General features: G+C 59.7%; 58 protein-coding genes (2 of these 58 running past the window's edge). 26 read left to right on the forward strand and 32 right to left on the reverse strand.

Annotated features, from left to right (window positions below; translation table 11 throughout):
- The 3 genes in view from ACR0M3_RS10550 to ACR0M3_RS10560 are tightly spaced (at most 11 nt apart) and all read right to left on the reverse strand, a layout consistent with a single transcriptional unit that may run on beyond the window.
- Window positions 1–2,355, reverse strand: the 5' portion of a protein-coding gene (locus tag ACR0M3_RS10550; protein WP_480910627.1) for an efflux RND transporter permease subunit. It extends 693 nt beyond the left edge of the window; 2,355 of the gene's 3,048 nt are visible here — the first part of the coding sequence; it begins with the start codon at window positions 2,353–2,355; its stop codon lies off the left edge, out of view.
- Window positions 2,356–2,366: 11 nt separating this feature from the next.
- Window positions 2,367–3,404 carry an efflux RND transporter periplasmic adaptor subunit gene (locus ACR0M3_RS10555; protein ID WP_209504756.1) on the reverse strand — a complete coding sequence of 346 codons (1,038 nt, stop codon included), beginning with the start codon at window positions 3,402–3,404 and terminating at the stop codon, window positions 2,367–2,369.
- Window positions 3,401–3,868 carry a MarR family winged helix-turn-helix transcriptional regulator gene (locus ACR0M3_RS10560; RefSeq protein WP_267364261.1) on the reverse strand — a complete coding sequence of 156 codons (468 nt, stop codon included), beginning with the start codon at window positions 3,866–3,868 and terminating at the stop codon, window positions 3,401–3,403. Before ACR0M3_RS10560 ends, ACR0M3_RS10555 begins: the two co-directional genes overlap by 4 nt.
- Before the next feature lie 158 nt (window positions 3,869–4,026).
- Between ACR0M3_RS10560 and ACR0M3_RS10565 the strand changes: the two genes are divergently transcribed.
- Window positions 4,027–5,151, forward strand: coding sequence for a beta-ketoacyl-ACP synthase III (locus ACR0M3_RS10565; RefSeq protein ID WP_480557788.1), 1,125 nt, complete (start codon window positions 4,027–4,029; stop codon window positions 5,149–5,151).
- A 26-nt stretch (window positions 5,152–5,177) separates the two neighbouring features.
- Here ACR0M3_RS10565 and ACR0M3_RS10570 read toward each other — a convergent pair whose 3' ends face one another.
- Window positions 5,178–6,980: a hypothetical protein gene (locus ACR0M3_RS10570; protein WP_480910629.1), complete on the reverse strand. Its 1,803-nt coding sequence runs from the start codon at window positions 6,978–6,980 to the stop codon at window positions 5,178–5,180.
- Between the two features lie 159 nt (window positions 6,981–7,139).
- Window positions 7,140–7,601, reverse strand: coding sequence for a hypothetical protein (locus tag ACR0M3_RS10575; protein WP_480475505.1), 462 nt, complete (start codon window positions 7,599–7,601; stop codon window positions 7,140–7,142).
- Between the two features lie 355 nt (window positions 7,602–7,956).
- Here ACR0M3_RS10575 and ACR0M3_RS10580 point away from each other — a divergent pair, with 355 nt between their 5' ends.
- The gene (locus ACR0M3_RS10580) at window positions 7,957–8,535 is read left to right on the forward strand and encodes a thymidine kinase (protein WP_480475503.1); all 579 of its coding nucleotides are present in this window, start codon (window positions 7,957–7,959) and stop codon (window positions 8,533–8,535) included.
- Here ACR0M3_RS10580 and ACR0M3_RS10585 read toward each other — a convergent pair.
- From ACR0M3_RS10585 to ACR0M3_RS10605, 5 genes are all read right to left on the reverse strand, one after another.
- Complete coding sequence (locus ACR0M3_RS10585) at window positions 8,532–9,482, reverse strand: 2-hydroxyacid dehydrogenase (RefSeq protein ID WP_480910631.1); 951 nt, start codon at window positions 9,480–9,482, stop codon at window positions 8,532–8,534. The genes ACR0M3_RS10580 and ACR0M3_RS10585 overlap by 4 nt on opposite strands.
- Window positions 9,482–9,820 (reverse strand): tRNA-binding protein, encoded by a 339-nt coding sequence (locus ACR0M3_RS10590; RefSeq protein ID WP_267362951.1) that lies wholly within the window; start codon window positions 9,818–9,820, stop codon window positions 9,482–9,484. The genes ACR0M3_RS10585 and ACR0M3_RS10590 overlap by 1 nt, the downstream gene beginning before the upstream one ends.
- Window positions 9,813–10,628 carry a pyrroline-5-carboxylate reductase gene (proC, locus tag ACR0M3_RS10595; RefSeq protein WP_480910634.1) on the reverse strand — a complete coding sequence of 272 codons (816 nt, stop codon included), beginning with the start codon at window positions 10,626–10,628 and terminating at the stop codon, window positions 9,813–9,815. Before proC ends, ACR0M3_RS10590 begins: the two co-directional genes overlap by 8 nt.
- Window positions 10,629–10,667: 39 nt before the next feature.
- On the reverse strand, window positions 10,668–11,168 hold the full coding sequence (locus ACR0M3_RS10600; protein WP_209598027.1) for a type III secretion system chaperone family protein: 501 nt from the start codon (window positions 11,166–11,168) through the stop codon (window positions 10,668–10,670).
- 321 nt (window positions 11,169–11,489) lie between these two features.
- Window positions 11,490–11,738, reverse strand: coding sequence for an accessory factor UbiK family protein (locus ACR0M3_RS10605; protein ID WP_050604795.1), 249 nt, complete (start codon window positions 11,736–11,738; stop codon window positions 11,490–11,492).
- Between the two features lie 97 nt (window positions 11,739–11,835).
- Between ACR0M3_RS10605 and lgt the strand changes: the two genes are divergently transcribed.
- From lgt to ACR0M3_RS10630, 5 genes are all read left to right on the forward strand, one after another.
- The gene (gene lgt / locus ACR0M3_RS10610; protein WP_480910636.1) at window positions 11,836–12,726 is read left to right on the forward strand and encodes a prolipoprotein diacylglyceryl transferase; all 891 of its coding nucleotides are present in this window, start codon (window positions 11,836–11,838) and stop codon (window positions 12,724–12,726) included.
- Window positions 12,723–13,790: a class I SAM-dependent methyltransferase gene (locus tag ACR0M3_RS10615; RefSeq protein ID WP_480910639.1), complete on the forward strand. Its 1,068-nt coding sequence runs from the start codon at window positions 12,723–12,725 to the stop codon at window positions 13,788–13,790. The genes lgt and ACR0M3_RS10615 overlap by 4 nt, the downstream gene beginning before the upstream one ends.
- Complete coding sequence (gene pgeF, locus ACR0M3_RS10620; RefSeq protein ID WP_480910642.1) at window positions 13,787–14,545, forward strand: peptidoglycan editing factor PgeF; 759 nt, start codon at window positions 13,787–13,789, stop codon at window positions 14,543–14,545. The genes ACR0M3_RS10615 and pgeF overlap by 4 nt, the downstream gene beginning before the upstream one ends.
- Before the next feature lie 270 nt (window positions 14,546–14,815).
- Window positions 14,816–14,944 (forward strand): hypothetical protein, encoded by a 129-nt coding sequence (locus tag ACR0M3_RS10625; RefSeq protein ID WP_267362961.1) that lies wholly within the window; start codon window positions 14,816–14,818, stop codon window positions 14,942–14,944.
- Between the two features lie 330 nt (window positions 14,945–15,274).
- Entirely contained in the window at window positions 15,275–16,057 is a 783-nt protein-coding gene (locus ACR0M3_RS10630) for a Hint domain-containing protein (protein WP_267362963.1), read from the forward strand.
- A gap of 119 nt (window positions 16,058–16,176) precedes the next feature.
- On the opposite strand, the gene ACR0M3_RS10635 is transcribed toward ACR0M3_RS10630, so the two are convergent.
- A complete protein-coding gene (locus ACR0M3_RS10635) occupies window positions 16,177–16,677 on the reverse strand; it encodes an Lrp/AsnC family transcriptional regulator (RefSeq protein WP_209504770.1) in 501 nt (166 codons plus the stop codon).
- A gap of 227 nt (window positions 16,678–16,904) precedes the next feature.
- Here ACR0M3_RS10635 and trxB point away from each other — a divergent pair, with 227 nt between their 5' ends.
- From trxB to ACR0M3_RS10655, 4 genes are all read left to right on the forward strand, one after another.
- Window positions 16,905–17,846 carry a thioredoxin-disulfide reductase gene (gene trxB, locus ACR0M3_RS10640; RefSeq protein ID WP_267362965.1) on the forward strand — a complete coding sequence of 314 codons (942 nt, stop codon included), beginning with the start codon at window positions 16,905–16,907 and terminating at the stop codon, window positions 17,844–17,846.
- A gap of 3 nt (window positions 17,847–17,849) precedes the next feature.
- Window positions 17,850–18,299: an RES family NAD+ phosphorylase gene (locus ACR0M3_RS10645; RefSeq protein WP_480870060.1), complete on the forward strand. Its 450-nt coding sequence runs from the start codon at window positions 17,850–17,852 to the stop codon at window positions 18,297–18,299.
- Between the two features lie 80 nt (window positions 18,300–18,379).
- Window positions 18,380–20,071 (forward strand): adenylate/guanylate cyclase domain-containing protein, encoded by a 1,692-nt coding sequence (locus ACR0M3_RS10650; RefSeq protein WP_480910645.1) that lies wholly within the window; start codon window positions 18,380–18,382, stop codon window positions 20,069–20,071.
- 196 nt (window positions 20,072–20,267) lie between these two features.
- Window positions 20,268–21,986 (forward strand): bifunctional sulfate adenylyltransferase/adenylylsulfate kinase, encoded by a 1,719-nt coding sequence (locus tag ACR0M3_RS10655; RefSeq protein WP_267362968.1) that lies wholly within the window; start codon window positions 20,268–20,270, stop codon window positions 21,984–21,986.
- A gap of 101 nt (window positions 21,987–22,087) precedes the next feature.
- On the opposite strand, the gene ACR0M3_RS10660 is transcribed toward ACR0M3_RS10655, so the two are convergent.
- From ACR0M3_RS10660 to ACR0M3_RS10670, 3 genes are all read right to left on the reverse strand, one after another.
- Window positions 22,088–22,975: a PhzF family phenazine biosynthesis protein gene (locus tag ACR0M3_RS10660; RefSeq protein ID WP_480910648.1), complete on the reverse strand. Its 888-nt coding sequence runs from the start codon at window positions 22,973–22,975 to the stop codon at window positions 22,088–22,090.
- A gap of 92 nt (window positions 22,976–23,067) precedes the next feature.
- Entirely contained in the window at window positions 23,068–23,292 is a 225-nt protein-coding gene (locus tag ACR0M3_RS10665) for a DUF1150 family protein (protein WP_209504776.1), read from the reverse strand.
- Window positions 23,293–23,297: 5 nt separating this feature from the next.
- Window positions 23,298–23,711 (reverse strand): Hsp20 family protein, encoded by a 414-nt coding sequence (locus tag ACR0M3_RS10670; RefSeq protein ID WP_058275530.1) that lies wholly within the window; start codon window positions 23,709–23,711, stop codon window positions 23,298–23,300.
- A gap of 163 nt (window positions 23,712–23,874) precedes the next feature.
- On the opposite strand from ACR0M3_RS10670, the gene ACR0M3_RS10675 reads away from it, so the two are divergent.
- The 4 genes from ACR0M3_RS10675 (at window position 23,875) to ACR0M3_RS10690 (ending at window position 26,483) form a co-directional block, all read left to right on the forward strand.
- Window positions 23,875–24,099 carry a YdcH family protein gene (locus tag ACR0M3_RS10675; protein WP_209504778.1) on the forward strand — a complete coding sequence of 75 codons (225 nt, stop codon included), beginning with the start codon at window positions 23,875–23,877 and terminating at the stop codon, window positions 24,097–24,099.
- 76 nt (window positions 24,100–24,175) lie between these two features.
- A complete protein-coding gene (gene purE, locus ACR0M3_RS10680; protein ID WP_480539325.1) occupies window positions 24,176–24,661 on the forward strand; it encodes a 5-(carboxyamino)imidazole ribonucleotide mutase in 486 nt (161 codons plus the stop codon).
- Complete coding sequence (locus ACR0M3_RS10685) at window positions 24,658–25,413, forward strand: NAD(P)-binding domain-containing protein (protein WP_480910652.1); 756 nt, start codon at window positions 24,658–24,660, stop codon at window positions 25,411–25,413. Before purE ends, ACR0M3_RS10685 begins: the two co-directional genes overlap by 4 nt.
- A gap of 2 nt (window positions 25,414–25,415) precedes the next feature.
- Entirely contained in the window at window positions 25,416–26,483 is a 1,068-nt protein-coding gene (locus ACR0M3_RS10690; RefSeq protein ID WP_480910654.1) for a 5-(carboxyamino)imidazole ribonucleotide synthase, read from the forward strand.
- Window positions 26,484–26,548: 65 nt separating this feature from the next.
- On the opposite strand, the gene ACR0M3_RS10695 is transcribed toward ACR0M3_RS10690, so the two are convergent.
- The 6 genes from ACR0M3_RS10695 to ACR0M3_RS10720 all read right to left on the reverse strand — a co-directional run bounded on the left by ACR0M3_RS10695 (window position 26,549) and on the right by ACR0M3_RS10720 (window position 32,402).
- Window positions 26,549–27,700, reverse strand: a complete 1,152-nt coding sequence (locus tag ACR0M3_RS10695) for an alpha-D-ribose 1-methylphosphonate 5-triphosphate diphosphatase (protein ID WP_480910656.1) — start codon at window positions 27,698–27,700, stop codon at window positions 26,549–26,551.
- Window positions 27,697–28,470: an alpha/beta fold hydrolase gene (locus tag ACR0M3_RS10700; protein ID WP_480482253.1), complete on the reverse strand. Its 774-nt coding sequence runs from the start codon at window positions 28,468–28,470 to the stop codon at window positions 27,697–27,699. Before ACR0M3_RS10700 ends, ACR0M3_RS10695 begins: the two co-directional genes overlap by 4 nt.
- Window positions 28,471–28,499: 29 nt before the next feature.
- Window positions 28,500–29,351: a DMT family transporter gene (locus ACR0M3_RS10705; RefSeq protein WP_480482255.1), complete on the reverse strand. Its 852-nt coding sequence runs from the start codon at window positions 29,349–29,351 to the stop codon at window positions 28,500–28,502.
- A gap of 245 nt (window positions 29,352–29,596) precedes the next feature.
- Window positions 29,597–31,234 carry a chaperonin GroEL gene (gene groL, locus ACR0M3_RS10710; RefSeq protein WP_267362982.1) on the reverse strand — a complete coding sequence of 546 codons (1,638 nt, stop codon included), beginning with the start codon at window positions 31,232–31,234 and terminating at the stop codon, window positions 29,597–29,599.
- 53 nt (window positions 31,235–31,287) lie between these two features.
- The gene (gene groES / locus ACR0M3_RS10715; protein ID WP_170536247.1) at window positions 31,288–31,575 is read right to left on the reverse strand and encodes a co-chaperone GroES; all 288 of its coding nucleotides are present in this window, start codon (window positions 31,573–31,575) and stop codon (window positions 31,288–31,290) included.
- Between the two features lie 152 nt (window positions 31,576–31,727).
- Entirely contained in the window at window positions 31,728–32,402 is a 675-nt protein-coding gene (locus tag ACR0M3_RS10720) for a DUF2161 domain-containing phosphodiesterase (RefSeq protein WP_480910658.1), read from the reverse strand.
- A 109-nt stretch (window positions 32,403–32,511) separates the two neighbouring features.
- Here ACR0M3_RS10720 and ACR0M3_RS10725 point away from each other — a divergent pair, with 109 nt between their 5' ends.
- From ACR0M3_RS10725 to ACR0M3_RS10740, 4 genes are all read left to right on the forward strand, one after another.
- On the forward strand, window positions 32,512–33,492 hold the full coding sequence (locus ACR0M3_RS10725) for a TraB/GumN family protein (RefSeq protein ID WP_480910661.1): 981 nt from the start codon (window positions 32,512–32,514) through the stop codon (window positions 33,490–33,492).
- Window positions 33,493–33,602: 110 nt separating this feature from the next.
- Window positions 33,603–34,523 (forward strand): manganese-dependent inorganic pyrophosphatase, encoded by a 921-nt coding sequence (locus ACR0M3_RS10730; protein ID WP_480539337.1) that lies wholly within the window; start codon window positions 33,603–33,605, stop codon window positions 34,521–34,523.
- Window positions 34,524–34,714: 191 nt separating this feature from the next.
- The gene (locus ACR0M3_RS10735) at window positions 34,715–35,590 is read left to right on the forward strand and encodes an HAD family hydrolase (protein WP_480487562.1); all 876 of its coding nucleotides are present in this window, start codon (window positions 34,715–34,717) and stop codon (window positions 35,588–35,590) included.
- Between the two features lie 101 nt (window positions 35,591–35,691).
- The gene (locus ACR0M3_RS10740; RefSeq protein ID WP_267362989.1) at window positions 35,692–36,135 is read left to right on the forward strand and encodes a MaoC family dehydratase; all 444 of its coding nucleotides are present in this window, start codon (window positions 35,692–35,694) and stop codon (window positions 36,133–36,135) included.
- A 74-nt stretch (window positions 36,136–36,209) separates the two neighbouring features.
- Here ACR0M3_RS10740 and ACR0M3_RS10745 read toward each other — a convergent pair whose 3' ends face one another.
- Window positions 36,210–37,199 (reverse strand): methylenetetrahydrofolate reductase, encoded by a 990-nt coding sequence (locus tag ACR0M3_RS10745; protein ID WP_480553918.1) that lies wholly within the window; start codon window positions 37,197–37,199, stop codon window positions 36,210–36,212.
- Window positions 37,196–37,777 (reverse strand): methylenetetrahydrofolate reductase C-terminal domain-containing protein, encoded by a 582-nt coding sequence (locus ACR0M3_RS10750; protein ID WP_480553917.1) that lies wholly within the window; start codon window positions 37,775–37,777, stop codon window positions 37,196–37,198. Before ACR0M3_RS10750 ends, ACR0M3_RS10745 begins: the two co-directional genes overlap by 4 nt.
- Window positions 37,778–38,038: 261 nt before the next feature.
- Between ACR0M3_RS10750 and ACR0M3_RS10755 the strand changes: the two genes are divergently transcribed.
- Genes ACR0M3_RS10755 through ACR0M3_RS10765 form a run of 3 tightly spaced genes read left to right on the forward strand, consistent with a single transcriptional unit; the run spans window position 38,039 to window position 40,475 of the window.
- Window positions 38,039–38,971, forward strand: coding sequence for a bifunctional riboflavin kinase/FAD synthetase (locus ACR0M3_RS10755; RefSeq protein WP_480475451.1), 933 nt, complete (start codon window positions 38,039–38,041; stop codon window positions 38,969–38,971).
- Window positions 38,968–39,441 carry a YcgN family cysteine cluster protein gene (locus ACR0M3_RS10760; protein ID WP_209504795.1) on the forward strand — a complete coding sequence of 158 codons (474 nt, stop codon included), beginning with the start codon at window positions 38,968–38,970 and terminating at the stop codon, window positions 39,439–39,441. Before ACR0M3_RS10755 ends, ACR0M3_RS10760 begins: the two co-directional genes overlap by 4 nt.
- Window positions 39,441–40,475, forward strand: coding sequence for a threonine aldolase family protein (locus ACR0M3_RS10765; protein ID WP_480910663.1), 1,035 nt, complete (start codon window positions 39,441–39,443; stop codon window positions 40,473–40,475). The genes ACR0M3_RS10760 and ACR0M3_RS10765 overlap by 1 nt, the downstream gene beginning before the upstream one ends.
- On the opposite strand, the gene ACR0M3_RS10770 is transcribed toward ACR0M3_RS10765, so the two are convergent.
- Window positions 40,462–41,295, reverse strand: coding sequence for an alpha/beta fold hydrolase (locus tag ACR0M3_RS10770; RefSeq protein ID WP_480910665.1), 834 nt, complete (start codon window positions 41,293–41,295; stop codon window positions 40,462–40,464). The genes ACR0M3_RS10765 and ACR0M3_RS10770 overlap by 14 nt on opposite strands.
- The gene (locus ACR0M3_RS10775) at window positions 41,292–41,894 is read right to left on the reverse strand and encodes a DsbA family protein (RefSeq protein WP_480910668.1); all 603 of its coding nucleotides are present in this window, start codon (window positions 41,892–41,894) and stop codon (window positions 41,292–41,294) included. Before ACR0M3_RS10775 ends, ACR0M3_RS10770 begins: the two co-directional genes overlap by 4 nt.
- 107 nt (window positions 41,895–42,001) lie before the next feature.
- On the opposite strand from ACR0M3_RS10775, the gene ACR0M3_RS10780 reads away from it, so the two are divergent.
- Together ACR0M3_RS10780 and rpiB are read left to right on the forward strand one after the other, a co-directional pair.
- Window positions 42,002–43,021, forward strand: a complete 1,020-nt coding sequence (locus tag ACR0M3_RS10780; protein WP_480475441.1) for a ribose-phosphate pyrophosphokinase — start codon at window positions 42,002–42,004, stop codon at window positions 43,019–43,021.
- 105 nt (window positions 43,022–43,126) lie between these two features.
- Entirely contained in the window at window positions 43,127–43,576 is a 450-nt protein-coding gene (gene rpiB / locus ACR0M3_RS10785; protein WP_480482278.1) for a ribose 5-phosphate isomerase B, read from the forward strand.
- A 28-nt stretch (window positions 43,577–43,604) separates the two neighbouring features.
- On the opposite strand, the gene ACR0M3_RS10790 is transcribed toward rpiB, so the two are convergent.
- From ACR0M3_RS10790 to ACR0M3_RS10820, 7 genes are all read right to left on the reverse strand, one after another.
- A complete protein-coding gene (locus ACR0M3_RS10790) occupies window positions 43,605–43,955 on the reverse strand; it encodes an H-type lectin domain-containing protein (protein WP_480482280.1) in 351 nt (116 codons plus the stop codon).
- A 115-nt stretch (window positions 43,956–44,070) separates the two neighbouring features.
- Entirely contained in the window at window positions 44,071–44,481 is a 411-nt protein-coding gene (locus ACR0M3_RS10795) for a F0F1 ATP synthase subunit epsilon (protein ID WP_209504801.1), read from the reverse strand.
- 12 nt (window positions 44,482–44,493) lie between these two features.
- Window positions 44,494–45,918: a F0F1 ATP synthase subunit beta gene (atpD, locus tag ACR0M3_RS10800; RefSeq protein ID WP_209504802.1), complete on the reverse strand. Its 1,425-nt coding sequence runs from the start codon at window positions 45,916–45,918 to the stop codon at window positions 44,494–44,496.
- Window positions 45,919–45,938: 20 nt separating this feature from the next.
- A complete protein-coding gene (locus ACR0M3_RS10805; protein ID WP_480482282.1) occupies window positions 45,939–46,814 on the reverse strand; it encodes a F0F1 ATP synthase subunit gamma in 876 nt (291 codons plus the stop codon).
- Window positions 46,815–46,826: 12 nt separating this feature from the next.
- Entirely contained in the window at window positions 46,827–48,365 is a 1,539-nt protein-coding gene (atpA, locus tag ACR0M3_RS10810) for a F0F1 ATP synthase subunit alpha (RefSeq protein WP_480475432.1), read from the reverse strand.
- Window positions 48,366–48,926: a F0F1 ATP synthase subunit delta gene (locus tag ACR0M3_RS10815; RefSeq protein ID WP_480910670.1), complete on the reverse strand. Its 561-nt coding sequence runs from the start codon at window positions 48,924–48,926 to the stop codon at window positions 48,366–48,368.
- A 302-nt stretch (window positions 48,927–49,228) separates the two neighbouring features.
- A complete protein-coding gene (locus ACR0M3_RS10820; RefSeq protein WP_480482285.1) occupies window positions 49,229–49,963 on the reverse strand; it encodes a class I SAM-dependent methyltransferase in 735 nt (244 codons plus the stop codon).
- 61 nt (window positions 49,964–50,024) lie between these two features.
- Between ACR0M3_RS10820 and gloB the strand changes: the two genes are divergently transcribed.
- Window positions 50,025–50,792 carry a hydroxyacylglutathione hydrolase gene (gene gloB, locus ACR0M3_RS10825; RefSeq protein WP_480482287.1) on the forward strand — a complete coding sequence of 256 codons (768 nt, stop codon included), beginning with the start codon at window positions 50,025–50,027 and terminating at the stop codon, window positions 50,790–50,792.
- Between the two features lie 174 nt (window positions 50,793–50,966).
- Complete coding sequence (gene clpA / locus ACR0M3_RS10830; protein ID WP_480482288.1) at window positions 50,967–53,291, forward strand: ATP-dependent Clp protease ATP-binding subunit ClpA; 2,325 nt, start codon at window positions 50,967–50,969, stop codon at window positions 53,289–53,291.
- 241 nt (window positions 53,292–53,532) lie between these two features.
- Here the strand turns inward: clpA and ACR0M3_RS10835 are convergent, their stop codons facing one another.
- Window positions 53,533–55,001, reverse strand: partial view of a peptidoglycan -binding protein gene (locus tag ACR0M3_RS10835; protein ID WP_480539349.1) — the 3' portion only. It continues 274 nt past the right edge of the window; the window shows 1,469 of its 1,743 coding nt (coding positions 275–1,743); its start codon lies off the right edge, out of view — the gene reads right to left on this strand; the stop codon is at window positions 53,533–53,535.

The raw sequence follows: 55,001 nt of genomic DNA on the forward strand, positions 1-55,001 counted from the left end.
GTACTCGAATCCATCCACCATTTGTTCAATTGGTACAAACTTTTCCGACTGGTCCGAGTACACGACCTGATCAACGATCGAGTAATCTCCGTCCGCGGGTCGGCGCAGGATGATCGGGATCAGGCGGTCGCGCTCGCGGAACACACCACCCGTAATGCCGTCGGTCGAGAATTGCAGGGTGGCGGCGATGTCTTCGCGTGTGACACCGGCTGTCTGCGCCCGTTCGGTGGCATAGATCGGTTGCAGAGCCAGTTCCTGCTCGCGCCAGTCGTGATGAACCAACAGCGCGTTCGGGGATGCGGCTGCCATGCGCTGCACCGCCTCATCAGCAAGCTGGCGCAGCACGACCGGATCGCTGCCCGAGAACCGAGCCTGAATCGGATCACCACCGCCGGGGCCAAAGACCAGACGCTTGGTGCCGAACTCACCTTCGGGGAATTGGACCGACCCAAACGCCTCAAGATCCGCTTGCAGCGCCGGGATGTCGTCCAGGCTTGCTGTGCGGATGACCATATGCCCATAGCTGGGGTTCGGCTTTTCGGCTGAATACGTCAGCATGAAACGAGTAGCCCCCTGGCCGACAAAGGTCGTGACCGAGACCACGTCGTCGCGTGCTGCCAGCCACTCTTCGAACACCGCCATGTCTTCGGCGGTTCGTGCAATCGGTGTGCCCTGCGGCAGTTTGTAGTGCACAAAGAACAAAGGCGTGTTGGAGTTGGGGAAGAACTGCTGTTTCATCAGCCCAAACCCGGCATAGCACACGACGGTTACGCCGACGAGACCAGCAACAACCAGCCAGCGGAAGCGCAGCGCAAAGCGCAGGATCGCACCATAGGTGCGGAACAGGAGGCCGCCGTAAGCGTCGATCTCGCCTGCTTTGCCCTGTTTGAAGAAGTAGTGCCCCAAAAGCGGCGTGACGGTGATCGCCAATACCCAGCTGAGCAACAGTGAAATACCAATCACGGCGAACAGAGAGAACAGGAATTCTCCGGTTGCGTCAGGGCTGAGGCCAATGCCCGCAAAGGCCATGATGCCAATCACGGTCGCACCCAGCAGCGGGATCTGGGTTTTTGACGCCACATCCTCGGCCGCATCTCGCGAGGACTGGCCGCGCAGCATGGATATCTGCATCCCTTCGGCCACGACGATGGCGTTGTCCACCAGCATCCCCATGGCGATGATCAGGGCACCCAATGAGATTCGTTCCATCTCGATTGAGAAGAGCGACATGAACAGAAGCGTGCCGACCACGGTCAGCAGCAGGGTCGAGCCGACGACAATGGCCGCGCGCCAGCCCATGAAGATGCCCAGCACGGCGACCACGATGGCCACCGACATGGCAAGGTTCACGAGAAAGTCGTTCGAGGCCTGCTCGACCACCACATGTTGCTGATAGATCGGCAGGATTTCGACACCGAAGGGAATGCTTGTGTTCAACTCCGCGAATTTGGCGTCAGCGCGTTTGCCGACTTCGACAATGTTTTCGGTGGCCAGACCCGCGATGCCCAAGGTGAAGGCCTCGGTCCCGTTGTAGCGGATAATGATGTCGGGGTCGTTCTGACGGGCACGATAGACATCGGACATGTCAAAGAGGTTGATCACCTGCCCTTGCGAACCGACAGACAGGCCCGCAATGGCCGACACACTGTCCGACCCTTCGGCCGTCAGAATGGTGGTGCGCTCGTTATCAGAGCGCAAGGACCCTGAGGAATTGACCGAATCCGCATTGGCGATGGCCTGGTTGATCGCTTGCAGCGGGACATTCTGGTTCACGGAAATCGCCAGATCGGGTTCGACAAAGATCGCCTCGTCCGGCAGGCCCTGAACCTCGACATCCGCAACGCCGTCAACAGTCAGCAGTTCCCGCCGCAAGAAGGTTGCCAGTTCGTGCTTTTCGGCGTCCGAGAACCCTTGGGCGGTCACCGCATAGAACAGGCCGAACACGTCGCCGAACCCGTCATTCACAAACGGCTGGCCGACGCCCGAAGGCAGGCCGCGCGCGGCGTCACGCACCTTGGCCCTGAGCCGGGTCCAGATGGCAGGCAGTTCTGTGCCGTCATATGTCGACTTGATCTCGACCTCGATCAGGGACCGTCCGGGTTGATTGACCGAGGTGATGACATCCACCTCGCCCATCTGCTGTATGGCGGATTCCAGCGGTTCCGATACTTCCAGCGCCACCTGCTCGGCGGTGGCACCGGGGTATTGCGTGGCGATGACCGCGTTTTTGATTGTAAAGGCCGGGTCTTCCAGACGGCCAAGCGATGTGAACCCCCAGATGCCCCCAATGAGGGCAATGAGGATGACCAGCCATGTGTAAAGCGGCCGGTCGATTGAGGCGCGGGCGATATTCATCTGTCAGCCCCTCAGTTCGCGAAACCGGCAAACCGGCGCACCGTCTGACCATCCGTCAGCACAGCGCCCCCGGCCACAACGACCTCATCCCCGTCAGACAGGCCCGTCAGCACCCGGACATCGCCGGTTTGCGTGGGCTCGATGGTCACCGGGACGCGGCGCACGGTGCCCTCATCCGCCCCGACCGGGGAAAACACCATGACGTTCAGCGCGCCGTTTGCGTCGGCGATCACAGCGGTTGCTGGCACGATGATGCCAATGCGGTTGTCCTGCACCTGAACATTGACGGTAACGGACGAGCCGGGAAGGATCAGCAACCCCTCGGGCGGGGTCAGGCCGAACTGGATGCGGAAGGTTTGACCGACGCTGGAGGTTTCCGCGTCGAATTCACGGATTTCCAGCGGGAAGACTTCGTCACTGGCAGGGAATTTGGCGGTGATCGTTCTTTGATCAGTCTGGCCGGAGCGTTGAAACAGGATCTCGGGCACGTCGACCACGATGCGCAATTCGGACATGTCGTGAATGCGGACGATGGGCGTGCCTGCCGAGACGGTGGTAAACGCCTCGACCGAGCGGCTTGAGACCAGCGCGTCAAAGGGCGCGGTCAGCGTGGCGTGTTCCAGTTCATATTCCGCGTCGCGCAGGGCGATCGCGGCCAGCTGCGCCTCGGTCTCGGCATCGTCCACGGCCACCTGGCTGGCGGTTGTACCGCGCAGGCGCGACAGGCGCGCAACGGTGCGGTCGGCCTGTTCCTTTTGCAGCCGCGCCCGATCAAGGCGCAGCTCGAACGGTTCCTGATCCAGACGGGCAATCAGGCCGTCCTTGGGAATCACGAAGCCTTCGTTGATGGGCATTTCGACAATCTGGCCCGCAACCTGAAAGGCCAGATCAACGGTCTGGCGCGCGGCGACGCGGCCAAAAAACTGCCGCGTGAAACCGGGCGCGGTTTCACGCACCTGCATGAGTTTCACCGGTTTCGGGGTCTCTTGAGCGGCAATCGGGGTTGCCAGAATGGCCAGTGCAAGGCCCAGAGAGGTCAGGAGTTTCATTTCTTCAATCCCTCGGGAATTCCCGTTTTCAATACGTTGTCGCGGATTTTGCGCGCCAGTCGCGCGAATTCGGCAGTTTCTTGTTCGTTGAGGCCCGAGGCCCGGTGAAACAGGTCCCCGGCGGCGGCGACCAGCATGTTGCGGGCTTCTTCGCCCTGCTTTGTCAGCACCAGCAACCAGGCGCGGCGGTCTTCGGGGTCACGCCGCCGCATCAGGTAGCCCGCTTTTTCAAGGGCATCGGCTGTGGCGGTGATCGTTGATGGTACGCTTAACATATCGGCGGCCAGAACGCCCATGCGCTTGGGCTGATCCAGCTTGATCAGCATGTGGCATTCCGGGTGGCTCAGGTCTGTTTCGATACAGTCGAAGGTCTCTTCCAGTTTCCAGTACAGGGCATAGACGCCCATGATCGCCTGAATCTCGGGGCTGAGGCGGCCCAGTCTGGCACTGATATCGTCTGGCATTGGGGTCTCCGCGCGGGTTACGGGGCGATATACTTCAATTTATGAACTATTCAAGATATGAAACTGCACCCCGGAACGAATTCCCTTGGGTCAACATATCTTGATCAAATCACGCCATGACTGCATTTTGGGCGAATCCGAAACATTCAGGACCCGCCATGTATACCCCCGCCATCACCGGTACCGGTGTCTTCACGCCGGAGAACGTCATCACCAACGCCGAGCTTGTCGAAGCGTTCAACGCTTATGCCGACAAGCAGAACGCGAAGAATGCCGAGGCCATCGCAGCCGGGCAGATGGAGGCGATGCAGCATTCCTCGGAAGAGTTCATCGTCAAGGCTTCGGGCATTCAGAACCGCTATGTGATGGACAAGGCCGGGGTGCTGAACCCGGACGTGATGCACCCGACGCTGCGCCAGCGCAGCGATGACGAGCCCGGGATCATGACCGAGATGGCAGTGGATGCCTGCAGGAAGGCGCTGGCGCAGGCGGGGCGTACGGCGGCGGATGTCGATCTGGTGATCTGCGCGGCCTCGAACCATGAACGCGCCTATCCGGCGATTGCAATCGAGATTCAGCAGGAACTGGGCATCGACGGGTTTGGCTTTGACATGAATGTCGCCTGTTCTTCGGCCACGTTCGGCATTCAGGCGGCGGCGGATATGGTGCGGTCCGGGTCGGTGCGCGCGGCGTTGGTGGTGAACCCTGAAATCTGCTCGGGCCATCTGGAATGGCGCGACCGGGATTGTCACTTTATCTTTGGCGATGTGGCAACGGCAACGCTGATCGAGCGGATCGAAGACGCCAAAGGCCCGCATTTCGAAATCCTGTCGACCCGCTGTGCCACCGCCTTTTCAAACAATATCCGCAACAACAACGGGTTCCTGCGCCGGTCGCGCCCCGATGGCGTGATTGACCGCCGCGACATGCAGTTCATGCAGAACGGCCGGAAGGTGTTCAAGGAAGTGTTGCCGATGGTCAGCAAGCATATCAGCGACCATATGGAAGCCGAAGGGGTCAGCAATACCGACCTCAAACGCCTGTGGCTGCATCAGGCCAACAAGACGATGAACGACTTCATCGGCAAGAAGGTTCTGGGCCGCGAACCCGAGGCGGGCGAGCAACCCAATATCCTTCAGGATTATGCGAACACCTCATCCGCAGGGTCGATCATTGCGTTTTCGAAATACTCTGACGATCTGCAAGAGGGCGATCTGGGGCTGATCTGTTCTTTTGGAGCCGGGTATTCGGTTGGTTCGGTGATCGTCAAGCGTCACGCCTGATCGGCATTCCGCAGAGCGCTTACGGACTAGAGATCGGCCGCGAGCTGAAAAACCTGAAACGCGGCCCCTTCCCCACCATCAATCCGGCTGAGATAGGCGGGGGTTTCACCCTTGGCTAGCTGGGATTGCAGACCGCGCCCCTGAGATGCCCAATCCCAGAATTCGGCACGGGGCGCGGCGGTGCAGAGCAGCACATAGCTTACACCCAGCGCGGCAAGACGCGGACCGGCCTGGGACGCATCCATACGCAAAACCGCGATCTGCGCCTGAATTCCGGCCCGGTTGCGGTGATAATTCCCCGCCAGAACCGAATGATCGGTATAGCGCAGCACTTCTGCCGCATAATCAAAATCGACCAGAACCATTCCGGCTGGCAGGTCTTGCAGGGCCGCGTAGGCCTCGGGCGCTTTGCAGGGGGCGCCGATGTTTTGCGAATCCTGCGCGGCCTCGGCGACGGGTGCCGCAAGGGAGGGGCGCGCAAACCGTTCCAGCTGTTTTTCCACGCTGCTACCAATCTTTGGCGAGACGCAGACGATAAAGCCTATCATAGCCAAGCCGGAGAGCGTGCGGCCATGGCTTCTGTAACTGACGTAAAAGGCCCGCAGCATCTGAGCCTGAACAGCCACAAGAGACACGCCCAGAAACGTCATCATCCGGGACTGGTACAGAAACATGGAAAACCCGGTCACAATCAGCGCCAGAAACAGGAAGTAATCCATTTTGTCTTGCGACTGGCGGGCAAAGAACAAGGCTGCCACCGCCGTGATGACGGACATGGCGATCAGGGCCGCAGCCTCGCCCCGATGTCGTTCCAGCACGACGGTGATATTCTGTGCTTCGGCAACCTGGCTGAGCCAGAAGTCGCGCATGTCCTGAGGCAGGTCCGCAATCGGGTTTTCAAGGCAGTAGGGCGCAAATGCGTAAGCGCAGCCGAGTGTTACAGCGCCTGTCGCAAGACACGCGCCGATGCGCCCCCAATAGGACCAGCCCGACCCGACCCAGGCTGCTGCACACAGGCACAGGGCCGCGATCCCGGCCGGCAGGGCCACACTGATCGTCAGGGCATCGCAGCTTGGGAACAGAAAGCCCTGACGCCCCGTTGTTGCAACGCTGGCCAACAACAGGGTCAGCGCCAGCCCGGTTCCAAACACCATGGTGCGGCGGCGGGCGGCTGTGCCGGTCACGATCCAGTCAATCGTGAAGAACACCGCGATAATCGCGACCTGCACGATCGATTCGGTTCCGATTGACACCGAAAGGGCCAGACAGACACCCAGCCATCCCGCAGCAGAGGGTTTGGCCTTGCGCAGGACAAAGAACATGAGGGCCGCTGCAAACAGCAGAATCTGAACATTGTGGTGGTCAAACGAGAAATAGTCGAACTTCCGATAATGTTCGAGCGTCAGCGCACCGACCACCAGTGCCGAAATCGCGCCATTTCGCCCGCCCAACGCTGCGCCGGTGACAGCAAAGGCCCACAGGGTCAGCCCCGCCAGAAGCACCGGCCACACAAACGCGGTCACTTGCAAGGCGGTGTCGGGCGGCACGACCATCGCGGACAGCGCGTAGATCCCGGCAATCGGTGCATCGACAAGCCGGGACCAGTGCATCAGCGTGCCGTCACCGGGGCCCAGCCGATGCTGATAGGCGTCAAACCAGCCCTGTCCCGCCAGCAGGTCCTGTACCATGACCCAGCGCATCGCGTCATCAGGGCCTTCCTGATAAGCGCCAAACAGCACCGTGGCCAGAAAGAGCGCATAGACAAACAGGAACGACCGCCAAACCATACGGTCTGCGAGAATGCTGTAATTTCCCTGCATTTTCTGCATGGTTTACTGCCCTTGACGATCTTGCCTGCGCCACAGCTTATCTGAAAGACGTGACTGAATTGAGGCGCAGAGTCCGGTTGATGATCATGCCACAAAGCGCACGACATCTGCGGCGATCCGGGCAGGCGGTTTTTGGCCGATAGCTGGCCGCCACCAAGCCTAGCTGACGCTTTCTTCTTCCAGGTGCAGTTTCATTTCTATCAGGACCTGCTGAAGCAAACTGGTTTCTTTCAGCAGCCTTTTGGCTTCGTTCACCGTGATGATGCCATCTTCGATAGCGGACTGATATTCAGTCATCAACATTGCAAACCGCTGGCTGAGCGCGATGACATCCGAATTCACCCCGCCTGTGCGAGGATCCTCGGTGTTGCGTTCGCTGTAGGACAAGGTGATGTTTTTCAGATCCGCCAGCGCGGATGTCACATGCGGATAAGTTGCTGCGTTTTCAAGCCGAGCCACCGCATCCACGGGCATGAACCTGTCCGCGTGTTCGGCATTGTCCGAATAATACCGGCCCAGGGTCGCCTTGGATTTTCCGGTGATTTCACAAGCAGCTTCTATTCCGACATCTTTGACCAGCGCTTCTGTGTGTTTCTTCAGATAGGCCCCGATATCTGCCATTGATTTACCTTTATTACCTGCAAACGCCCGCCCGGTGTCCAAACCGGGGAAAGCGTCGGGAAATTTCCCATACCTGAGTCATAATTGAAATGTCATACATTGACTATCCCTCAGATAAGCGGGGGATTTTGTGAGTGAGTGGCGGCAGTTCAAGCCGGTAAAGAGTGATTGCGGGGCGGTATTGTTGGGCCTTGCTTTGTTTTGGCCACATGTTGGCCGACGGCGTCGCTGTTGCAGACGCGGGGGTTCCATCCCCTACGAGCCCAGCTCGGCCTCTGCACACGCAATGGCGACGTCGCTTCTTACATCCCTTTGCTCTCTTGTTCCTTTTGGCCGGGCGTTTTAGACCCACGCCATGGCAAAGCTGTATTTCAACTATTCCACCATGAACGCGGGCAAGTCGACCGTGTTGCTACAGGCGTCGCACAACTATCGCGAGCGCGGGATGCAGACCTATCTGATGACCGCCGCCCTTGACGGGCGGGCGGGTGCGGGGCGGATTGCATCGCGCATCGGCATATCGGAGCAGGCTGACACGTTCACACCCGAAGATGATGTCTTCGCCATGATCCGGTCCAGGCTGGACAAAGGTTCCGTGGCCTGCGTTTTCATTGATGAGGCGCAGTTCCTGTCCGAGGCGCAGGTCTGGCAACTGGCCCGTGCGGTGGACGATCTGGATGTGCCGGTGCTGGCCTATGGGCTGCGCGTGGATTTTCAGGGCAAGCTGTTCCCCGGTTCTGCCGCCCTGCTGGCCCTTGCCGACGAAATGCGCGAGGTGCGCACGATCTGTGAATGCGGCCGCAAGGCCACGATGGTGATTCGTCGCGACGAGACCGGCAAGGCCATCACTGAAGGGGCGCAGGTACAGATCGGCGGGAACGAGACGTATGTCTCGCTCTGCCGCAAACACTGGCGCGAGGCGGTGGGCGACTAGACCGGGTTGGGCAGCGCCCTGCCCGCGACAAAGGCCGCCACGTTATCCAGCGCCATGTGCCCCATGCTGCTGCGCACCTCTTCGGTGGCGGTGCCCAGATGGGGCAGCAGGGTGACGTTTTCCATATCGCACAGGGATTGCGGCACTTTGGGTTCGAACTCGTAGACGTCCAGCCCCGCCCCCGCGATCTGACCGGTTTGCAGCGCCGTGATCAGCGCGGCCTCGTCCACCACCTCGCCACGGGCGATGTTGACCAGAATAGCCGAGGGGTTCATCGCCTCAAGAACCTGCGCATTGATCAGGTGGCGGGTTTCCGCACCACCGGGAACCGCAAGCACAAGGAAATCGACCGAAGCGGCGAGTGTTTCAAGGTCAGGTGTGAATTCTGCCGGGAAATCCAGATCTTTTGGATTGCGGGATTGATAGGCCACCTGCATGGCAAACCCGAAATGACAGCGGCGCGCGATGGCCTGCCCGATGCGGCCCATGCCGACGATGCCCACGCGCTTGCCGGTCACGTGACGGCCCAGCATCTGCGTCGGGTGCCAGCCCTGCCACTGACCCGACCGCACCAGCCGCTCACCCTCACCGGCGCGCCGGGCTGTGGTCAGCAGCAGGGTCATGGCGATATCAGCCGTGGCATCGGTGACGGCGCCGGGGGTATTGGTTACGTCAATCCCGGCCGCGCGTGCCGCATCCACGTCGATATGGTTGAAGCCAACACCGAAATTGGCCAGCAGCTTGCAGCGCGGTGGACCGGCTTCTGCAAAAATCTGCGACGAAAACTGATCACCCAGCGTCGGGACGACCACGTCGTAATCGGCCAGAGCGGCCAGCATCTCCTGCCGTGACATGGGCAGGGTGTTTTCCCGGATGGTCACATCGAAATCGGCGCGGGCGCGCGATTCGACTGCCGGGGTCATCGGGCGCGTGATCAGCAGTTTCATCAGTGCATCCGCCCGCCTGTAGGAACCTTGCCGTCGGGGCCGATCAGAACGATCTCGCCGCTGTCATCGGGAAGACCCAGCACCAGAACTTCGGACATGAACTTGCCGATCTGGCGCGGAGGGAAGTTGACGACAGCCATGACCTGTTTGCCAACCAGAGTGGCCGGATCGTAATGCGCGGTGATCTGGGCCGAGGTCTTGCGCTCGCCGATCTCGTCACCAAAGTCGATCCACATCTTGATCGCGGGTTTGCGGGCCTCGGGATAGGGCTCGGCGCGGATCACCTCGCCCACGCGAATATCGACCTTGAGAAAGTCGTCGAACGAAATTTCACTCACGCGAGAGCTCCTTGGATCGGTCGGTTGCGGCCTTGACGGCACGGTGCAGCAGGTCAGGAAAGCCGGTTTCCTGATGCATCAGCACCTCAAGCGCGGCCTGTGTGGTACCGTTCGGAGAGGTCACGTTGATGCGCAGCTGCGCGGGGTCTTCGTCGGACGCCATGGCCAGTGCCCCGGCACCGGCCACAGTGGACTTGGCCAGTTTCATCGCAAGCTCGGCAGGCAGGCCATGCGCCTCGCCCGCTGCGGCCAGGGTTTCGATCAGATGGAACACATAGGCCGGGCCGGACCCGCTGAGCCCGGTGACGGCGTCCATCTGTGCCTCATCCTCTAGGCGAACGGTCTGGCCCACTGCCGCCAGCAGGTTTTCGGCCTGTTCCATATCGGTCTCGGAGGCGTGTGCGTTGCCGATCAGTGCCGTGATGCCCTGACGGATAGCGGCGGGTGTGTTGGGCATTGCGCGAATGATCGGGGTGTCTTGGCCCAGAACGGATTCGAAGGTGGCAATCGAGGTACCAGCCGCAACGGAAATGAACAGGCTGGACCCACCGCCCAGCGCCTGAAGGGCAGGCAGGGCTTCGCCCATCATCTGCGGTTTGACCGCAACCAGCACCACGGCGGGGGATTCGGGCAACGGTGCGTTGATATTGACGCCCTGCGCCTTCAGCCAATCTGACGGGTAGGGATCGATGACCCAAACGGAAGCTGGCGGAAGGCCGTGTTCCAGCCATCCCGCCAGCATTGCGGACCCCATCTTTCCGCACCCCAGAAGCACAAGCCCCTGTTCGGCCACTCGCGTCATGTCCATTTGCCCCTCCCGCTTTACATATCGGTTCGGGGCAAAGGTTTACGCGCGGCCGTAGGCCTCTGCAATGGCCACTTGCATGGCTTCTTCTGGCCCTCTGTTGCCCCAGGTCACCAATTGGATCGCGGGGTAGTACCGCTCGGCGCTCATGACGGCGGCATTGATCATCGTGTCGATCTGGTCAGCGCTGGCCGTTTGCCCGCCTGCAAGGACCAGACCATAGCGATAGACCATCAGCTTCTGGTTTGCCCAATAGGTAAACGCGCCTGCCCAGCACTGGTCGTTCATCTTGTTGAGCAGCTCATAGAGCTGCATTTCACGCTCGGCCGGTGGTTCCATTTCGAAGCTGCACACCATGCGCAGCGTTTCGTCATAGTTGGACCAGGCCAATGTGATCGAATAGGTCCGCCACTGCCCTTCAACGGCCATGGCAATCTGATCGTCCCCAATGCGATCAAAATCCCAGTCGTGGTGTTCGGCCAGATGCTCAACAATGTCGATCGGATGAATGTCTTCTTCGAGATACTGCTCGGAAAGGGCCATAATGCCACCTCACTAATCTCTAGCATTTCGGGGCTGGCAGCGCCCCAGCGCTAGTTGCCTGCTCTACAAACCGGGCTTCCCCCATAGGCCTGTACTAAATATGGTGCGATGTGGCGTAAGTTCTGGCAACCCTAATTATTGGGGATAACAGCAATAAGTTGTGGACAGAAGGCAACGGCGATCAAAATATTGGCGACAGAGTCAGCTTTGTCTTGAATAAATTCTGCGACACGTCAGAATACACAGCACCGCACAATCCGGGCTGGATTGCGCGGCGGAATGCTTTGTCCGAAAATTGTGAAAACAGGGAACGCCGGGGCGTTATTTGTCCAGTTTCGCCTCGAGCGCGGCAATGCGGGCTTCGAGTGCCGCGTTTTCTTCGCGCGCCTTCTGAGCCATGGCGCGCACGGCGTCAAATTCTTCACGGGTGACGAAATCGCGGTCGGCCAGCCAGCGGTCGATCATCGACTTCATCGCGTTTTCAGCCTCTTCCCGCGCGCCCTGAGCCACGCCCATGGCGTTGGTCATCAGCTGGGACACGTCATCCAGGATTTTGTTGCGGGTCTGCATATCTGTTCTCCGATCTCGCGGTTTACCTGTATATGGGCAAAGAATGGCGCGGGCTCAAGGTTGACTTGACCTGCAAACCCCGGGCAATGAGACGCACATGCAGGCTGTTCTGAATTTCCCCGATCTGTCGCCCGAACTGTTCTCGATCCTGCTGTTCGGGATGGAGTTCGCGTTAAGGTGGTATGCGCTGGCCTATATCGCGGGCATCCTGATCGCGTGGCGGCTGGCTGTTGTGGCGTTGCGCCGCCCGGCGCTCTGGCCTGCGGATGGCCCGCCGATGAAGCCCGAGCAGCTGGAGGATCTGGTCACCTGGATCATTCTGGGTGTCATTCTGGGTGGGCGGCTGGGCTTTGTGCTGTTCTATCAACCGGATTATTACCTGTCGCACCCGCTGGAGATCGTGAAGGTCTGGCAAGGCGGCATGGCCTTTCATGGCGGATTGCTGGGCGTGATCCTTGCGTCGTACCTGTTTGCACGACGGCACCGTATCCCCGCCCTGTCGCTGGGGGATCTGGTCGCCTACACCGTTCCGCCCGGATTGCTGCTGGGGCGGCTGGCCAATTTCGTCAATGCCGAGCTGTGGGGCCGCCCGAGCGAGCTGCCCTGGGCTGTCATCTTTCCTGGATATGCTGCGCAGGATTGCCCCGGCGTGGTCGCAGGCATGTGCGCCCGGCACCCGTCGCAGCTGTATGAGGCCGCGCTGGAGGGTGTGTTGCTGGGGGCGGTACTGCTGTGGCTGGTCTATCGGCGCGGCGGTTTTCGCACACCGGGCCTAGTCATGGGGACGTTCCTTGCGGGCTACGGCGCGTCGCGCTTTATCGTCGAGTTCTTTCGCCAGCCGGACGCACAATTCGTATCGCCCGGCAATCCGCTGGGGCTGGCCTGGCATGTGGGCGGGTACGGGCTGACCATGGGGCAGTTCCTGTCGCTGCCGATGATCGCGCTTGGATTGTGGTTTGCCCAGCGCGCGCGGCGGCAGGCAGTATGAGCCTGACCGATCATCTGGTCGCCCGCATCCGGCAGGATGGACCCATGAGCGTGGCGGATTACATGGCTGAATGCCTGCTGCATCCGACGCTGGGCTATTACACGACCCGTGATCCGCTGGGGGCTGCGGGGGATTTCACCACAGCGCCGGAAATCAGTCAGATGTTCGGAGAGCTGGTCGGGCTGTCTCTGGCGCAGAGCTGGATGGATCAGGGACGGCCCGCACCGTTTACCCTGTGTGAGCTGGGGCCGGGGCGCGGTACCCTGATGGCCGATATTCTGCGCGCCACACGGTCAGTACCCGGATTTCACGAGGCAGCGCAGGTTGTACTGGTTGAAGCATCGCCTGTATTGAAACAGGTGCAGGCGGCAACGCTGAAGGATTACGACGCGGTCTGGATTGCAACGATCGCCGACCTGCCCGACCAGCCGCTGTTGCTGGTGGCCAACGAATTCTTTGATGCCCTGCCCATCCGCCAGTTTCAGCGTGACGGTACGGGCTGGCGCGAGCGTCTGGTGGGTGAGCGTGACGGCGGGTTGACTTTCGGACTGGGCGCAATCGGGCCGCAGGTGGCGCTGAATGACAGGCTGTTGGACACCAAGGACGGTGATCTGGTCGAACTGTGTGCTGCTGCAATTCCCATTCTGACCGTAATCGCGGGGCGGGTCGCCAGCCATGGCGGCGCGGCATTGATTGTGGATTATGGCGACTGGCATTCGCTGGGCGATACCTTGCAGGCTCTGCAAAACCACGAACATTCCGATCCTCTGGTATCGCCCGGTCAGGCCGATTTGACCGCGCATGTGGATTTTGAGCCTTTGGCCGTTGCGACCCGCGCCTGTGGGTGCAGGCATACGCGCCTGACACCGCAGGGCGTCTTCCTTGAACGGCTGGGGATCACCGCCCGCGCGCAAGCCCTGTCCAAGGCGCTGAGCGGTTCCGAGCTGGATGCGCTGATTGCCGCGCATCGGCGGTTGACGCATCCTGATGAAATGGGAAATCTGTTCAAGGTGATGGGCCTTTTCCCGGCCTATGCCGCCCCACCACCAGGATTGGAACCATGACGCTGGAAATTCTGACCTCGGACCTGCTGTCGCCATTTCGCCATGGGTTCTTTACCCGTCGCGGCGGCGCGTCTTCAGGAATTTTCAGCGGGTTGAACTGTGGTCAGGGGTCCTCGGATCAAACCGAGATTGTCGCGCTGAATCGGCGGCGGGTGGCCGACGCGATGGAGGTGGACCCCGAGGCAATGGTCGCGGTACATCAGGTTCATTCGCCAACGGTTCTGACAGTCAAAGCCCCGGTTGACGGTGAAAAACCCAAAGCGGACGCCATTGTCACAGCAACACCCGGTCTGGCCCTGACGATCCTGACGGCCGATTGCCAGCCGGTTCTGTTCGCCGATCCCGACGCGCATGTGATCGGTGCGGCCCATGCCGGGTGGCGCGGCGCGCTGGACGGTGTTCTGGAAGCGACGCTGGACGCGATGGAGGCGCTGGGAGCCGACCGCAGCAATATCTGCGCCGTGATCGGACCCAGTATTTCCCAGCGCGCTTACGAGGTGGGGCCAGAGTTTCTGGACGCGTTCCTGGCGGATTCGCCGGACAACAGCCGCTTTTTTGCCAATGGTGAAAGTGACCGCCTGCAATTTGATCTGCCCGCCTTCGGGCTGCACCGGCTGCGGCAGGCGGGAATCGGACAGGCCGAGTGGACCCGGCACTGCACATATTCCGACCCTGACAGGTTCTATTCCTATCGCCGATCAACGCACGCGAACGAGGTCGATTACGGGCGGTTGATTTCCGTCATAAGATTGTGATCTTCGTCCAGATTTAGGTGCCCTGCCACTTTTCCGCCACATTTGTTGTGTTGATTGGGCATCAGAATCGTAACGAGTTTTTGCCAGTAATCAGATCGGTATCTGACGTTCGAAAATCGGGCGCTGGCGTGTTGAGTGGGAGGTCCGTCTGACTTCATTTTTCTGTCCGCAAATCATCCCGGATAAGCCTTATCCCTGCCGCAAACCCGCGTCACAAAAGGTTCACAGAGGATGTGGGGAAATACACCCCGTTCAGAGCAGGACCAAAAAATGAAGACCAAATCACGCTTTCTGAAAGCCATGGTCGAGGCCACTCGGGACCAGAACCTGGAAATGCCGTGGAAGCGGGTAACAAGCAATTCTGTCAGGGTCGCCAGTCGCATCGCGGCACGACGCTGAGACAGAAAACCCAGAGACCAAGCTGCCGGTCTTATTTGGGTCAACGCGTATCAGGTTCGCTCCGGCCTGATGTATCGCGCGTCACGAGCGAGGGGTTCGTGACTTTTTAGGAGTTGTGTGTGTGCGGGCAATTTCGCCCGTGAAGTACGAGTTTGTCTGGGGGGTCAATGTGTTGACCATTGGAAAGCGAGATTTAGTCGCGTTGCGGGACCGTACCGGTCACCGCCCGAGGGTCACCCATTTGTTTCAAGGCAAAGAACCAGTTCGCCGGGCGCGTCTGTACGGGGGTACGCCGCGCCTGACCGAACATTTTGAGGGGACGGAATATTAATGACTATTCCTAATTCACTGGCCCGCGCGGCCAGAAATGCTATCGAAACGTCTGTTATGCTGCGGGACGCGCCGCGGCCGGTTTCCAAGCCAAAAGCCCAGCTGCGCCGATATGAGGTCAGCAGCTTGTTGAAGAACGGAGATGTGGTTCAGACCCGCCACATCGCACCTGCCCTGCCGATGTTTGAAGACGCGTTTTGCGCCTTCACACGTGGATCTTTGGTAGAAACGGAACATGGACCGATGGCAATCGAGGATCTGATGCCGGGGGATACGGTCCTGACGCAGGATGGCGCATCGGAAACCGTGCTATGGAAGGGATCTGTCACGTTGATCCCCGGACGCGCGGATTCACGTGGCCGGACGCGACCGCTGACGCGGATCATGGCGGATACGTTCGGGATGCAAAAGCCAATGTCGGGTGTCATTGCCGGCCCGGCGGCGCGAATCGTGGGTACACCTGCGCATTTGCGGCACCTGCATGGGGGGCAGCCGATTCTTACACCCGTGTCCGAATTTCAGGACGGGATGGGTGTCATTGAAACAATGCCGCCCACCCCCGTTGAACTGTTTCACATTTGTTTAAAACGCCATTCCGTTATTCGCGTAGATGGATTACAGTTCGAAACATATCATCCAGGTGTGAATGCGGTTCGCATGATCAGCCACTCGCTTCGGTCGATCTATCTGAACCTGTTCGCGCATATCGAGTCGCTGAACGATTTCGGCCCGCTGCTGATGCCGCGCGCCGGAGATGGTGAGATCGACGCGATGACGGCCTGAGCATGATTGTGATTACTGCATTATGGGGGGCATCATGCAGCTGGTAATAAGTTGGGTTCTATCCCTTGCGGTGGCAGCACTGTTGCCACCAATCACCGCGCAACCAAAACGTGTTGGCGTTACGCCGTCCGGTTCATACGTTCTTCCAGAACGTCGAACGGTACGCCTGGCTCGTCTTTTGCGCCGCGAATAACGAGCGATGTCTTGACGCTGGCCACGTTTGGCGTGGTCAGCAACTCGCCCGTCAGAAACTGCTGAAAGCTGCTCAGGTCAGGTGCGACGCATTTCAGGATGAAGTCCACTTCGCCGTTCAGCATGTGGCATTCGCGGACCAATGGCCATTCACGGCAGCGGCCTTCGAACGCGCGCAGTTCGACTTCGGCCTGGCTGTCCAGACCGACCATGGCAAATACCTGAACCTCGAACCCCAACTCGCGCGAGTTGACCTCGGCGTGATAGCCGGTGATGAAGCCGGATTCTTCGAGCGTGCGCACCCGGCGCAGACAGGGCGGGGCCGAGATTCCGACCCGTTTTGCCAGCTCGACATTGGTCATACGACCGTCCGCCTGCAGTTCCGCCAGAATCTTGCGATCAATATCATCCAGCCGAGTCGTGACCATCAAATGCTCCTGATTTTTTCGGTTCTTATATCAGCACCCCACACGCGCGCAATAATGTTTCGCAGATGCGCAATTTTCTTTGTTTCCTTTTCGCCTTCTCCCCTAAAACCCAGGGCACCCCGTCCCGAGGGAGCCTGAACAGTAAGGGGCTTTAAGCCGGGCCGGTCGGTCGCTATATCGGGGCGACGGGCCGCGGGCCCAATTCAGGCAATTCGAGCGGGGGCACCATGGCCGACACAAGACACACCAAGGTTCTGATCATCGGGTCGGGGCCCGCAGGATACACCGCAGGCGTATATGCAAGCCGCGCCATGCTGGAACCCATTCTGGTACAGGGCATCGAACCCGGTGGTCAGCTGACAACGACCACCGAAGTCGAAAACTGGCCCGGTGACACCGAGGTGCAGGGCCCGGACCTGATGGTGCGGATGCAGGACCATGCCAAGGCCATGGGATGTGAGGTGATCGGCGACATCATCAGCGATCTGGACCTCAGCAAGCGCCCCTTCACCGCCAAGGGCGACAGCGGCACCACATACACGGCGGACGCCGTCATTCTGGCCACCGGCGCGCGTGCGAAATGGCTGGGTCTGCCGTCGGAAGAGAAATTCAAGGGCTTTGGCGTCTCGGCTTGCGCCACCTGTGACGGGTTCTTCTATCGCGGGCAGGAAATCGTGGTGATCGGCGGCGGCAACACAGCCGTGGAAGAGGCCCTGTTCCTGACCAATTTCGCCAGCAAGGTGACCCTGATCCACCGCCGTGATGAGTTGCGGGCGGAAAAGATCCTTCAGGATCGCCTGTTGAAGAATGAAAAGATCGAACCGCTGTGGTTCCACCAGTTGGAAGAAGTGATCGGCACCGACGCGCCTTTGGGCGTTGAAGGTGTTCGGGTCAAACATGTCAAAACCGGCGAGATCACCGAGATCCCGTGCAAGGGCGTCTTTGTCGCCATCGGCCACGCCCCTGCGAACGAGTTGGTCAAAGACACGCTGGAAACCCATATGGGTGGTTATGTCGTCACCAAACCGGGCAGCACCGAAACGTCGATTCCCGGCGTGTTCGCAGCGGGCGATCTGACCGACCATGTCTATCGTCAGGCGGTAACAAGCGCGGGAATGGGCTGTATGGCGGCACTGGATGCCGAACGGTTCCTGGCCGAACAGGACTGACACATGCTTGAATTCTCTGGCCCTGTCTGGAGAATTCTGTTTGCGTCGCAGGCAGCAGCCCCATTGCTGCCTGCCCGCGCGCCCGAGGGGCGCTTTCATCATTCCGGACAATTCGCGCTTTATGCCTCGCTCAGCGCCGAGGGCGCTTCGGTCGCCATCCGCCGCTACATCTCGGGTGATGATCCCGACCGGGTGGTTCAAAGGTTTCTGGTGGAAAACGCGCGATTGGTGGACTACCGCGGGCAGACGGCTGCATCGGTGATCTGGCAGGATATTCGCGCGACGGGGGCCCCTTCACCGACATGGTCTTTTTCAGATAAAGCGCGGGCACTGGGGGCAGACGGTTTGATCTACAGCTCGCGCTCGCGCCCTGACCTCAGCCATCTGGTGCTGTTTTGTGCGGACAAGATATCAATTCAATCCCAACACCCCGCCACCCATTGGCAGACCTAGATTTGCACCCGAAGCCTTGACCTGACCGCGAACGTCCTCGCAAAGTCCAACCACGGCGAACAGCAATACAGGTGGTATTCTTGAAGAGCGCTTTGTGGCGTGGCGGTTGGGCAACCCGGCTTCGGATCGGCAGCGGGTTGGTTCTGTTTGCTTTCGCTTTCTTCCATTTTATCAACATCGGGATGGGCCTGTTTCACACCGATTATCTGCACGGGATGCAGGACGGTCGAACAGCGGTGACGCGGCACATCCTTTTGAGCGTGCTGCTATATGCAGCGCTGTTCACCCATGCCGGTCTGGCGCTGGCCTCGATCGCACAGCGCCGGACCCTGCGCATGCCATTCAGCACGGCGTTGCAGGTGGTTCTGGGTCTGCTGATACCTTTGCAGCTGATCTCGCATGTCATCCAGACGCGGGTCGCGCACGAGATCTATGACGTCAATGACGAAATGGGGTATATCATCATCCTGATGTGGCCCAGCACCGTGATTTGGATGCAAAGCGCACTGTTGCTGATCGTCTGGGTGCATGGCTGCATCGGACTGCATATGTGGTTACGGCTGACAAAATGGTGGTCCAGCGCCGTACCCTATCTGATCGGTGTCGCCGTCTTCATCCCCATGTTCGCTTTGGCCGGTCTGCTAACCGAGGGTCGCCGCATCTGGTTGGATTTCGCGGATGAGTTTTTGCGGGAACAATATATCGAGCATTACAACTGGCCCTCGCCCGAGGCGTTTCAGACCATGTTCACCGTCAAGGATAATGCCCTTCTGGCGTTCTGGCTTGCCCTGGCGGCCACGGGTCTTGTGTATGTCGGGCGCAAGCTGTGGCGGCGCAGGCATGCGGTGCGGGTGAGTTACAGCAGCGGACCCGAGGTGGATGCGGAAAAGGGCATGACCCTGCTTGAGATTTCGCAGGCACACGGTGTGCCCCATGCGGCCTTGTGCGGCGGGAAGGGCCGTTGCACCACCTGCCGCGTCATCGTTGAAGAGGGCTCCAGCGCCCTGCCCCCGCCCGGCGATGTCGAGGCCCGCAGTCTGGCCGCTGTTGGCGCCTCGCCACAGACACGGCTGGCCTGCCAAATCCGCCCAACGGAACCGACCACCGTTTTCCGCGTTTTTCAACCGGATGGCGGGCGCATTCGCGGACATGCCAGTCAGGGGCAGGAACGGAAACTGACCGTGCTGTTTCTGGACATGCGCGGATTTACCGCCCGCACGACGGGTCAGCTGCCCTATGACATCGTGTTCCTGCTGAACCGGTTCTTCGACGCCGTCGTGCCTGCCATCACCAAGGACGGCGGTGTCGTGGACAAGTATATGGGCGACGGGTTGCTGGCGGTTTTCGAAAAACCCGATGCAGCCGCATCCGCCCGCGCCGGGTTGAAGGCTGCGATAGATATCAGCCATGCCCTCGACCGGTTCAACGAGCAGCTTGAGGCCGAAGGCAGCCCTGGCATTCGGATCGGAATGGGCCTGCACCTTGGGGATCTGGTGCTGGGTGAGATTGGCGCGCAGGGACATGCCGCGAGAACGATCATTGGCGACGCCGTCAATGTGGCCAGCCGACTGGAAAGCGAAACCAAGGCGTTGGGGGTCGAACTGCTGGTCTCGCAAGAAGTATTGAAGGCCGCGGGCATGGACCTGCCGTCGGAGGGTATACGGTTGTTCCAATTGCGCGGCGTTGCCGATCCGATTCCCGCCCTGCCAGTCACCCGTGCGTCCGGGCTTACGCCGCACACGCAAAAACAGGAACAGTCATACTTTGCATGATCGGATTATCTACGCCCCAAGGAACCAGATCGTCATTTTAGTTTCGGAGTTGGAAATTTCTTCCAATCCGCGAGAAATCAGCGCATATCGTCCTTTGTTTCATTGACGCCAGTGGACTTCGCCCAACAGTCGGTGCAAATGCCCCGAAAATGCCCTTGAATCACTGGCAACACAACACTGCGATAAGAGTATTCAGATGACGATGTTAAGCAATCTGGCCCCCATTCCCGAACTTTACGTGTCGTATGACTCGGCCCAGAAACTGAAGGTCGAAGCCGCCGACCTGACCAGTTGGGATCTGAGCCCGCGCCAGATCTGCGATCTGGAGCTGCTGATGAACGGCGGTTTCAACCCGCTCAAAGGTTTCCTGAGCGAGGCCGATTACGACAATGTCGTCGAAAACATGCGTCTGGCTGATGGCACGCTATGGCCGATGCCCATAACGCTGGACGTCAGCGAAGACTTTGCGGACAAGATCGAACTGGGTCAGGATATCGCGCTGCGCGATCAGGAAGGCGTGATTCTGGGCACCATGACGGTCACTGACCGCTGGACACCGAACAAAGCCCGCGAGGCCGAGAAGGTTTTTGGTGCCGATGACGATGCCCACCCGGCTGTGAACTATCTGCACAATGTGGCGGGCAAGGTCTATCTGGGTGGCCCTGTCGTGGGCATCCAGCAGCCTGTTCACTATGACTTCCGCGGTCGCCGCGACACGCCGAACGAGCTGCGCGCCTATTTCCGCAAGCTGGGCTGGCGCCGGATCGTGGCCTTCCAGACCCGCAACCCGCTGCACCGTGCGCATCAGGAACTGACTTTCCGCGCCGCCAAGGAAGCGCAGGCCAACCTGCTGATCCACCCGGTCGTGGGCATGACCAAGCCGGGCGACGTAGACCACTTTACCCGCGTGCGCTGCTATGAGGCGGTGCTGGACAAGTATCCCGCGTCCACCACCTCGATGAGCCTGCTGAATCTGGCGATGCGCATGGCTGGCCCGCGCGAGGCGGTCTGGCACGGGCTAATCCGCGCCAACCATGGCTGCACCCATTTCATCGTGGGTCGCGATCACGCGGGTCCGGGCAAGAACTCGGCCGGGGAAGATTTCTATGGCCCCTATGACGCGCAGGATCTGTTCCGCCAGTTCCAGGACGAGATCGGCGTCGAGATGGTCGATTTCAAGCACATGGTCTATGTGCAGGAGCGCGCGCAATACGAGCCGAATGACGAGATTCTGGATAAGGACAATGTCACGATCCTGAACATCTCGGGCACCGAACTGCGCCGCCGTCTGGCCGAGGGTCTGGAAATCCCCGAATGGTTCAGCTTTCCCGAAGTTGTGGCCGAGCTGCGCAAGACCAAGCCGCCACGCAGCCAGCAGGGCTTTACCGTGTTCTTCACCGGCTTCTCGGGCTCGGGCAAGTCCACCATCGCCAACGCGCTTATGGTCAAGCTGATGGAGATGGGGGGCCGTCCGGTCACGTTGCTGGATGGCGATATCGTGCGGAAAAACCTGTCATCCGAACTGGGTTTCTCGAAAGAGCATCGCGACCTGAACATCCGCCGGATCGGATATGTCGCATCCGAGATCACCAAGAACGGCGGCATCGCCATCTGCGCGCCGATCGCACCTTATGCCACCACGCGCCGCGCGGTACGCGAAGAGATCGAGCAGTTCGGTGCCTTCTGCGAAGTGCATGTTGCGACCACCATCGAAGAATGTGAGCGGCGCGACCGCAAGGGTCTGTACAAGCTGGCGCGCGAAGGCAAGATCAAGGAATTCACCGGTATCTCGGACCCGTATGACGTGCCTCAGAACCCTGAATTGCGTGTCGAGACCGAAAATGTCGAGGTCGACAACTGCGCTCATCAGGTGCTGCTGAAGCTGGAAAGCATGGGCCTGATCGCAGCAGGCTGAACCAGATGAATGAAACACAGCGGCCTCCGGTTTTCGGGGGCCGTTTTTGTTTTGATAGTCTGAGGTGTTCCGGGCAGTCCCTGGGGACGGGAACGGTTCGGCTACTGGGTGGCTTCTGGCAGATCAACCTGCCCGCGCATCAGGATATGCCCCTGACCGGCTACCTTGATTCCCGTCATCGCATCGGTGGGGCCAACGCGCGTGACAACGGCCTGGCCGGGGCGACCCATATCGTGCCCCTGTTCAGCAACGAAACTGTCTTTGGTCATCAGCCCGTATTTCCACACATAAGCCGCCATGGCCCCGGTGGCAGACCCGGTAAACGGATCCTCGGGCGGGCTGGGCGGGGCCATGAGCAGGCGCGAGAACGTATCGCCCGCGTCGGTGGCCCCTTGGAGCGTTACGAGGAAAGGCTCGGCCATGTCCGAGCCGGAATACCCTGCCGTCGCAGCCACTTTGCGCAGCGCGTCCTCGGACAGGCGGGCCGCGCGCAAAGCGTCATGATCGCGCAGAACGGTAATACAGAAGGGCAAGCCGGTTGAAACCATCCGGGGTGGCGAGATGATGGCTTCTTGCGGCAGGCTGATCGCCTTTGCCACCAGATCGGCTGGCACATGCGCACCAAATTGCGGTGCGACCTGCGTCATCTCAATCTGTTCGCCCTGCAAACCGATCGAAACGATACCAGCGCCGGTTTCCAGCGTCAGGTTATCACCGGAGATCATGCCGCGCGACCGCATCGCCGCTACGGTGGCAATCGTCGGATGACCGGCAAAGGGAATTTCACGGCTGGCCAGAAAATAACGGACGCGGATGTCGGCCACGTCGGACGGGCCGGTGAATGTGCATTCGACCAGAGAGGTTTCGCGCACATAGGCCATGCAGACCTCGGCCGAGAGACCCGCGCCGCCGTGGACCACGGCACAACCGTTGCCGCCGAATGCACGATTGGTGAAGGCGTCTACCCAGTCGAATTCAAACCAGCTCATGCAGTCGGCTCCGTTACAGGTTAAAAGCGGCAGTTTCGCCGATGCGCGTGTGTTGCGGGCAACGTTTCAGCCCCACCGGACAAAGGGGCCGTTCAGTGAACGGCCACAGGTGACAGGTCGTGCTGACGGGCCAGAACGAAGGCCAGCTTGCGGTCGGCCACAAGTGCCAGTTGCTGCCCATCGGAATCGTGCACGGCATAAAGGTGATCCAGATCACCTGCCTGATCGCGCAGATCACGCGGCAGATCGGCAACGTCGACTGTTTTCACATAGACGATACGATCGCCTTCGGTGTTGATTTCAATCGGTGTATTCATTGCTCTTACCCCTTCCGTATGTTGATTGTCTGAACCACGGTTTCCGGCACGGCGCGGGTCAGATCCACATGCAGCAGACCGTTTTCCATGATCGCCTCTCCCACCTCGACCCCGTCAGCCAGCACGAACATGCGCTGAAACTGACGCGCCGCGATACCACGGTGCAGGAAGATGCGCCCCTCGCTGTCGTCGCGCTGACGGCCCCGGATCACCAGTTGGCGATCCTCGATGGTGATCGACAGATCCTCTTCGGCGAACCCGGCCACCGCAAGGGTGATGCGGTAGGAAAAGTCCGAGGTCTGTTCGATGTTATAGGGCGGGTATCCTTCGTTACCGGCCTTGGCAGACCGTTCCAGAAGGCGTTCCAGCTGCTCGAACCCCAAAAGATGCGGGTATGAGCCAAGAGTAAGTTTCGACACGTATTTTCGTCCTTTATTGTCAAAGCGACGTGGTGCGCGGTCCCGTTCCGGCAACCGCTTGTTATAGAATATGGGAAGAAACCAGGATGTCCACAAGGTCTGGCGCGATAACGTCTGACACACTATCTTGTTGGGCAAGCACCACAACAAGCCCGAGTCGCCAATGAACGCGCCCACCGACCTTTCGATGAAAACCGATGAAGTTCTGCGGGTTGAATTGGAGGTTTTCCGCCGCCAGCACCGCGACCTTGATGAGGCGATCGAGGCGTTGCATGAAAAAGGAACGGCTGATCAGTTGACCCTTCGGCGCCTGAAAAAGGAAAAACTGCGCCTGAAAGACTTCATCCGCCTGATCGAAGACCGCCTGACCCCCGATATCATTGCCTGAACGCCCTGTACCGCATTGCCACAAAAGCGGATTTGGCTATAGTGCGCGCTCTTTCTGAGCGCGGGGACGTAAGCGGATGAGCGATGTGACAGTGGGGATCATCATGGGCAGCCAGTCGGACTGGCCCACGATGAAGGAAGCCGCAGATATTCTGGATGAACTGGGCATCGCTTATGAGGCGCGTATCGTTTCGGCCCATCGCACCCCGGACCGGTTGTGGGACTATGGCAAGACCGCCGTATCGCGCGGGTTGCAGGTGATCATCGCGGGCGCAGGCGGAGCGGCACATCTGCCGGGTATGATGGCCTCGAAAACACGCGTACCGGTGATTGGCGTGCCTGTGCAGACGCGGGCCCTGTCGGGGGTGGATTCGCTGTATTCCATTGTGCAGATGCCCAAGGGCTTTCCGGTGGCGACCATGGCAATCGGGTCGGCTGGCGGAGCCAATGCGGGCCTGATGGCAGCGGGCATTCTGGCCTTGCAGGATGAAGCCCTGGCCGCGCGGCTGGATGCCTGGCGTGACGCGTTGTCCGCCTCAATCCCCGAGGAACCGCTGGGATGAGCCGGATCGGGTTTATCGGCACCGGGCATATCGCCGCGCCGATTGCGCGGCTGATGGCCGCCAAAGGGCATGAGATCAGCGTGACAGAACGCAACGCCGAGGTCTCGGCTGACCTGAAGGCCGAACTGGGCGTGACTATCGCGCCGCCGCAAGCGGTGATTGACGCCTCGGACATCGTGTTTCTGTGCCTGCGCCCGCATATCGCGGCCGAGGTTCTGGCCCCCCTGACCTTTCGCGCCGATCAGCAGGTTGTGTCGGTTATGGCGGCCGTTTCCGCCGAGGATTTGGCCAAGCTTTGCGCCCCTGCGTCGGATTTCGTCCAAACCATCCCACTGGGGTTCTTGCAGTCCGGTGGCTGTCCGATGGCGGCGTTCGGCAATGACCGCTTGCTGGCCGAGCTGTTTGAGCCGGAAAACCCCGTGGTCAAGGTTGCGGATGAGGTGGAGCTGAACGCGCATTTTGCCATTTGTGCCATGGTTCCCGGCATTCTGGATCTGATGGCCACCGGGGCCGAATGGCTGGGTGACGTAACCGGCGATGCGGACGGGGCCGAGTTCTATACCACGCAGTTGATGGCGGGTTTTCTCGCCGCGATGGAAAAAGGCACAGCCGGGCGGTTGGCACAGGAGCGCGACGCTTTGGCGACCGAAGGTACTTTGAGCCTGCAAATGACGGGCACCCTGATCGAACAGGGCGCGCATGAGGCGCTGAGAGCGGCGCTTGGCGCAATTGGAAAACGTTTGGAGAATTGACGATGGCGGACATGCTCGCCCAAGGTGCGGTGATCGGGATTCTGGGCGGTGGCCAGCTGGGCCGGATGCTGTCTGTGGCGGCCTCTCGGCTGGGGTTTGTCAGCCACATCTACGAGCCGGGCGCAAACCCGCCTGCCGGGCAGGTGGCGGATCGGGTTACGACAGCGGCCTACGACGATATCGACGCCCTGACGGCTTTTGCCGATGCGGTGGACGTCATCACCTATGAGTTCGAGAACATCCCGACCGAGGCGCTGGATATTCTGGAAGCCCATCGCCCCATTCGTCCCGGGCGTGAGGCACTGAGGGTCAGTCAGGACCGTCTGACCGAGAAGACGTTTTTGCAGGGGCTTGGCCTGAAAACGGCCCCGTTTGCGGATATCACCGATCTGGATAGCCTGACTGCGGCCATCGAAGAAATCGGCACGCCTGCGATCCTGAAGACCCGCCGCTTTGGTTATGACGGCAAAGGGCAGGCCAGATTGCGCAACCCCGGGGATACCGAGGCCGCGCTGGCCGATATGGCTGGTGCGCCTGCCCTTCTGGAGGGTTTTGTTGATTTCTCGCACGAAGTTTCGATCATTGCAGCGCGCGCGCTGGACGGTCAGGTGGCCTGTTTCGATCCGGGTGAGAATGTACACCGCGACGGTATCCTGCACACCACCACCATCCCTGCCCGACTGTCCCCCGCCCAGCGCACCGATGCCATCCTGCTGGCGGCCAATATCCTGAACGCTCTGGAATATGTCGGTGTCATGGGGGTTGAGCTGTTCGTGACACCCGGCGGACTGATCGTGAACGAGATCGCGCCGCGCGTGCATAACTCGGGCCACTGGACGCAGAACGGCTGCGCCGTGGATCAGTTCGAACAGCACATCCGCGCGGTGGCGGGTTGGCCGTTGGGCGACGGGCAGCGCCACTCGGATGTGGTGATGGAGAACCTGATCGGCGACGATATGGACCGCGTGCCTGAGCTGGCGCGCGAACGGGACATCGCGCTGCATCTTTACGGCAAGGCCGAGGTCAAGGCCGGTCGCAAGATGGGACATTTCAACCGGATCAAGCGGTAGAATATCGCGCTACGGCGCGATGCCTTCGGCGAGAGTATTTGGAAAAAGGTGAAGCTGGCCTGGTTTTAACCCACAAAGCGGGTTGCGATATCCCCAGACATATAGCTGACGCGCCCGCCCGCCAATGTCGCGGCGACCCGGTGAGTAGTTGCATCAAGGATTACCAGATCGGCGCGTTTGCCCGCGGCAAGCGTGCCCCGGTCCGGCAAGTCCAGCACCCGCGCGGGGCCGGATGAGATCAGCTCCCAGGCCCCTGCGAGATCCAGCAGCCCGGTTTTGATCAGCATCAGCGCCGCGCGGCGTGGACTGGGATAATGGTAGTCCGAGGCCAGCGCATCACAGAGCCCCATCGCAATCAGCTCTACCGCGCTGGCGTTGCCCTTATGCGAGCCGCCGCGGACCACATTGGGTGAGCCGAGAATGACGTGATCCCCGGCAGCGCGCGCGGCCTCGGCGGCTTCAAGCGTTTCGGGAAACTCTGCAATGCGCACCCCTTGGCCGCGCCACCAGGCGCGCGCCTCGGCAGTTGCGTCATCGTGGCTGCCCAGACGCACGCCCATGTCCGCAAGGTCCGAACAGAGCGCTTCTAGCGCCGCCGGAACCTCAGCCTTGCGGGCGTGCATGTCGAGCAGCATCGCAAAATGCGCCTCTGGGTTGCGTCCGGCCTTCAATGCCTGCCCGGTCAGGCGCGGTGGTTTCTTGCCCTGTGCCAAACGATCATGCGGCAGGTGATCATTGAAGACCACGTATGGCACCTGCCAATCGGCGATGCGACGGGCCAGCTCGTCGTAATCCGCGAGCATATTGGTCTCGAACCGCAATTGCGGGATCAGATCGGTGACCGTGCTGCCCTTGACCGCTGCGATGGCCGCAAACACCTGCGCGGCAAAGTCCGGGCCGCGCACGCCGCCTTCCCAGCTGTAAAACTGCGCCAGAACGGCTGTGGTGATGCCGTTGGCCGCCAGTTCGGCCTCGACCGACAGAATGCCCTCATTCATCTGCTTCATCGCGCCGCGACGTGGGGCGATATGGCGTTCGAACCCATCGCCGTGCAAGTCGACAATACCTGGCAGAACAAGAAACCCGGTCAGGTCAATCCGCCGCCCGGTTGCGTCTTTCTGAATGACCCCACCTGCAACGGAAAGCTCCGCGCGTGACAGCCCTTCATCCGGTAGCAGAACCTCGGCACCGGTCAATGTCAGTTCCAATGTGGTCATTCTGATGGCTCCGCCCCCGGTTCCGAGCAATTCTGCCCGATGCAGATCTCGTCTATTACGTCCATCACACCGTCCAGCCAAGTGATCTGGGGATCGAACCGACCAAATTCGATAAAGTGCAGAGCCTGTGCCATGACCTGCGGGTTGTTCATCATGAAAGTGTGGGTCACCGGCAAGACGAGATGATCCGCCATGCCTTCGACTTTGGTGGATTCGACCGACACCTTGCCATCGTCCGGGCCGTCGATCAGAGATGAAAACACGAGGTTCAGGGACTGATCACCTGCGATGACCCCCAGTTCGAAATCCACGGGCGGCAGGCGGCTGGGAATACTATCCGGGCCCGTACCCAGTTGCAGTCCGGCCGGGCCGTTCAGGTATCCGAACACCTCCCACGCGCTGAGTTCATCGACCAGCTGGCTACCCTGATTGGGCGGCCCCAGCATGACGACACGGCCCATGTTTTCAGGGCTGTGGTCCTGCAACCAGTATCGCAACAGGATGCCACCCATGGAATGCGCAACGACATTGACGGTGTCACTGCCGCAGGCTGCAAATGCTTGCGGGATGGTTTGTTCGGCCAGTTCGGGGATACCGATTTCGGTCGATGGGTAACCGGGGCGCACGACGGAATAGCCATTCGCTTTGAACAGTTGCTCCATCACGCTGAATGACGCCTCGGTCCGGGCCAGACCGTGCAGCAGGACAACGCATTTCGCGCTGGCCACGGCGGGAAAAAGGCAACAAAGCAGGGCGATCAGAATTCTCATACCCGCCAGATAAAGCCTGTACGCCTGCGTTAAAAGCCCTTCCCACGTTGACGTCGCAGGACAGCCAGCGCGATACCGCCCAAAACCAGTGCCGCACCAACAAGCAGCCGCACACCCGCGCTTTCCCCCAACAGCACCACGCCGCCCACAATCGCGATCACCGGCACGCTGAGCTGGACGACCGCCGCCGTTGAAGGTGCCAGCCGGGGCAGAACGCGATACCACAAGGCGTATCCCAGACCCGAGGTCACGCCACCTGACAAGGCCGCAAGGAGATAGCCCAATCCGGTCATGTGCCACTCTGCCCCTGTGGCCATCAGGGCCAGCGCGGTTACCGGCAGCGCGACGATGAAATTTGCGGCCGTGCCCTGCAACGCATCAGGCTCGGACCGCCCGACCAGTGAATAGGCTGCCCAGCCGATCCCGGCTGCAATCATCAAAACGGTTCCGGTTGGATCGACCTGCACTGTTCCTGTGGGCCACAGGACACAGGCCAGACCACCCAGTGCAATCGCTGCCCCGGCCAGCTGTCGTCGGGTGGGTTTGACCCCGGCAAGGGCGGTGGCGGCGAACATAGTGATCTGCACAACGGCAAACAGGATAAGTGCGCCCAGCCCCGCATCCAACGTCAGATAGGCAATGGAAAACCCGATCATATACAGGGAAAGCGACCCGGCCCCGATGACGCGCCTGCGGTTGCGAAGGGGCAAATGTCCTCTACGCAGCAGGATCAGTGCGGCCAGAACCAACGCCCCCGCCAGAACCCGGATAATGGCAAACCCCGCAGGATCACTGGACCCGCTGTCGATAGCCAGCCGGTTCAGAATGGAGTTCGCCGCAAAGGCGCACATGGTCAGGGCGGTCAGAAGGAACAGTCGCATTTCAACCACATACCGACTTGGCGGCGCGTTGGACACTCACAATTCGGGCACACGCGGCCCAGCCTTCATCTTTTACAAAATACTCCCGCCGGAGGCATGGCCGCATTGCGGCCATCGGAAATGAAACGGGGCCGCCAAAAGGCGACCCCGTCCGTTAGCACTTTGCTTCCCCTCTCGACAGCTTGACCTTGCAGCCAAACGCCTGTCAGGGGTCGTCGGAATTCGCTTAGGCGAATTCGACGTGCTTACATCATGCCGCCCATGCCGCCCATGTCGGGCATGCCGCCAGCAGGTGCATCTTTTTGCGGTTTGTCTGCAACCATCGCTTCGGTGGTGACCAGCAGGCCGGCAACCGATGCCGCATCTTCCAGAGCGGTACGGACAACTTTGGCCGGGTCGATCACGCCGAACGAGAACATGTCGCCATATTCTTCGGTCTGAGCGTTGAAGCCAAAGGCCGGATCCGAAGATTCGCGCACTTTGCCTGCAACAACCGCACCGTCAACGCCTGCGTTTTCGGCGATCTGGCGCAGCGGCGCTTCGATGGCCTTGCGCACGATGTTGATGCCTGCGTCCTGATCAGCGTTCGCGCCTTTCAGCGATTCCAGTGCTTTACCGGCCTGAACCAGAGCAACACCACCGCCTACAACGACGCCTTCCTGAACGGCTGCGCGTGTTGCGTTCAGAGCATCGTCCACACGGTCCTTACGCTCTTTCACTTCAACTTCGGTCATGCCGCCGACGCGGATAACGGCAACACCGCCTGCCAGTTTGGCAACGCGTTCCTGCAGCTTCTCACGGTCGTAATCCGACGAGGTTTCTTCGATCTGGGTGCGGATCTGAGCAACACGTGCTTCGATCTCGGCTTTCTCGCCAGCACCGTCGACGATGGTGGTTTCGTCTTTGCTGATCTCGATCTTCTTGGCGGTGCCCAGCATGTCCATGGTGACATTCTCAAGCTTCATGCCCAGATCTTCGCTGATCACCTGACCGCCGGTCAGGATTGCGATGTCCTGCAGCATGGCCTTACGGCGATCGCCGAAGCCCGGTGCCTTGACAGCAGCAATTTTCAGGCCGCCGCGCAGTTTGTTGACAACCAGAGTTGCCAGCGCTTCGCCTTCAACGTCTTCTGCAATGATCAGCAGCGGCTTTTGCGACTGGATCACCTGCTCGAGCAGCGGAACCATCGGCTGCAGCGAAGACAGTTTCTTTTCGTGCAGTAGGATCATGCAGTCGTCGAGTTCTGCGATCATCTTGTCTGCGTTGGTGACGAAGTAAGGCGACAGGTAGCCGCGGTCGAACTGCATACCTTCGACAACATCGGTCTCGGTTTCCAGACCTTTGTTTTCTTCGACGGTGATGACGCCTTCGTTGCCAACCTTCTGCATCGCGTCCGCGATCTGCTGGCCAATTTCAGCTTCGCCGTTGGCCGAGATGGTGCCAACCTGAGCAACTTCTGCCGAGTCTTTGACTTCGCGCGAAGCAGCACGGATGCCTTCGACAACTTTGGCGGTTGCCAGGTCGATGCCGCGCTTCAGGTCCATCGGGTTCAGGCCCGCTGCAACCTGCTTCAGGCCTTCTTTTACGATGGCCTGCGCCAGAACGGTCGCGGTGGTGGTGCCGTCACCGGCTTCGTCATTGGTGCGGCTGGCGACTTCTTTCACCATCTGCGCGCCCATGTTTTCGAACTTGTCTTCCAGTTCGATTTCCTTGGCAACCGAAACACCGTCTTTGGTGATGCGCGGTGCGCCGAAGGATTTGTCCAGAACCACGTTGCGGCCTTTGGGGCCCAGGGTCACTTTGACAGCATCCGCCAGAATGTTGACGCCTTTCAGCATCTTGTTGCGGGCATCGGTGTCGAACTTGACGTCCTTTGCAGCCATGTTGTTTCTCCTTGAGAAAATGTGTTTAGTGGAAGATCAGAGAAAGCGCGGGCTTACTCGATGATCCCCATGATGTCGCTTTCTTTCATCATCAGCAGCTCTTCGCCGTCGACCTGGACCTCGGTGCCCGACCATTTGCCGAACAGGATCTTGTCGCCAGCCTTGACCGCCATTGCGATCAGCTCGCCGCTGTCCTTGCGCGCGCCTTCGCCGGTTGCGACGACTTCGCCTTCGCTGGGCTTTTCTTTTGCGCTGTCAGGAATGATCAGTCCGCCTGCGGTTTTTTCATCGCTTTCGGTACGGCGAACCAGCACACGGTCATGAAGCGGTTTCAATGCCATCTTTGCAGCTCCTTGGGCTCAAAGTTTTGTTTATCCTCCCCTCGCCGTTTGACGAGGCGTTAGCACTCGGTGTGTGTGAGTGATAACGACGCATAGCTAGGGAGTCTAAAACGCCGAGTCAACAAGGTGTTTGGGATTTTTTTGAGAACGGCCTAGTCGGCCTGTTCCCAGCTGTAGGCCCAGTGTTTCAAGCCGTCTGTTCCCTCAGAGGTAAGTGCGTAGACACCTTTTTCAACCTTCTCGAACCAGCCATAGTGATTTTCCCGCATCAACCGGGTGGCGACCGGAACACCCACTGATCTGGCAACCTCGGCCCCTTTGGCCGGGCCGTGTTCGGCCAGAAAGGCCGCGCATTTCAGCGCATCCTGACGGTAGGCCGTCACGATCCCATGACGTGTCGCGCCCCCGGAATTGGGGTCGCCCTCCAGCCGGTCGAATTCGCGCAGCAGCCGCGCCGCCCTGGCCTTGTTCTTGCGCGGCGCATAGGGCCCCGGATCGCATTGCACCTCGACCGTGCCATCGACACGTACGGTGATCAGACCCAGACCAAGCCTGCGGCACAGCGCAATATTGTCCCTGAGCGCCCGCCGGGCCGTGCGCCCGGTGGGTTTGCTGACCCCGATATAGACCTGATCCGTGAGTTTCAGGCGGGTAATCGCCTGATGGAACAGGGACAGCGTGAACCTGAGCTTGAGCTCGACAATCACAGGCGGCTCGTCTTCGCGTATCGCGACGATGTCGGCAGCGCCCACTTCTCCTTTGACGATGTATCCCTGACGCTCCAAGAGCGCCTTGATCGGGGGATAGAGGTCCTGCTCGCGGTTCATGGGCCTATGCTACGCAGATTGTTGAGGAATACCAGACGGGTTGCTTGAACATGGGTCGCAGGCATGGCTATGTCTGGAACACCTTGATGACACAACACCGGATGGGTTCATGCGCCTGCTGACATTTCTTGCTTTTCTAATGGCCCCGATCACGGCTGCGGCTGCGTGCGATGGGCAGGACCTGCGCCCGCAGCTGTCGGATGACGCGCGGGCCGAATTGCAGCGCGCGGTGGCGGACATCCCCTTTCCTGAAGGCAACCACTGGATTGCGCGCAAGGATGACACGGTTCTGCACATCATTGGCACCCTGCACACGTATGACGAACGCATGGAAAAGGTGGTCGAACGCCTGTCTCCGGACCTGAGCAAGGCTGACGCGTTCTATTTCGAAGTCACACAGACTGACATGGACGCATTCGAAAAAAACTTGGCCAATAATCTCAGCGCTGTAATGATCACATCCGGGCCGACCCTGATCGACCTGATGGGAGATGAAGACTGGGCCGCATTCTCGACCGCGTTGAACCAGCGCGGCATTCCCGGCTGGATGGCGGCCAAAATGCGACCGTGGTTCTTGAGCATGATGCTGAGCATCCCGCCCTGCATGATGGAAGATCCGAACGGGACCTACGGCATGGACGCCCGCCTGAATGATCTGGCCGCAGAAAACGGCATTCCGCAACACTCGCTGGAACGTATCGACGACCTGATCGCCATGTTCGACAGTCACCCGCTGGAACAGCAGGTCGAGTCACTGGTGCGCCTGTCCGGGGCGATGATGGGAAGCAACGATCAACTGGCCACCATGGCCAATGGATATCTGGAAGAAAAGCACGCCGAGATCATACAATTTGCCCGCCTGCAGGGGTTCGAGGAATCCGGGCTGAGCCGGGACGTCTTCGATGAGGAATGGAACGGGTTCGAGCAGCAGATGCTGGTCCAGCGGAATGCCCTGTGGATGGAGCATATTCTGACCATCACGGATCAGACAGCGGTGATCGCGGTCGGCGCAGGTCATCTGAGTGACGATCACGGTTTGCTGAACCAGCTGGAGCAGGCCGGATATACGCTGACACGGGCCGCATTCTAGCCCGGTTCAGCGGTTTTCAGACCAAGCGTCGCAGACGGGCTGCTGTGGCGTGACAAGGGCGTTTGTCCGCCCTATAAGGCGCGCAAATTTCCATTCCGCAGGACGCTGACATGACAACGCTCGTATTTGGTCACAAATCCCCCGACACCGATTCCACAGGCTCGCCGATCCTGTGGTCGTGGTACCTTAACGAAATCAAAGGTGTGCAGGCCGAGCCCGTGCTGTTGGGCGAACCCAACACCGAAGCGGCATTCATGCTGGACAACTGGGATCTGCCGAAGCCACGTATCCTGAACGATCTGGCCGCGGACACTCCGGTGGTCATCGTCGACACCAACAACCCCGCCGAACTGCCCGCCAACGTCAATGACGCAGACATCCGCGCCATTATCGACCACCACAAGCTGGTCGGTGGTCTGGAAACCAAAGGCCCGATCGACATCACCGTGCGCCCGCTGGCCTGCACGGCCACCATCATGGTCGACCTGATGGGTGACGATGCGGCCAAGATGCCTGACGCCATCAAGGGAGCGGCACTGACCTGCATCCTGTCGGACACGCTGGAATTCCGCTCGCCCACCACCACGCCCCATGACCGCGAGGTTGCTGAGCGGCTGGCAGCCGAGCTGGAGCTGGATATCTCGGCTTACGCGGCAGACATGTTTGCGGCGAAATCGGATGTCTCGTCCTTCTCGGATGCCGAACTGATCCGCATGGACAGCAAGGAATACGAGGTCGATGGCACCAAATTCCGTGTCTCGGTTCTGGAAACCACTGCGCCGGGCGTCATTCTGGACCGCAAGGCAAGCCTGGCGGGTTCGATGGTGGATGTCGCCAAGGAAGACGGTGTCGATCAGGTGTTGCTGTTCGTCGTGGATATCCTGAACGAGGAAGCCACTCTGCTGGTGCCCAACGATCTGGTCAAAACCGTTGCCGAGAAAAGCTTTGGTGCATCCGTCGATGGCGACGCCGTGGTTCTGCCGGGCATCATGAGCCGTAAAAAGCAGATCATTCCGAACCTGAAGGTCTGAAGAAACACGCGGGGTCTGTCGTTCTGAGTAAAACGGACCCCGCATTATTGGTCTTCGGTCTGCGCATCCGGCATTGCGCTTGGGCAGACCTGTACCCGACAGATGAAATACAGGGTGGCCACCTATCGATTGGTGGCCAATCCCTTGCCAATCGGTCATAAGGCTCGTGCAGTTTCAGCTTGAGGCCACATATGACCCAGATCGTTCACGCGCTTTCCGAAATCTCTGCCCGCTACAAAGCGTTGTTTGTCGATCTGTGGGGGTGCGTTCACAACGGGATCACGGCCTATCCCGAAGCTGTTGCAGCCCTTCAAGCCTATCGCGCGGACGGGGGGCTTGTCGTGCTGGTCACGAACTCGCCCAAACCCCGCGCGGGTGTGGCCGAGCAACTGGTGCAGTTCAATGTTCCCGCAGACGCCTATGACACCATTGCCACCAGCGGCGATTCCGCGCGGTCGGCGATGTTCCGTGGCGCTGTCGGGCACAAGGTTTACTTCATGGGGGAATGGCAGCGCGATGCGGGCTTTTTCGAGCCACTGAAACTGCTGCACCACCCGATCCATATCGAACGTGTCCCGCTAAGAGAGGCCGAAGGGATCGTCTGCTGTGGTCCCTTTGATCCGATGGCTGACCCGGTCGTGAACCGCCCCGATTTCCTCTATGCCAAGCAGATGGGCATGAAGCTGCTATGCGCAAACCCCGATATTGTTGTCGATCGCGGCGAGGTGCGCGAATGGTGTGCCGGCGCTTTGGCAAAGCTCTATACCGAGATGGGCGGCGAGAGCCTGTATTTCGGCAAACCGCACCCGCCGATCTACGATCTGGCGCGCCGCAGGTTGCAGGAACTGGGCCATGATATCCCGGATAGCGACATTCTGGTGATCGGCGACGGCCCCCATACGGACATTCTGGGGGGCATGGGTGAAGGCATTGATTCCCTGTTCATTTCGGGCGGGCTGGCGGCGGCCGAGACAAAAACGTCGCACCATCCGGATCACGAATCCCTAACAGCTTATATCGAAAGGGAAAAGATCAACCCGACCTACACAATCGGTCGATTGAGATAGCAAGAAAAGACTTGATTTTCTGCAACTGCGAAGTAATAAAGTTGCCAACCTAGGCCGGATAGTGGTTTTTTCTTTCTCGGTCGATTTCGAGTGAGGGCAACATGTTGGACAATCTTCCACGCGGAACGATCTGTATCGAAGACATCGAAATGGGCATGTCCCGCCACCTGCGCAAAGTGGTGACGGACGAAGATATCGAGATGTTTGCGCAGATCTCGACAGACCGCAATCCGGTGCATCTGGATGATGATTATGCCCGCGATACAATCTTCGAAGGGCGCATCGCGCACGGGATGCTGACAGCTGGGCTGATTTCGGCCGTGATTGGCGAACAACTGCCGGGCCATGGCACGGTCTATATGGGGCAGTCACTGAAGTTCCTGGCCCCCGTGCGCCCCGGTGACATGGTTTACGCCGAGGTCAAAGTTATCGACATCGACTTTTCCAAGCGTCGCGTCAAACTGGATTGCCATTGCTCGGTCGAGGGCAAGAAGGTTCTGATCGGTGAAGCCATGGTACTGGCCCCGTCGCGCAAGTTCGACTGATCGGCGAACACTTCCATGCAAAAGGCGCCCGACCGGCGCCTTTTTTGTTTGGACGCTGTTTTTGCCTGTGCCTTTCAGGACGGGCGGGCGCGTTTTCGCCCTTTCAACGCACCGGATTCCAGAATGATCTCTGACACCACGTGCTCGCGCCTGTAAGCCATCACATGAACACCGGACACCCCCGCGATATCGCGGATCTGCTGGATCAGTTCGATACAGATCTTCTTGCCCTCGTCAGCTGGCTTTTCGGCTTTCTCCATCCGCTCGATGACCTGATCGGGGATGTGAATGCCGGGAACATTGCTGCGCATCCAGCGTGCCGCACGCGCTGACGCGATGGGGCCGACGCCCGCGATGATGAACACTTTCTTGTCCAGTCCCGCATCGCGCACCCGCGCCATGAATTTTTCGAACAGCGGAATGTCGTAGATGTAATTGGTCTGAATATACTCAGCCCCGGCCTCAACCTTCTTTGCCAGACGATCAGGTCGCCAGTCATAAGGCGGTATGCAGGGGTTTTCGGCAGCACCAAGGAACAGTTGCGGCGGGCGCGTGATCTTACGACCAGAAAGGAACATTCCCTGATCGCGCATCGTGCGGATCGTCCGCAACAGGGTCAGGGAATCGAAATCGAATACCGGTTTTGCCCCCGGCTGATCCCCGACGCCGACGCCGTCGCCGGTCAGGCACAGCACGTTACTGACGCCCAACGCCGCAGCCCCCAGAACATCGCCCTGAATGGCAATCCGGTTCCGGTCGCGGCAGGAAATCTGATAGACCGGAGAATAACCCGCGCGCGTCAGCAAGGCACAAATCCCAATCGAGGACATATGGCAGTTCGCGCCCGAAGCATCGGTTGCATTGATCGCGTCAGCCACTTCGCCAAGCGGTTGGGCCGCCTGATAAACATCCTCGGGGTCGGCACTGTCGGGTGGGTTCAACTCGGCGGTGACTGCGAAACGGCCTGAACGGAGTACCTTTTCCAACCGGCTGTGCGACACATGTCCTTGGGGAACCGGAACATAGCCAATCGGCTCCACCTCGTTGCGATGGGTATCACTCATTTCTTCAGTTCCCGGTTTATCGCGTTGGGTGGTTCGGCGGCCAGTGGTGCCGCAGAAGGTTCATTCTCGCGCGCTTCGGGGAATGCCTCGGCCAGCGCCAACCGGGCTGCATCCCGGGTCTCGCGCTCCTGCGCAGCAATCTCGCGGCTGACCCGCAACCAGGATGACGAGCCTTTCAACGTGTGCTCCACCGGCGGAAGAACTTCTTTTATCTTGTCGGCTCCGTGCCGCATGCGGCTGGCTCCGTTCCAGGCCAGGGCCCAGACGCATTTCATATCCGGCTTCACCTCGCAAAACTCGCCGGGACGTACGCCGCCACAGGGGCCATTGCGCAATTGCTTTGGGCAGTTCATCGGGCAGGACATGCCGGTCGATGACAACACGCATTGCCCGCACATCTTGCAATCGAACAACAGGGTTTTGACGCCCTTCTCGACCAGTGCGATGGGGCGTTCGACGCGGTTATATCCGATCTTTGCAAATATCGGGTCCATCGCGACCATGCCGCGTTCGACACATTTATAGATCCACTCGAAAGTGCGGGCATGACGAATCGCGAACAGTCGCATTCGGTACATGGGTCTGCCTCCTGTGCTGGGTTCGTTCGAACCTCGCCGGGCTTTGATCCGGTGCGCCTTAATCCAGGGGACCGGATTTTCAGTCTAAACCCAGAGTTTTTTTTGAATCAAGCGGTTGGAGGCGCCTGACCTGAAATACTTGGATTGGCCTCGTGCATTTTCCCGGCCAAGCGAAATGTTCAAAGCTCATTCGCAGGATCGCATTCTTGGAATTCAAACTGCCGCTTGAACAAATTGACTCGCGCCGCTACGCAATCGTCTATGCACATCATCCGGGATATCCAGTTCGTCCAGCCAGAAGATCGCGGCGCCAGCGTGGCAATCGGGAATTTCGACGGCGTTCATTTGGGGCACCAGTCGGTCATCGAACTGGCCCGTAATGCTGCGCCAGACGCGCCGCTGGGTGTGTTGACCTTCGAGCCGCATCCGCGGGAGTATTTTGCGCCGGACACGCCTCCGTTCCGCCTGATGCGGGGCAATGCGCGGGCGCACCGGCTGGAAAAGCTGGGCGTAGAGAAGCTGTATGAACTGCCGTTCAACGCCGCGCTGGCAGGGCTATCGCCGGAAGAGTTTGCACGCAACGTGATCTGCGACGGGCTGGGCCTGTCGCATGTCGTGGTGGGGGCCGATTTCTGCTTTGGCAAGGGCCGCAGCGGCACGGCGCAGGATCTGGTGCGGTTCGGGCGGGACATGGGGTTCGGCGTGACGATTGCGCCTTTGATGGAACGGTCGGAAAACGTTGTGTCCTCAACCGCCATTCGCACCGCGCTGAGCGACGGCCGACCACGGGACGCAGCCGCGATGCTGGGACACTGGCACCGGATCGAAGGCGAAGTGATCGGGGGCGAACAGCGCGGGCGCGAGTTGGGCTTTCCCACCGCGAATATGTCCATCGAAGGGCTGCACCCGCCAAAGTTCGGTGTCTACGCCGTATTGGTGGACGTGTTGGATGGGCCGCATAAAGGCAGCTATCACGGCGCGGCCTCGATCGGGGTACGTCCGATGTTTAACGGCCAGGTGCCCAATATCGAAACCTTCCTGTTCGACTTTTCGGGCGATCTGTACGGGGCGACGCTGTCGGTGGGTCTGATCGACTTTCTGCGCCCCGAGATGACATTTGACGGGCTGGAGAGTCTGATCACGCAGATGGATGCCGACTGCAAACAGGCCCGCGGTATATTGACCACCCTATGAGTGTTGATCCGATTGAACGCACGGGCCTGCCTGCCCGGTTTTGGGAGCGCAAACCCCTGCGCCAAATGAACCAGCGCGAGTGGGAGGCGTTATGTGATGGCTGCGGCAAATGCTGCCTGAACAAGCTGGAAGATGAAGACACGGGCGAGGTTGCCCTGACCTGCGTCGCGTGCCGCCTGTTGGATGACGAAAGCTGCCGCTGCGTACAATACGACATCCGGCATCAATTCGTGCCCGAATGCATCGTCATGACCCCCGACAATATCGACGAACATGCCTATTGGTTGCCACAAACCTGCGCGTATCGGTTGCTGTGGGAAGGCAAACCGCTTTACGACTGGCACCCGTTGATATCTGGTACAGCGGACAGTGTGCATGCCGCCGGGGTCTCGGTTCAGGGGCGCACAGTGTCCGAGTTTGAGACACCCATGGAAGAGTGGGAAGATTACATAATCGAGGAGCCAAGCTGATGCATTTCGCGTCTGACAATTCCGGGCCGGTTCATCCGCAGGTCATGGCCAGGCTGGCCGAGGTCAATCAGGGCTATCAGATGGCCTATGGTGCGGATACGCTGATGAACGAGGTGCGCGACCGTATCCGCAGCATCTTCGAGGCTCCGGGTGCTGCGGTCTATCTGGTGGCGACGGGGACAGCCGCGAATTCTCTGGCCCTTGCAACATTGTCAAAGCCTTGGGAAACGGTTTTTTGTTCCCCAGTCGCGCATATCCACGAGGACGAATGCAACGCACCGGAGTTTTACAGCGGCGCCAAGCTGACCCTGGTTCCGGGCGGAGACAAGATGACCCCTGAGGCGCTGCGCGGGTCAATTCTGGGTGAAGAAACACGCGGCGTACATGGGCCGCAGCGCGGACCCGTGTCGATCACACAAGTGACCGAGCGCGGATCGGTTTATTCGCTGGCAGAGTTGCAGGCCCTGTGCGGGGTCGCCAAGACGTACGGCCTGCCTGTACATCTGGACGGCGCGCGCTTTACCAACGCGTTGGTTGCGCTGAACTGTTCCCCGGCGGATATGACGTGGAAAGCAGGTGTGGATGCTGTCAGTTTTGGTGGCACCAAGAACGGTCTGATGGGTGTCGAGGCGGTGGTGTTCTTTGATGAAAGCAAAGCCTGGGAGTTTGAGCTGCGGCGCAAGCGCGGGGCGCATCTGTTTTCCAAGCACCGCTATCTGTCCGCTCAGATGGCGGCCTATCTGGAAGACGACCTGTGGCTGAAGATGGCACGTCAGGCCAATGACAACTGCGCCCGCTTGGCCGAGGGTTTGCGCGCCAAGGGGGCCGTGTTTCTGCACGAACCGCAGGCCAATATGATCTTTGCCTCATTCCCACGCGCGAAGCACAAGCAGCTGCATGAGGCCGGCGCGGTTTATCACCTTTGGGGGGCAGAGCTGGACGGCGAGGATGAAAACGAAAACCTCGCGTGCAGGCTGGTTTGCGACTGGTCCATCGGAGCGGCGGAGATCGATCAGTTTCTCAATCTGCTTTAACGCCTAACGGGGCGTTGGCCTGCCAGAACGCCCGCAGCAAAGCGCCGGTTTCATCAGGGTGTGAAATCGGCAGCATGTGCCCTGCGCCGTTGATGCGTTCATGGCGTGCATCAGGCAGGCGCCGTTTCAGCCCTGCGCAAATCGCGTGGATCACCGGCGGCGTCTCTGACCCGCTCAGCAGCAGGGTCGGCATCGATGCACGCCGAAGCTGATCGACGTCAAGCAACCCTGCCTGATCATCGTTGAGCACAGGCTGCACAGCCGGAACCGCATCGATTCCACGCACCATATTTGCCCGCGTGCGTTCGGGCAAATCAGGCCATTTGGGGCTGATCTTCGTGCTCCACGCCCTGTTGAACAGGCGCGCCGCCAAAACCTTGTCACCAGATGCGAAGGCCGCATTGACCGGCTCGGAGTCCCGTTCGTGCTGTTCGAACAACAGCGGCGCATCCTGTTTTGCAACTGCAAAGAACACGGGTTCGATCAGGATCAGGCTGCGCACGCGGTCGGGATGTTCGATCGCCAGCCTGAGCGCGATCATCGCCCCAAAGGAATGCCCGATTACATCCATGGGTTCGGTCAATTCAGCCAGGGCGGGTTTGGTCACTGCGTCAAAGAAATCACCCTGCCCGTCCCAATCCGGGCTGCGCCCATGCGACAACATATCCGGGGCAATAAATGACGCGCAGCCATCCAGCGCACTGGCCAAACCGGACCAGGCACCGGAATGCGCAATCGTGCAATGGAGGGCGAGCAGTTTCCGCTCCCCCTCACCCAAGTGCCTTACGAAAACGGATTGCATCGCGGCCTTGACCGTCACCCGTACATCTCGTTCAGATGCCGGTCCAGATCATCCAGCCTGTCCTGACCCCAGAACCGCTGGTCGTCGGGCGTGATATAGAACGGTGCGCCGAAGACACCCCGGTCCACGGCTTCCTCGAGGTTGGCGGCATAGGTTTCTGCCCCCACCAGCAAGCCGCTGTCCGCCAGACCGGGATCAAACCCGGCTTGCGTCAGGCATTCGCGGATGACATCGTCCTGTGCGATATCCTTTTCCTCGGCCCAGCAGGCGCGAAGGAAGGAATGACACAGCTTACCCACATCGCCCGAACCGTCCTTGATCGCGGCAATAACTGCATAAGATGACGGGGCCATATTGGTCGGCCAGTACGCGGGTTTCAGATTGAACTCCATCCCCAGATTCTTCGATTGGCGCAGCAGCTCCTGTGCGCGGTACTCGATACGAGAGATATGCCGGTCTTTCGGAGGGGTCCCCCCGGTGCGCGCGAACAGGGCGATAATGTCCAGCGGCTTATAGTTGATCGTCGCGCCGTGTTTCGCCGCGATTTCTTCCAGCCGCATCCCTGCCAGATAGGAATAGGGCGAGAGTGTCGCAAAAAAGTAGTCAATCTGGGTCATGTGCACTTTCTCCGCTGCGTTACCTTTGCGGGACGGTAAGGCCATGCTAAGCGGTGTCAACATCACGATTCTGTCACATTGCCATTGCTGCCCGGGGACTTCAGCCGATGCCGACACTTCACGAACCCAAGCTTATCGCTGGGAACGCCAACCTTCCGCTTGCCCAAGCCATCGCACGCCGCATGAGCCTGTACCGAGGCGTTGATCAGGGTCTGGTCGATGCGCGTGTCGAACGGTTCAACGACGGTGAGATTTTCGTCGAGGTGTTCGAGAATGTGCGCGGCGAGGATATGTTCATTATCCAGCCGACCTCGAACCCGGCCAATGACAACCTGATGGAACTGCTGATCATCGCAGATGCCCTGCGCCGGTCGTCCGCGCAGCGGATCACTGCCGTGATCCCGTATTTCGGGTACGCTCGTCAGGACCGTCGCACCAAGGCCCGCACGCCCATCAGCGCCAAGCTGGTGGCCAACATGCTGACCGGGGCCGGGATCGAACGGATCCTGACAATGGACCTGCACGCGGCCCAGATTCAGGGCTTTTTCGATATGCCCGTGGACAACCTTTATGCCTCGCCCATCTTTGCGCTGGATGTGAGGCATCAGTTCAAGGGAAATCTGGATGAAATCATGGTGGTTTCACCCGACGTGGGCGGCGTTGCCCGCGCGCGTGAACTGGCCAAGCGGATCAACGCCCCTCTGTCGATCGTGGACAAGCGCCGCGAGAAAGCGGGCGAAGTCGCCGAGATGACCGTGATCGGGGATGTGAAGGACAAGATCTGTCTGATCGTCGACGACATGTGCGACACCGCCGGAACGCTGTGCAAGGCGGCGCAGGTGCTTCTGGATAACGGTGCGAAAGAAGTTCATTCCTACATCACGCATGGCGTCATGAGCGGCCCTGCGGTGGAACGGGTGACAAATTCGGTGATGAAGTCGCTGGTGCTGACCGACACGATCCAACCGACCAAAGAGATTTTGGGCGCCAAGAACATCCGCATTGTTCCGACCGCGCCTATCTTTACGCAGGCGATCCTGAACATCTGGAACGGAACCAGCGTGTCATCCCTGTTCGAAGACAAGACACTGACGCCGATCTACGAATCCATGTACCAGATGGATTGAGTTTGGACGGGGCGACGGGATGTGTCGTCCCTTTCTTTTTGAACCATCGATTGCGCACAAGCCTGACCCATGTGCGCGATCAACGACACAAGTGGACCGATCTCCATGACTGGCAACAAACGCATTGTTCTTTCCAGCGACCACGCGGCAATCGAGCTGCGTCAGGCCGTGGCCAACCACATCGCGCAGCAAGGCTGGGACGTGGTCGATATCGGCCCGACGACCTCTGAAAGCACCCATTATCCCAAACACGGCAAGGCCGCGGCACTGACTGTTGCATCGGGTGATTGCGAATTGGGTATTATCCTCTGCGGCACGGGTCAGGGCATCATGATGGCTGCAAACAAGGTACCCGGCATTCGCTGCGGCGTCTGTTCAGATGCGTTTTCTGCGCGGATGATCCGCCAGCACAACAATGCCAACATGCTGTCGATTGGTGCGCGTGTCGTCGGCGAAGGTCAGGCGCTGGATATTGTGGATGCGTTTCTGGGGGCCGAATTCGAAGGTGGCCGCCACGCCACACGGGTCGACATGATCGAAGCGCAGGACGACTGAGCCCCGCGCCTGTCCTGCAAGCCCCGGATCAGGAAATGTTCCAGTCGTCTGGATGCGCCACCTCTCCGAACGCGGTCCAACTGATCCGGATCCGGGCAATCCGCGTGTCGGACCATGTCCGAAACACCGCTTCGAACCCTTCCGAGGTGATATTTTCTGCCTGAACCTCGGCGCGCAGGGCTGATGATGTGTCGACATCCCAAAGGGAAATCCCGATCTGAACCATGGGCGGGCTAAGAAACGTGCCCTTGAATTGGATGGGTTTCCGGCGTTCGCGGGGGCCTTCGCCAGTCCACATGTCCCCGCCTTCGGCAAATTCCGAAAACAGAACACTTTCACCCTGATCGATGCCAATGGGATGGGTCAGAAATTTTTTCATGTTTTCATCATTATACTTGAATTTCCGCAACTTACCCCGGCTTTCTGGCAAAAGCACGACAAAAAAAACGGCCCCGCAATCGCGAGGCCGTTCCAATTTTCCACTGTTAAGCCAATTACAGGCTCATATGTGTCCCAAGAGCTTCCATATCGGCCAGCAGCTTGGCGGCTTCGTCGACGATCGACATGTCGTCGCCGCCCTTTGCCGCTTCGTGCGAGGCGCGTGCCTCGGCAATCAGCTCGTCCATATGCGAACGGGTGATTTCCGAAACCGGAACCGCCTTTTCGGCCAAAACCGACAGGCTGTCGCCGTTGATCTGGGCAAACCCGCCGGTGACCAGGTATTCGCTGGACCCTTCGGGTGCCTCAACCTTCAGCAGACCGGGGCGCAGCGTTGTGATGGTGGGGGCATGATCGGGCATCGCCGTCATGTCCCCGTCCGCGCCGGGAATCTGGACCGCGGTGACCTCGAGTGAAGCAAGGCTCCGCTCGGGGCTGACGAGGTCGAAATGCATCGTGTTTGCCATCAGGGATACTCCTTAGGCGGCTGCTGCTGCCATTTTCTCGGCTTTGGCGATCACTTCGTCGATGCCGCCAACCATCAGGAAGGCTGCTTCGGGCAGGTGATCGTATTCGCCAGCCACAACGGCCTTGAACGACGAGATTGTGACATCCAGAGGAACCTGAACACCCGGCGAGCCGGTGAAGACCTCGGCCACGTCGAACGGCTGCGACAGGAAGCGTTCGATCTTACGGGCACGGGCCACGGTCAGCTTGTCCTCTTCCGACAGTTCGTCCATGCCGAGGATGGCGATGATGTCCTGCAGTGACTTGTAGCGCTGGAGGATCTGCTGAACGTCGGTCGCAACCTTGTAGTGCTCTTCGCCGACGATGGCCGGGTCGAGCAGGCGCGAGGTCGAGTCGAGCGGGTCAACCGCCGGGTAGATACCCTTTTCCGAGATCGCACGGTTAAGAACGGTGGTCGCATCCAAGTGAGCAAACGAGGTTGCCGGCGCGGGGTCGGTCAAGTCGTCCGCAGGCACGTAGATCGCCTGCACCGAAGTGATCGATCCGGCCTTTGTCGAGGTGATGCGTTCCTGCAGGGCACCCATGTCTGTGGCCAGTGTCGGCTGGTAGCCCACAGCGGACGGGATACGACCCAGCAGAGCCGACACCTCGGAACCCGCCTGTGTAAAGCGGAAGATGTTGTCGACGAAGAACAGAACGTCGGTACCGGACTGGTCGCGGAACTGCTCGGCCAGAGTCAGACCGGTCAGAGCAACACGCGCACGCGCACCCGGAGGCTCGTTCATCTGACCGTAAACCAGGGCCACCTGGCTTTCCGACAGGTTGTCCGGCTTGATCACGTTCGATTCGATCATCTCGTGATACAGGTCGTTGCCTTCACGGGTCCGTTCACCAACACCCGCAAACACCGAGAAGCCCGAGTGCACTTTTGCGATGTTGTTGATCAGTTCCATGATCAGAACGGTTTTACCAACGCCGGCGCCGCCGAACAGGCCGATCTTACCGCCTTTGGCGTAAGGGGCCAGCAGGTCAACCACCTTGATGCCGGTGACCAGAACTTCGGACTCGGTCGACTGTTCGGCAAAGGTCGGTGCGGGCTGGTGGATCGCGCGCGCTTCGGTTGCCTCAACCGGGCCTTTTTCGTCGATCGGCTCGCCGACCACGTTCAGGATGCGGCCCAGGGTGGCGTTGCCAACCGGAACCGAGATCGGTGCACCGGTGTCGGTGACCACTTCACCACGGACCAGACCTTCGGTCGCGTCCATCGCGATGGTGCGGACAGTGTTTTCACCCAGGTGCTGAGCAACTTCCAACACCAGGCGCTTGCCGTTGTTGGTGGTTTCCAGCGCGTTCAGAATTTCAGGCAGCTGATCTTCGAAGTGCACGTCGACGACGGCCCCGATGATCTGTGTGACTTTGCCTTTTGCATTCGCCATGTTTCGTCTCCGGTTTGTCTCTACAGCGCCTCGGCGCCGGAAATAATTTCAATCAGCTCGTTGGTGATCACGGCCTGACGCGAGCGGTTGAACTGGATCGTCAGCTTGTCGATCATCTCACCCGCGTTGCGTGTCGCGTTGTCCATTGCGGACATCCGCGCGCCCTGTTCAGACGCTCCGTTTTCGAGCAGAGCCGAGAAGATCGCGGTCGCAACCCCCTTGGGCAGCAGGTCGGCCAGAATGGCCTCTTCGCTGGGCTCGTAGTCGAAAATGGCACCGCTGTCGTCACCTTCCGATTCCTCGAACGAGGCGGGGATGACTTGCTGTGCCGTCGGAATCTGGGTCACAACGTTGACGAACTTCGAGTAGAAGATCGTGGCAACGTCGAACTCGCCCCCGTCGAAGCGGGACAGGATGTCCTTTGCGATGTCCTGCGCGTTGGAATAACCCAGACGCTTGACCTCGCTCAGGTCCACATGCCCAACGAACAGATCGCCAAAATCACGCTTGAGCGCGTCGCGGCCTTTCTTGCCGACGGTCAGAATCTTGACCGTCTTGCCCTTGCCGCGCAGCTCTTCCGCCTTCTGGCGGGCCAGCTTGGCGATGTTCGAGTTGAAGCCGCCACACAGGCCGCGTTCAGCTGTCAACACAACCAGCAGATGGACATCATCACTGCCCGTACCACGGAGCAGCTTGGGGGCGCTGTCGCTGCCCCCGACCGACGCCGCCAGCCCGGCCATCACGGCATTGAACCGCTCGGCATAAGGGCGCGAGGCTTCGGCAGATTCCTGGGCGCGGCGCAGTTTTGCGGCCGCGACCATCTGCATGGCCTTGGTGATCTTGCGGGTCGATTTGACCGACTCGATCCTGTTTTTAAGGTCCTTCAGACTAGGCATCGGAACCTCCTATCAAGCGAAGGTCGCGGCGTATTCGTCGATCGCTGCTTTGAGTTTGTCGGACGCTTCACCTTTGATCTTTGGATCTTCGTCGGTGATCCACTTCAGCAGGTCTGCGTGCTTGCCGCGCAGATGCGCCAGCAGACCGGCCTCGTAGCGGCCAACGTCAGATACATCGATCTTGTCGAGATAGCCGTTGGTGCCAGCGAAGATGACGCAGACGATTTCCGCGTTGGTCAGCGGCGAGTACTGCGGCTGCTTCATCAGCTCGGTCAGGCGCGCACCACGGTTCAGAAGCTGCTGGGTTGCGGCGTCGAGGTCGGAACCAAACTGCGCAAAGGCCGCCATTTCGCGATACTGAGCCAGTTCCAGCTTGACCGGACCGGCAACCGATTTCATCGCGTCGGTCTGAGCCGACGAGCCCACACGCGAAACCGACAGACCGGTGTTCACAGCAGGACGGATGCCCTGATAGAACAGTTCGGTTTCCAGGAAGATCTGACCGTCGGTGATCGAGATCACGTTGGTCGGAATAAAGGCGGAAACGTCACCACCCTGGGTCTCGATAACCGGCAGAGCCGTCAGCGAACCAGCACCGAAGTCTTCGTTCAGCTTTGCCGAACGTTCCAGCAGGCGGGAGTGGAGGTAGAAAACGTCACCCGGATAGGCTTCGCGGCCCGGCGGGCGACGCAGCAACAGCGACATCTGACGATAGGACACGGCCTGTTTCGACAGGTCATCATAGATGATCAGCGCGTGACGGCCATTGTCACGGAAATATTCTGCCATCGCGGTTGCGGCATAGGGTGCCAGGAACTGCATAGGTGCCGGGTCGGACGCGGTTGCGGCGACAACGATCGAATATTCAATCGCACCGGATTCTTCCAGTTTCTTCACCAGCTGGGCAACGGTCGAACGCTTCTGACCGATCGCAACGTAAACGCAGTACAGTTTCTTCGACTCGTCGTCGCCCGCTGCTTCGTTATAGACTTTCTGGTTCAGGATGGTGTCCAGAGCCACGGCGGTTTTACCGGTCTGGCGGTCACCAATGATCAGCTCGCGCTGGCCACGGCCAATCGGGATCATCGCGTCAACCGATTTCAGGCCGGTTGCCATCGGTTCGTGCACCGATTTACGCGGAATGATACCGGGTGCTTTGACGTCTGCAACGCCGCGCTTGGTGGCATTGATCGGACCTTTGCCGTCCAGCGGGTTGCCCAGACCGTCAACAACACGGCCCAGCAGCTCGTCACCGATTGGAACGTCCACGATCGAGTTTGTGCGCTTGACGGTGTCACCTTCTTTGATGTCACGGTCAGAACCGAAGATAACGACACCGACGTTGTCGCTTTCCAGGTTCAGCGCCATCCCCATGATACCGCCGGGGAATTCGACCATCTCACCGGCTTGAACGTTGTCCAGGCCATATACACGGGCAATCCCGTCACCGACGCTCAGCACGCGACCGATCTCGGCCACTTCGGCTTCCTGACCAAAATTCTTGATCTGGTCCTTCAGGATTGCAGAAATCTCTGCAGCTTGGATTCCCATTTATCCGACCTCTTTCATTGCATTCTGTAGGGAGTTCAGCTTCGAACGGATCGAACTGTCGATCATTTTCGAGCCCACTTTGACGACAAGACCGCCGATGAGGCTTTCATCAACGGTCGCATTGATAGTTACGGTCTTGCCCACACGCTCGGACAGCGTCTTGGACAGTTTTTCCAGTTGTGTCTTGGTCAGCGCCTTGGCCGAGGCGACATCGGCGGTCACTTCGCCACGCTCATCAGCCAGCAAGTCGCGCAGCACCTGCACCAGTTGCGGCACTACAAACAGGCGGCGTTTCTGCGCCATCAGACCCAGCGTGTTGCGCAGGATAGCGTTCAGGCCCATCTTGTCAGCAATCGCGGTAATTGCAGCTTCCTGCTCGGCGCGTGAAACCAGCGGCGATGCGATCAGGTCACGCAGGTCGGCACTGTCGCCCAGTGCTGCTGCCAGATCATTGATGCCGGATTCCAGACCCGCAAGGTCATTATTCTCTTTTGCGATCTCGAAGATCGCGGTGGCATAGCGCTCGGCGATGCCTGTGGAAATCGAAGCTGGTTCGGACACGTCCACCCTTCCGATATTTGAGGCCCCGATTTTGGGTAGCGGCCGCTACCTTGGGGCGTGAGGAAACCCCGGCCAGACGGTCGGGGATCAAAATCACCGGGGATGTAGCAGAGGTGAACCAACCAAGCAATACGCTATAGCGGTAACAGATTTATCCACAAAATGTTAGTTTTCATGCACTTACACCAAGTGCGACCGTTTGGACCCGTCAACCCGGTTGAAAAATGTTACGAATATGCAGGTTTTTGCGATTCCTGTGACTTTTTTCTCGCGAATTTGTCACTTTGGGATGCACGCAGTTGTCATGCAGGCTTTAGCAAACCGTCAAGCGCCTTGATCGGCTTCCTTATGGCATCTTTGGTGACATTGCCCCGAGGCGGATGAATGTTCTTTGTGACCTCAACCATCAACACCCCGCCCGCCATGACAGTTGGAATGCGCTGTCCGGTTTTTTCGATCAGACTGCCCGATTTCAACCAGAACCGCCGGAAGGACGGCGGCATGTAAAGAGCCGAGCAATGCGCCTCGGGCAGGAAGTAATGCGACCTGAGCTGATTTTCCAGCTGAGTGGCGGAATAGGGACGACCAAAGCCAAATGGCGTTTTGTCCGTACGTGACCACAGACCCGCCCGGTTCGGAACAATGAACACGGCCCTGCCACCAGGGCCCAGAACACGCCAGCATTCCTCCAGCAGCTGGTTTGGCCGCTCGGACGTTTCCAGCCCGTGCATCACCACCAGCTTGTCCACGTGACCGGTTTCAATGGGCCACCGGGTTTCTTCTGTCAGCACCGAGACATTGGGCATCCCCGCAGGCCAGGGCATCACGCCCTGCGGGCCGGGCATCAGCCCGATGACCCGGCGCGCACCGGCCAGATAAGGGCGCAATAGCGGCACGGCAAAGCCAAAACCGGCAACGGTCTGACCTTTGGCTTCGGGCCAGAGCTCGGTCAGCCGCCCGCGAATAGCTGCCTGTGCCGCGCGCCCAAGGGTGCTGCGGTAGTAGAAGTTCCTCAGATCCTGCACATCAAGATGCATTGCGGACATCCGGTCAATCGGCTTAGCTGGGCGCAGTCTAGCAATGAAAGGGCAAAAGGCCATGCCTCTTGAAATCGTTACAATCCCGTGCCTCAGCGACAATTACGCCTTTCTGGCCCATGACAGCGGCAATGGCCAGACTGCGCTGATCGATGCGCCCGAAGCCGCGCCGATTCTTGCAGCACTGGAAGATCGGGGATGGAGCTTGTCACATGTGCTGCTGACCCATCATCACTGGGATCACGTTGAAGGGCTGCCCGAAATTCTGACCCATCACCCCGCAAAGGTCATCGGTGCGGCCGCCGACGCGCACCGCCTGCCCCCACTGGACCAGCAGGTTGCCGAAGGCGACAGCTTTGAGGTGGGTGGCGAACTGGTCGAGGTGCTGGACGTTTCGGGGCACACGGTTGGTCATGTCGCGTTTTATCTTCCGCAAAGCGCGGTCGTCTTTACCGCTGACAGCCTGATGGCCCTCGGGTGTGGGCGTCTGTTCGAAGGCAGCCCGGCGCAGATGTGGGCGTCGCTGAGCAAGCTGGCCGCTTTGCCGGACGACACCCTTGTCTGTTCGGGGCATGAATATACACAATCCAACGCGAAATTCGCCATTACCGTCGATCCCGAGAACGCTGCGCTGAAACAGCGAATTGCCGATATCGACCGCGCCCGCGCCGCTGGCGAAGCCACTGTTCCGTCGGTTTTGGCGCTTGAAAAAGCCACCAACCCGTTCCTGAGGGCCACGGATCCGGCGATTCAGGCCCATCTTGGTATGGTAAACGCCGATCCTGCGGCGGTTTTCGCCGAAATCCGGGGTAGAAAAGACAGGTTCTGATGCTTATTTGCCCCTCTTCACGGCCACGGTCACAACAAATGTGACTGTCAAGTGAAAGAAAACCCTTGAAGCCGGGCCACGATCAACCAAACTCTAATAGTATGAGGACATGGTTGGGATGGGGTTCCGGCCGAAAGCCCGCCCCCTTCTGACCCAAGACAGAGGAGCACCCGCGTGCCTTCATTCTCGAGCACACTGGAACAAGCCATCCACGCGGCCCTTGCGGCTGCGAATGAACGGCGACACGAATTTGCAACGCTGGAGCATTTGCTGCTGGCGCTTCTGGAAGAACCCGATGCGGTACGCGTCATGAAAGCGTGCAGCGTTGATCTGGACGAGTTGCGCAGCACTCTGGTTGAGTTCATCGACGAGGACCTATCGAATCTGGTCACGGATATTGACGGGTCCGAAGCCGTACCAACGGCAGCGTTCCAGCGCGTCATTCAACGCGCCGCGATTCATGTGCAAAGCTCGGGCCGGACCGAAGTGACCGGTGCCAATGTGCTGGTCGCGATATTCGCTGAACGCGAAAGCAATGCCGCCTATTTCCTGCAGGAACAGGACATGACCCGGTATGACGCGGTCAATTTCATCGCCCATGGCGTGGCCAAAGACCCCGCGTATGGCGAAAGCCGGTCGGTATCCGGTGCGGATCAGGTGGAAGAAGAAGCTCAGACAGGTTCCGGCGACACGGAACAAAAGGAAAGTGCGCTTGGGAAATATTGCATTGACCTGAACGCGAAATCGCGTGCGGGTGATGTCGATCCTCTGATCGGGCGCGCGGATGAGGTGGAACGCTGTATCCAGGTGCTGTGCCGCCGCCGCAAGAACAACCCGCTGCTGGTGGGCGATCCGGGCGTGGGCAAAACCGCCATCGCCGAAGGTCTGGCGCACAAGATCGTCGCCGGAGAGGCGCCGGATGTCTTGGCAAACACCACCATCTACTCGCTGGACATGGGTGCGCTGCTGGCCGGGACCCGTTATCGCGGCGATTTCGAGGAACGCCTGAAAGCGGTTGTAACCGAGCTGGAAGAGCACCCCGACGCGGTGCTGTTCATCGACGAAATTCACACCGTGATCGGTGCTGGTGCAACCTCGGGCGGGGCAATGGATGCGTCGAACCTGCTGAAACCTGCGTTGCAGGGCGGCAAGCTGCGCACCATGGGCTCGACCACCTACAAAGAGTTTCGCCAGCATTTTGAAAAGGACCGCGCCCTGTCGCGCCGGTTCCAGAAGATCGATGTGAACGAGCCTTCGGTTGAAGACAGCGTCAAGATCCTGCGCGGTCTGAAGCCTTATTTCGAAAAACATCACGACATCAAGTATACCGCTGATGCGATCAAAACGGCGGTCGAGCTGTCGGCACGTTACATCAACGACCGCAAGCTGCCCGACAAGGCCATCGACGTGATTGACGAGGCTGGCGCGGCGCAGCATCTGGTGGCGGAAAGCAAACGGCGCAAAACCATTGGTGTCAAAGAGATTGAGGCCGTGGTTGCCAAGATCGCCCGCATCCCGCCCAAGAACGTCACCAAGGACGATGCCGAGGTGCTGAAAGACCTCGAAGCCTCGCTGAAACGGGTGGTGTTTGGTCAGAATCTGGCGATCGAGGCGCTGGCCAGCGCAATCAAACTGGCCCGCGCCGGCCTGCGGGAACCCGAAAAGCCCATCGGCAACTATCTGTTTGCCGGCCCGACCGGCGTGGGCAAGACCGAGGTGGCGAAACAGCTGGCGGACACGCTGGGCGTTGAACTGCTGCGTTTCGACATGTCGGAATACATGGAGAAACACGCGGTCAGCCGTCTGATCGGCGCGCCTCCGGGCTATGTCGGGTTCGATCAGGGCGGCCTGCTGACCGACGGTGTCGACCAGCATCCACATTGTGTGTTGCTGCTGGACGAGATTGAAAAGGCGCACCCGGACGTGTTCAACATCCTGTTGCAGGTGATGGACCATGGGGAACTGACCGACCATAACGGCCGTACAGTGAACTTCCGCAACGTGGTGCTGATCATGACCTCGAACGCGGGGGCGCAAGAGCAGGCCAAGGCCGCGATCGGGTTCGGTCGTGACCGTCGCGAGGGCGAAGACACCGCCGCGATTGAACGCATGTTCACGCCGGAATTCCGCAACCGTCTGGATGCCGTGATCTCGTTCGCGCCGCTGCCGAAAGAGGTCATTTTGCAGGTGGTCGAGAAATTCGTCCTGCAACTGGAAGCGCAGTTGCTGGATCGTGGTGTGACCATTGATCTGACACCCAAGGCCGCCGAATGGCTGGCGGATAAAGGGTATGACGACAAGATGGGTGCGCGCCCGCTGGGCCGCGTCATTCAGGAATACATCAAGAAACCGCTGGCCGAAGAGTTGTTGTTTGGCAAGCTGGCAAAAGGTGGTGTGGTCCGTGTCTCGGTGAAGAAGGGTGATCTGGATCTTGAGATCCTTGGCCCGGATCAACCGCGTATTTCCGGTGACAAGCCCCCGCTGCTGACGGCGGACTGATCGCCCGTCGCATTTAACAGAAAACCCGCCTACCAAGGCGGGTTTTTATTTCGCCCAGCACAGGCAAGGACTTATCTGCTCAACCGGGGCGCGTTGGCTATCTCGGTTAGGCTGCGTGTGAAACGTCTGGCGGACATGCACCGCCTTGATTTTCCAACGGTTCGGGTCGCTGGGGTCGGTATCGCCAATAACCGGTTGCGGATCGGCTGTTTGTTTTCGTGGCTGCTAAGGGCCAGTGGCCTTACCTTTCGGTCAGCTTCAACTCGATCCGGCGGTTTTGCGCGTGTGCCTCGGGCGTGTCAGCGGGGTTTACGGGCTGGAATTCACCAAACCCGTTGGCTGCAAGGCGGTTGGGCGGAATGCCCAGCGCGTCAACCATATAGCGCACAACCGACAGCGCGCGACCCTGGCTGAGCTCCCAGTTGTCGCGATACCGCCCCGACCCGGCCAGAGGAACGTTGTCGGTATGGCCGTCGACCCGGATCACCCAGTTCAGACCGGGCGGGATTTCAGCAGCGACACTGCGCAGGATGCTGGCCACCTTGGCGACTTCCTGCTGCCCTTCTGCGGACAGCACGGCGGACCCGGTCGGAAACAGAACCTCGGACGAGAACACGAACCGGTCGCCTTCGATGCGCACCCCTTCCTGACCGCCAAGGACGTCCCGCAAACGACCAAAGAATTCCGAGCGATAGCGTTGCAGGTCCTCGGCCTGTGCCGCCAGTTCCTGGTTCTGCCCGGCCAGAGCCTTGGCCTCGGCCTCAAGACGCAGGCGCTCCGCTTCTTCCAGCAGACGGCGCCTGCGTTCTTCGGATGCGGCACGGGCCAGTGCGGCGTTCAGGTCCTGCCCTAAGGTCTGAATCTGCACCTCGGCGGCGGCGTTGCGTTCTTCGAAATCATCAAGCAAAGCCTGCAAAGAGCCCAATTGCCCGCGCAGGGCGGCGATCTGCTGGTTCAGCAGGGCGGCCTCTCTCTGCGCCTCGGCAGAGATTTCTTTTTCATCCGAAAGCGTCGCATTGGCGAGGTCCAATAAGGCCTGCCGCTGCTCGGCCAGAGAGCGTTGCGCATCGGCATCCGCCTGCGCTTGTGTCTGCGCCTGCAAAGCGGATTCAAGCTGGGCCCGCAGTTCATCGGGGTTCACGTCGCCAAACTGACGCTCCAACGCGGCACGCGCCGCCTGTGCTGCCGCCAGCAGGGTGAGTGTGTCTTCAGCCTCTTTGCGCTGCGCTTCGAGTGCGAGTGTCATGGCCGTCAGTTCGGCATCGGCATCCTGAAGGCGGTTACGCAATGCTTCGGCGGCGGCGGCTTCGGCCAGACGGGCGGCCTCTTCATCGCTGAGCTGCTGTTCAAGGTTGGTGATCTGGGCGTCCCGGTCGGCGCTGCCTTGCTCCAGATCCGCCACCAGTGCTTCCAGTGCTTCCCGACGGGCAGCGGCCAAACGGGCGGCTTCGGTCTGTGCGTCGATTTCCTCGCGGCTTTGGGCAAGCGCCAGGTTCAACGCCTCCTGCTCGGTCAGCAGTTTCGCGCGCTGCGATTCAAGCGCTGCAATATCACCCAGTGCCCGTTCCTGTTCGGCCAGCAGGGCGGCAACTTGCGCTTCGAAATTGGTGATCCGGGTCTGTGCCTGATCCAAAGCGACAGCCTGTCGGTCGCGCTCGGTGGTCAGTGATGCGATCAGTGACTGGGCTTGCGCCAGATCGTCTTCGGCCT

It is taken from the genome of Ruegeria sp. O5 (assembly GCF_056535105.1).

Excerpts from the sequence above, each read along its gene's own strand:
- ACR0M3_RS10555 (WP_209504756.1), bottom strand. The coding sequence starts at position 3,404 with ATGAAACTCCTGACCTCTCTGGGCCTTGCACTGGCCATTCTGGCAACC.
- ACR0M3_RS10560 (WP_267364261.1), bottom strand. The coding sequence starts at position 3,868 with ATGCCAGACGATATCAGTGCCAGACTGGGCCGCCTCAGCCCCGAGATT.
- ACR0M3_RS10565 (WP_480557788.1), top strand. The coding sequence starts at position 4,027 with ATGTATACCCCCGCCATCACCGGTACCGGTGTCTTCACGCCGGAGAAC.
- ACR0M3_RS10570 (WP_480910629.1), bottom strand. The coding sequence starts at position 6,980 with ATGCAGAAAATGCAGGGAAATTACAGCATTCTCGCAGACCGTATGGTT.
- ACR0M3_RS10575 (WP_480475505.1), bottom strand. The coding sequence starts at position 7,601 with ATGGCAGATATCGGGGCCTATCTGAAGAAACACACAGAAGCGCTGGTC.
- ACR0M3_RS10580 (WP_480475503.1), top strand. The coding sequence starts at position 7,957 with ATGGCAAAGCTGTATTTCAACTATTCCACCATGAACGCGGGCAAGTCG.
- ACR0M3_RS10585 (WP_480910631.1), bottom strand. The coding sequence starts at position 9,482 with ATGAAACTGCTGATCACGCGCCCGATGACCCCGGCAGTCGAATCGCGC.
- proC (WP_480910634.1), bottom strand. The coding sequence starts at position 10,628 with ATGGACATGACGCGAGTGGCCGAACAGGGGCTTGTGCTTCTGGGGTGC.
- ACR0M3_RS10600 (WP_209598027.1), bottom strand. The coding sequence starts at position 11,168 with ATGGCCCTTTCCGAGCAGTATCTCGAAGAAGACATTCATCCGATCGAC.
- ACR0M3_RS10605 (WP_050604795.1), bottom strand. The coding sequence starts at position 11,738 with ATGCAGACCCGCAACAAAATCCTGGATGACGTGTCCCAGCTGATGACC.
- lgt (WP_480910636.1), top strand. The coding sequence starts at position 11,836 with ATGCAGGCTGTTCTGAATTTCCCCGATCTGTCGCCCGAACTGTTCTCG.
- ACR0M3_RS10615 (WP_480910639.1), top strand. The coding sequence starts at position 12,723 with ATGAGCCTGACCGATCATCTGGTCGCCCGCATCCGGCAGGATGGACCC.
- pgeF (WP_480910642.1), top strand. The coding sequence starts at position 13,787 with ATGACGCTGGAAATTCTGACCTCGGACCTGCTGTCGCCATTTCGCCAT.
- ACR0M3_RS10625 (WP_267362961.1), top strand. The coding sequence starts at position 14,816 with ATGAAGACCAAATCACGCTTTCTGAAAGCCATGGTCGAGGCCACTCGG.
- ACR0M3_RS10630 (WP_267362963.1), top strand. The coding sequence starts at position 15,275 with ATGACTATTCCTAATTCACTGGCCCGCGCGGCCAGAAATGCTATCGAA.
- ACR0M3_RS10635 (WP_209504770.1), bottom strand. The coding sequence starts at position 16,677 with ATGGTCACGACTCGGCTGGATGATATTGATCGCAAGATTCTGGCGGAA.
- trxB (WP_267362965.1), top strand. The coding sequence starts at position 16,905 with ATGGCCGACACAAGACACACCAAGGTTCTGATCATCGGGTCGGGGCCC.
- ACR0M3_RS10645 (WP_480870060.1), top strand. The coding sequence starts at position 17,850 with ATGCTTGAATTCTCTGGCCCTGTCTGGAGAATTCTGTTTGCGTCGCAG.
- ACR0M3_RS10655 (WP_267362968.1), top strand. The coding sequence starts at position 20,268 with ATGACGATGTTAAGCAATCTGGCCCCCATTCCCGAACTTTACGTGTCG.
- ACR0M3_RS10660 (WP_480910648.1), bottom strand. The coding sequence starts at position 22,975 with ATGAGCTGGTTTGAATTCGACTGGGTAGACGCCTTCACCAATCGTGCA.
- ACR0M3_RS10665 (WP_209504776.1), bottom strand. The coding sequence starts at position 23,292 with ATGAATACACCGATTGAAATCAACACCGAAGGCGATCGTATCGTCTAT.
- ACR0M3_RS10675 (WP_209504778.1), top strand. The coding sequence starts at position 23,875 with ATGAACGCGCCCACCGACCTTTCGATGAAAACCGATGAAGTTCTGCGG.
- purE (WP_480539325.1), top strand. The coding sequence starts at position 24,176 with ATGAGCGATGTGACAGTGGGGATCATCATGGGCAGCCAGTCGGACTGG.
- ACR0M3_RS10685 (WP_480910652.1), top strand. The coding sequence starts at position 24,658 with ATGAGCCGGATCGGGTTTATCGGCACCGGGCATATCGCCGCGCCGATT.
- ACR0M3_RS10690 (WP_480910654.1), top strand. The coding sequence starts at position 25,416 with ATGGCGGACATGCTCGCCCAAGGTGCGGTGATCGGGATTCTGGGCGGT.
- ACR0M3_RS10695 (WP_480910656.1), bottom strand. The coding sequence starts at position 27,700 with ATGACCACATTGGAACTGACATTGACCGGTGCCGAGGTTCTGCTACCG.
- ACR0M3_RS10700 (WP_480482253.1), bottom strand. The coding sequence starts at position 28,470 with ATGAGAATTCTGATCGCCCTGCTTTGTTGCCTTTTTCCCGCCGTGGCC.
- ACR0M3_RS10705 (WP_480482255.1), bottom strand. The coding sequence starts at position 29,351 with ATGCGACTGTTCCTTCTGACCGCCCTGACCATGTGCGCCTTTGCGGCG.
- groL (WP_267362982.1), bottom strand. The coding sequence starts at position 31,234 with ATGGCTGCAAAGGACGTCAAGTTCGACACCGATGCCCGCAACAAGATG.
- groES (WP_170536247.1), bottom strand. The coding sequence starts at position 31,575 with ATGGCATTGAAACCGCTTCATGACCGTGTGCTGGTTCGCCGTACCGAA.
- ACR0M3_RS10720 (WP_480910658.1), bottom strand. The coding sequence starts at position 32,402 with ATGAACCGCGAGCAGGACCTCTATCCCCCGATCAAGGCGCTCTTGGAG.
- ACR0M3_RS10725 (WP_480910661.1), top strand. The coding sequence starts at position 32,512 with ATGCGCCTGCTGACATTTCTTGCTTTTCTAATGGCCCCGATCACGGCT.
- ACR0M3_RS10730 (WP_480539337.1), top strand. The coding sequence starts at position 33,603 with ATGACAACGCTCGTATTTGGTCACAAATCCCCCGACACCGATTCCACA.
- ACR0M3_RS10735 (WP_480487562.1), top strand. The coding sequence starts at position 34,715 with ATGACCCAGATCGTTCACGCGCTTTCCGAAATCTCTGCCCGCTACAAA.
- ACR0M3_RS10740 (WP_267362989.1), top strand. The coding sequence starts at position 35,692 with ATGTTGGACAATCTTCCACGCGGAACGATCTGTATCGAAGACATCGAA.
- ACR0M3_RS10745 (WP_480553918.1), bottom strand. The coding sequence starts at position 37,199 with ATGAGTGATACCCATCGCAACGAGGTGGAGCCGATTGGCTATGTTCCG.
- ACR0M3_RS10750 (WP_480553917.1), bottom strand. The coding sequence starts at position 37,777 with ATGTACCGAATGCGACTGTTCGCGATTCGTCATGCCCGCACTTTCGAG.
- ACR0M3_RS10755 (WP_480475451.1), top strand. The coding sequence starts at position 38,039 with ATGCACATCATCCGGGATATCCAGTTCGTCCAGCCAGAAGATCGCGGC.
- ACR0M3_RS10760 (WP_209504795.1), top strand. The coding sequence starts at position 38,968 with ATGAGTGTTGATCCGATTGAACGCACGGGCCTGCCTGCCCGGTTTTGG.
- ACR0M3_RS10765 (WP_480910663.1), top strand. The coding sequence starts at position 39,441 with ATGCATTTCGCGTCTGACAATTCCGGGCCGGTTCATCCGCAGGTCATG.
- ACR0M3_RS10775 (WP_480910668.1), bottom strand. The coding sequence starts at position 41,894 with ATGACCCAGATTGACTACTTTTTTGCGACACTCTCGCCCTATTCCTAT.
- ACR0M3_RS10780 (WP_480475441.1), top strand. The coding sequence starts at position 42,002 with ATGCCGACACTTCACGAACCCAAGCTTATCGCTGGGAACGCCAACCTT.
- rpiB (WP_480482278.1), top strand. The coding sequence starts at position 43,127 with ATGACTGGCAACAAACGCATTGTTCTTTCCAGCGACCACGCGGCAATC.
- ACR0M3_RS10790 (WP_480482280.1), bottom strand. The coding sequence starts at position 43,955 with ATGAAAAAATTTCTGACCCATCCCATTGGCATCGATCAGGGTGAAAGT.
- ACR0M3_RS10795 (WP_209504801.1), bottom strand. The coding sequence starts at position 44,481 with ATGGCAAACACGATGCATTTCGACCTCGTCAGCCCCGAGCGGAGCCTT.
- atpD (WP_209504802.1), bottom strand. The coding sequence starts at position 45,918 with ATGGCGAATGCAAAAGGCAAAGTCACACAGATCATCGGGGCCGTCGTC.
- ACR0M3_RS10805 (WP_480482282.1), bottom strand. The coding sequence starts at position 46,814 with ATGCCTAGTCTGAAGGACCTTAAAAACAGGATCGAGTCGGTCAAATCG.
- atpA (WP_480475432.1), bottom strand. The coding sequence starts at position 48,365 with ATGGGAATCCAAGCTGCAGAGATTTCTGCAATCCTGAAGGACCAGATC.
- ACR0M3_RS10820 (WP_480482285.1), bottom strand. The coding sequence starts at position 49,963 with ATGCATCTTGATGTGCAGGATCTGAGGAACTTCTACTACCGCAGCACC.
- gloB (WP_480482287.1), top strand. The coding sequence starts at position 50,025 with ATGCCTCTTGAAATCGTTACAATCCCGTGCCTCAGCGACAATTACGCC.